At 43.7% G+C, this 52902-nt stretch carries 49 protein-coding genes and 1 riboswitch; of the genes, 40 read left to right on the plus strand and 9 right to left on the minus strand.

The genetic code is table 11. The features are described from left to right. Window positions 1-145: 145 nt before the first annotated feature. The 3 genes from BCU91_RS11395 (at window position 146) to BCU91_RS11405 (ending at window position 3816) form a co-directional block, all read left to right on the plus strand. Window positions 146-472, plus strand: coding sequence for a c-type cytochrome (locus BCU91_RS11395; protein WP_102435919.1), 327 nt, complete (start codon window positions 146-148; stop codon window positions 470-472). A gap of 186 nt (window positions 473-658) precedes the next feature. Continuing rightward, window positions 659-2386 (plus strand): DUF3373 domain-containing protein, encoded by a 1728-nt coding sequence (locus BCU91_RS11400; protein WP_102476493.1) that lies wholly within the window; start codon window positions 659-661, stop codon window positions 2384-2386. A 38-nt stretch (window positions 2387-2424) separates the two neighbouring features. Next, window positions 2425-3816 carry a tetrathionate reductase family octaheme c-type cytochrome gene (locus tag BCU91_RS11405; RefSeq protein WP_102531505.1) on the plus strand — a complete coding sequence of 464 codons (1392 nt, stop codon included), beginning with the start codon at window positions 2425-2427 and terminating at the stop codon, window positions 3814-3816. Window positions 3817-3986: 170 nt separating this feature from the next. Here the strand turns inward: BCU91_RS11405 and hutI are convergent, their stop codons facing one another. Continuing rightward, on the minus strand, window positions 3987-5231 hold the full coding sequence (gene hutI, locus BCU91_RS11410) for an imidazolonepropionase (RefSeq protein ID WP_102531506.1): 1245 nt from the start codon (window positions 5229-5231) through the stop codon (window positions 3987-3989). Between the two features lie 121 nt (window positions 5232-5352). On the opposite strand from hutI, the gene hutC reads away from it, so the two are divergent. From hutC to hutH, 3 genes are all read left to right on the plus strand, one after another. Further along, complete coding sequence (gene hutC / locus BCU91_RS11415; RefSeq protein WP_102531507.1) at window positions 5353-6057, plus strand: histidine utilization repressor; 705 nt, start codon at window positions 5353-5355, stop codon at window positions 6055-6057. Window positions 6058-6148: 91 nt separating this feature from the next. Continuing rightward, on the plus strand, window positions 6149-7822 hold the full coding sequence (hutU, locus tag BCU91_RS11420; RefSeq protein ID WP_102531522.1) for a urocanate hydratase: 1674 nt from the start codon (window positions 6149-6151) through the stop codon (window positions 7820-7822). After that, window positions 7822-9366 carry a histidine ammonia-lyase gene (gene hutH, locus BCU91_RS11425; protein WP_102520195.1) on the plus strand — a complete coding sequence of 515 codons (1545 nt, stop codon included), beginning with the start codon at window positions 7822-7824 and terminating at the stop codon, window positions 9364-9366. The genes hutU and hutH overlap by 1 nt, the downstream gene beginning before the upstream one ends. Window positions 9367-9470: 104 nt before the next feature. Here the strand turns inward: hutH and BCU91_RS11430 are convergent, their stop codons facing one another. Further along, window positions 9471-10007, minus strand: a complete 537-nt coding sequence (locus BCU91_RS11430) for a hypothetical protein (RefSeq protein WP_102476489.1) — start codon at window positions 10005-10007, stop codon at window positions 9471-9473. Between the two features lie 287 nt (window positions 10008-10294). Here BCU91_RS11430 and BCU91_RS11435 point away from each other — a divergent pair, with 287 nt between their 5' ends. Next, window positions 10295-11551, plus strand: a complete 1257-nt coding sequence (locus BCU91_RS11435) for a mechanosensitive ion channel domain-containing protein (RefSeq protein WP_102476488.1) — start codon at window positions 10295-10297, stop codon at window positions 11549-11551. Here the strand turns inward: BCU91_RS11435 and BCU91_RS11440 are convergent. Continuing rightward, a complete protein-coding gene (locus tag BCU91_RS11440; RefSeq protein WP_102531508.1) occupies window positions 11548-12120 on the minus strand; it encodes a lysophospholipid acyltransferase family protein in 573 nt (190 codons plus the stop codon). The genes BCU91_RS11435 and BCU91_RS11440 overlap by 4 nt on opposite strands. Before the next feature lie 637 nt (window positions 12121-12757). Between BCU91_RS11440 and BCU91_RS20595 the strand changes: the two genes are divergently transcribed. After that, entirely contained in the window at window positions 12758-13156 is a 399-nt protein-coding gene (locus tag BCU91_RS20595) for an SgcJ/EcaC family oxidoreductase (protein ID WP_102435939.1), read from the plus strand. A gap of 30 nt (window positions 13157-13186) precedes the next feature. Here the strand turns inward: BCU91_RS20595 and BCU91_RS11450 are convergent, their stop codons facing one another. Together BCU91_RS11450 and BCU91_RS11455 are read right to left on the minus strand one after the other, a co-directional pair. Continuing rightward, entirely contained in the window at window positions 13187-13963 is a 777-nt protein-coding gene (locus BCU91_RS11450) for an NRDE family protein (protein ID WP_102531509.1), read from the minus strand. 100 nt (window positions 13964-14063) lie between these two features. Beyond that, window positions 14064-15671 (minus strand): metal transporter, encoded by a 1608-nt coding sequence (locus tag BCU91_RS11455; protein WP_102531510.1) that lies wholly within the window; start codon window positions 15669-15671, stop codon window positions 14064-14066. 224 nt (window positions 15672-15895) lie between these two features. On the opposite strand from BCU91_RS11455, the gene BCU91_RS11460 reads away from it, so the two are divergent. From BCU91_RS11460 to BCU91_RS11470, 3 genes are all read left to right on the plus strand, one after another. Next, window positions 15896-16489: a YhgN family NAAT transporter gene (locus tag BCU91_RS11460; RefSeq protein ID WP_102435945.1), complete on the plus strand. Its 594-nt coding sequence runs from the start codon at window positions 15896-15898 to the stop codon at window positions 16487-16489. Between the two features lie 211 nt (window positions 16490-16700). After that, the gene (locus BCU91_RS11465; RefSeq protein WP_102531511.1) at window positions 16701-16982 is read left to right on the plus strand and encodes a hypothetical protein; all 282 of its coding nucleotides are present in this window, start codon (window positions 16701-16703) and stop codon (window positions 16980-16982) included. A gap of 12 nt (window positions 16983-16994) precedes the next feature. Beyond that, window positions 16995-19373, plus strand: coding sequence for an immune inhibitor A domain-containing protein (locus BCU91_RS11470; RefSeq protein WP_102531512.1), 2379 nt, complete (start codon window positions 16995-16997; stop codon window positions 19371-19373). An 82-nt stretch (window positions 19374-19455) separates the two neighbouring features. Here the strand turns inward: BCU91_RS11470 and BCU91_RS11475 are convergent, their stop codons facing one another. Further along, window positions 19456-20034 carry a chorismate lyase gene (locus BCU91_RS11475; protein ID WP_102435951.1) on the minus strand — a complete coding sequence of 193 codons (579 nt, stop codon included), beginning with the start codon at window positions 20032-20034 and terminating at the stop codon, window positions 19456-19458. 107 nt (window positions 20035-20141) lie between these two features. Between BCU91_RS11475 and BCU91_RS11480 the strand changes: the two genes are divergently transcribed. After that, entirely contained in the window at window positions 20142-20543 is a 402-nt protein-coding gene (locus BCU91_RS11480; RefSeq protein ID WP_102435952.1) for a flagellar basal body-associated protein FliL, read from the plus strand. An 11-nt stretch (window positions 20544-20554) separates the two neighbouring features. After that, window positions 20555-21607 (plus strand): 23S rRNA (adenine(1618)-N(6))-methyltransferase RlmF, encoded by a 1053-nt coding sequence (gene rlmF, locus BCU91_RS11485; protein WP_241901053.1) that lies wholly within the window; start codon window positions 20555-20557, stop codon window positions 21605-21607. A gap of 73 nt (window positions 21608-21680) precedes the next feature. Here the strand turns inward: rlmF and BCU91_RS11490 are convergent, their stop codons facing one another. Next, a complete protein-coding gene (locus BCU91_RS11490) occupies window positions 21681-22520 on the minus strand; it encodes a formate dehydrogenase accessory sulfurtransferase FdhD (RefSeq protein ID WP_102435956.1) in 840 nt (279 codons plus the stop codon). A 401-nt stretch (window positions 22521-22921) separates the two neighbouring features. Between BCU91_RS11490 and BCU91_RS11495 the strand changes: the two genes are divergently transcribed. The 16 genes from BCU91_RS11495 (at window position 22922) to BCU91_RS11570 (ending at window position 41127) form a co-directional block, all read left to right on the plus strand. Then, a complete protein-coding gene (locus BCU91_RS11495) occupies window positions 22922-23386 on the plus strand; it encodes a DUF3305 domain-containing protein (protein WP_076541409.1) in 465 nt (154 codons plus the stop codon). Then, window positions 23386-24009 (plus strand): DUF3306 domain-containing protein, encoded by a 624-nt coding sequence (locus BCU91_RS11500; RefSeq protein ID WP_102435958.1) that lies wholly within the window; start codon window positions 23386-23388, stop codon window positions 24007-24009. The genes BCU91_RS11495 and BCU91_RS11500 overlap by 1 nt, the downstream gene beginning before the upstream one ends. A 152-nt stretch (window positions 24010-24161) precedes the next feature. Further along, complete coding sequence (locus BCU91_RS11505; protein ID WP_102435960.1) at window positions 24162-25841, plus strand: 4Fe-4S binding protein; 1680 nt, start codon at window positions 24162-24164, stop codon at window positions 25839-25841. Window positions 25842-25851: 10 nt separating this feature from the next. Beyond that, entirely contained in the window at window positions 25852-26547 is a 696-nt protein-coding gene (locus BCU91_RS11510) for a molecular chaperone TorD family protein (RefSeq protein ID WP_102435962.1), read from the plus strand. Between the two features lie 136 nt (window positions 26548-26683). Beyond that, on the plus strand, window positions 26684-26887 hold the full coding sequence (locus BCU91_RS11515) for a twin-arginine translocation signal domain-containing protein (protein ID WP_102435964.1): 204 nt from the start codon (window positions 26684-26686) through the stop codon (window positions 26885-26887). A gap of 17 nt (window positions 26888-26904) precedes the next feature. After that, window positions 26905-29754: a formate dehydrogenase subunit alpha gene (locus tag BCU91_RS11520; RefSeq protein ID WP_102531513.1), complete on the plus strand. Its 2850-nt coding sequence runs from the start codon at window positions 26905-26907 to the stop codon at window positions 29752-29754. Window positions 29755-29780: 26 nt separating this feature from the next. Then, window positions 29781-30377 carry a formate dehydrogenase FDH3 subunit beta gene (fdh3B, locus tag BCU91_RS11525; RefSeq protein ID WP_102435967.1) on the plus strand — a complete coding sequence of 199 codons (597 nt, stop codon included), beginning with the start codon at window positions 29781-29783 and terminating at the stop codon, window positions 30375-30377. A 48-nt stretch (window positions 30378-30425) separates the two neighbouring features. Continuing rightward, window positions 30426-31436, plus strand: coding sequence for a formate dehydrogenase subunit gamma (locus BCU91_RS11530; RefSeq protein WP_102531514.1), 1011 nt, complete (start codon window positions 30426-30428; stop codon window positions 31434-31436). A gap of 760 nt (window positions 31437-32196) precedes the next feature. Next, entirely contained in the window at window positions 32197-32394 is a 198-nt protein-coding gene (locus tag BCU91_RS11535) for a twin-arginine translocation signal domain-containing protein (RefSeq protein WP_102435971.1), read from the plus strand. A gap of 17 nt (window positions 32395-32411) precedes the next feature. After that, the gene (locus BCU91_RS11540) at window positions 32412-35267 is read left to right on the plus strand and encodes a formate dehydrogenase subunit alpha (RefSeq protein ID WP_102531515.1); all 2856 of its coding nucleotides are present in this window, start codon (window positions 32412-32414) and stop codon (window positions 35265-35267) included. 28 nt (window positions 35268-35295) lie between these two features. Then, window positions 35296-35865, plus strand: a complete 570-nt coding sequence (gene fdh3B, locus BCU91_RS11545; protein ID WP_102435975.1) for a formate dehydrogenase FDH3 subunit beta — start codon at window positions 35296-35298, stop codon at window positions 35863-35865. Window positions 35866-35939: 74 nt separating this feature from the next. Beyond that, complete coding sequence (locus tag BCU91_RS11550; protein WP_102435977.1) at window positions 35940-36929, plus strand: formate dehydrogenase subunit gamma; 990 nt, start codon at window positions 35940-35942, stop codon at window positions 36927-36929. A 319-nt stretch (window positions 36930-37248) separates the two neighbouring features. Further along, the gene (locus BCU91_RS11555; RefSeq protein ID WP_102435978.1) at window positions 37249-38586 is read left to right on the plus strand and encodes a coproporphyrinogen III oxidase family protein; all 1338 of its coding nucleotides are present in this window, start codon (window positions 37249-37251) and stop codon (window positions 38584-38586) included. Between the two features lie 171 nt (window positions 38587-38757). Continuing rightward, window positions 38758-39612: a PfkB family carbohydrate kinase gene (locus BCU91_RS11560; protein WP_102520223.1), complete on the plus strand. Its 855-nt coding sequence runs from the start codon at window positions 38758-38760 to the stop codon at window positions 39610-39612. 395 nt (window positions 39613-40007) lie between these two features. Next, window positions 40008-40718 carry an MOSC domain-containing protein gene (locus tag BCU91_RS11565; RefSeq protein ID WP_102531516.1) on the plus strand — a complete coding sequence of 237 codons (711 nt, stop codon included), beginning with the start codon at window positions 40008-40010 and terminating at the stop codon, window positions 40716-40718. 49 nt (window positions 40719-40767) lie between these two features. Then, on the plus strand, window positions 40768-41127 hold the full coding sequence (locus tag BCU91_RS11570) for a DUF4870 domain-containing protein (RefSeq protein WP_102435982.1): 360 nt from the start codon (window positions 40768-40770) through the stop codon (window positions 41125-41127). A 95-nt stretch (window positions 41128-41222) separates the two neighbouring features. On the opposite strand, the gene BCU91_RS11575 is transcribed toward BCU91_RS11570, so the two are convergent. Next, entirely contained in the window at window positions 41223-42872 is a 1650-nt protein-coding gene (locus tag BCU91_RS11575; protein WP_102531517.1) for an electron transfer flavoprotein-ubiquinone oxidoreductase, read from the minus strand. A gap of 208 nt (window positions 42873-43080) precedes the next feature. Further along, a riboswitch (molybdenum cofactor riboswitch) is annotated at window positions 43081-43214 on the plus strand. Here BCU91_RS11575 and moaA point away from each other — a divergent pair. The 11 genes from moaA (at window position 43202) to BCU91_RS11630 (ending at window position 51554) form a co-directional block, all read left to right on the plus strand. After that, window positions 43202-44182: a GTP 3',8-cyclase MoaA gene (moaA, locus tag BCU91_RS11580; RefSeq protein WP_102476472.1), complete on the plus strand. Its 981-nt coding sequence runs from the start codon at window positions 43202-43204 to the stop codon at window positions 44180-44182. Its footprint overlaps the riboswitch before it by 13 nt. 64 nt (window positions 44183-44246) lie before the next feature. Beyond that, a complete protein-coding gene (gene moaC, locus BCU91_RS11585; protein ID WP_102531518.1) occupies window positions 44247-44729 on the plus strand; it encodes a cyclic pyranopterin monophosphate synthase MoaC in 483 nt (160 codons plus the stop codon). Window positions 44730-44840: 111 nt separating this feature from the next. Beyond that, on the plus strand, window positions 44841-45089 hold the full coding sequence (gene moaD, locus BCU91_RS11590; protein ID WP_076541374.1) for a molybdopterin synthase sulfur carrier subunit: 249 nt from the start codon (window positions 44841-44843) through the stop codon (window positions 45087-45089). A 2-nt stretch (window positions 45090-45091) separates the two neighbouring features. Continuing rightward, window positions 45092-45568 carry a molybdopterin synthase catalytic subunit MoaE gene (moaE, locus tag BCU91_RS11595; protein ID WP_102476470.1) on the plus strand — a complete coding sequence of 159 codons (477 nt, stop codon included), beginning with the start codon at window positions 45092-45094 and terminating at the stop codon, window positions 45566-45568. Between the two features lie 14 nt (window positions 45569-45582). Continuing rightward, window positions 45583-46437 carry a molybdate ABC transporter substrate-binding protein gene (gene modA / locus BCU91_RS11600; RefSeq protein WP_102531519.1) on the plus strand — a complete coding sequence of 285 codons (855 nt, stop codon included), beginning with the start codon at window positions 45583-45585 and terminating at the stop codon, window positions 46435-46437. A 3-nt stretch (window positions 46438-46440) separates the two neighbouring features. Further along, a complete protein-coding gene (modB, locus tag BCU91_RS11605) occupies window positions 46441-47121 on the plus strand; it encodes a molybdate ABC transporter permease subunit (protein WP_102520208.1) in 681 nt (226 codons plus the stop codon). Further along, on the plus strand, window positions 47102-48208 hold the full coding sequence (locus tag BCU91_RS11610; RefSeq protein WP_076541366.1) for an ABC transporter ATP-binding protein: 1107 nt from the start codon (window positions 47102-47104) through the stop codon (window positions 48206-48208). The genes modB and BCU91_RS11610 overlap by 20 nt, the downstream gene beginning before the upstream one ends. A gap of 82 nt (window positions 48209-48290) precedes the next feature. Then, window positions 48291-48815 (plus strand): hypothetical protein, encoded by a 525-nt coding sequence (locus tag BCU91_RS11615; RefSeq protein WP_102435995.1) that lies wholly within the window; start codon window positions 48291-48293, stop codon window positions 48813-48815. A gap of 11 nt (window positions 48816-48826) precedes the next feature. Further along, window positions 48827-49504 carry a response regulator transcription factor gene (locus tag BCU91_RS11620; protein WP_102531520.1) on the plus strand — a complete coding sequence of 226 codons (678 nt, stop codon included), beginning with the start codon at window positions 48827-48829 and terminating at the stop codon, window positions 49502-49504. Window positions 49505-49553: 49 nt separating this feature from the next. Then, the gene (locus tag BCU91_RS11625; RefSeq protein ID WP_102435999.1) at window positions 49554-50810 is read left to right on the plus strand and encodes a HAMP domain-containing sensor histidine kinase; all 1257 of its coding nucleotides are present in this window, start codon (window positions 49554-49556) and stop codon (window positions 50808-50810) included. Between the two features lie 63 nt (window positions 50811-50873). Continuing rightward, the gene (locus BCU91_RS11630) at window positions 50874-51554 is read left to right on the plus strand and encodes a TIGR01621 family pseudouridine synthase (RefSeq protein ID WP_102531521.1); all 681 of its coding nucleotides are present in this window, start codon (window positions 50874-50876) and stop codon (window positions 51552-51554) included. A gap of 47 nt (window positions 51555-51601) precedes the next feature. On the opposite strand, the gene BCU91_RS11635 is transcribed toward BCU91_RS11630, so the two are convergent. Continuing rightward, the gene (locus BCU91_RS11635; RefSeq protein WP_102436003.1) at window positions 51602-52798 is read right to left on the minus strand and encodes a GGDEF domain-containing protein; all 1197 of its coding nucleotides are present in this window, start codon (window positions 52796-52798) and stop codon (window positions 51602-51604) included. Window positions 52799-52902 lie beyond the last annotated feature (104 nt).

The following is a 52902-nucleotide window of genomic DNA, read 5'->3' on the forward strand; positions in this document are numbered from 1 at the left end:
ATTTTTATCAATTAGATTTATCTCATGAATATGATCAAGGTCAAATTAATGTCTACCTATTTTAAGTAACATCTTTAACAAGGCATTAAAGATTTGGTTTGTCTTGATTGATAAAAAGAACTAAAGAAAAATTGATGAGGTAGTAATGATGAACAAAAAAATAGCGATGACAGTAGCCTTAGTGGCAATGTGCATGATTGGCGGCAGTTTTGCAGCTGATGGCGGCAACCCTAAAAAGGGTAAACATCTGTATAAAAAACAATGTAAAGCTTGCCATAGTGTCGGCACCGAAGGCCCTGAGTTAACCCCAATGGCAAAAACCATGAGCCAGTGGGACAGATTTTTCAAGCGCGATCAACATAAGGCTAAGCCTGAAGTATTCAAAGCCCTATCAGAAAAAGATCTGAAAGATATTCAGCAGTTTTTATATGACCACGCAGCGGACTCTGATCAGCCACAAACCTGCGGCTAGCGGAAATCGTGCGTCCTGATGGCGGCTTAGACTTAATGCAAAAGTCAGAATAAGCCAGCAACACCATCAGTTAATCCAGATAAAAAGCAGAAAAATTGAGTTTATCGCTCAGGGATTTCTGCAGCCAAAATTTAGCCTAAACCTATGTATTTGGATGGTTTAGGCAAAATAAAAGGAAGCCAAATTATGCGTACCTTAATATCAATACTCGTTGCCAATGCATTAGCGTTTAGTGGTGCGGCCATGGCCGCAGCACCGTCATCAGCCAATGATGATGCTCAAAAAATGGCAGAGCTAAAACAGCAATTAACCGAAATAACCGAAGAGCTTGACGATCTTAATTCACGGGTGGATAAAACTGAGCGCCATAGCGCCTTAGATAGATTAACTATCACAGGTGACTTTAGAACCAAAGTGCATTCATTGCACTATCAAGATGTGACTTGGAATCCTGCCATTAATGTTAATTTTTCAGATTTTGGCGCCAAAGCCATGTCAGGAGCATTTGGCGACCCTACTAGCGCTGACTCACCACTTGGGCAAATGATGGCGACCAATCCTGCTTTAGCTCAAGCATTTCAAAGTGGCCAATTACAAGGTGTTATGCCCTATGTACTCGCGCCTAAAACAGTTCAAGACATCGACAATGACTTACTTTATACCACTCGTTTACGCTTAAATATGAAAGCTAAAGTGTGGGATAACGTCAGCTTTGCGGGTCGTTTATCTATGTATAAAAACTGGGGCGATTCAACTGGCACACAAGTGTTTGATTCATGGCGCTCATTCACCATGGATGGCACCAGTAGTGGCAATACCAGTGGTGATTGGCTCAGAGTGGAAAGAGCCTATTTTGACTGGCGTAATATAGGTGGCAGTCAAACTTACCTGTCAATTGGTCGTCGTCCATCAACTTACGGCCCACCAAGTCATTACCGTGAAAACGAAATGCGTGGCGGTACCCCATCTGGTCATTTAGTTAACTTTAACTTTGACGGCGCCACTTTAGGTTACAAACTCGGTGAAATTACTGGTATTGATGGCCAAGTGGTGCGCTTTTGCTATGGCCAAGGTTTTGAGTCTCAGTGGGGCAATGGCGAAATGTTTGGCGATATCGTCACCAAAGATACCCATTTAGGCGGCTTTAATATTGATGCCATTAACGATGGTAACCACTTCTTACAGTTAACCTTATTTGGCGCCAAAGATGTTAATGATGGCTTCAAAGGCACCATGGCATTTCCAACTCAGTTGGCAGGTATATTTGCGCCAACCATGTATCAAGATATGCAAAAGTTCGACAACTTTAACTTTGTCACCCGCGTACAACCCAGTGGCGTGATTGGTGATATGTACTTAGGTGGTTTGGGTTATGCCTATGAAAGTGATGAAGACTTTAAAGCCTTTGCTTCATTAGGCTGGACTCGCGCTGAGCCAAATGGCAACAGCGGTATGTTTGGTGGCATGTTATCTGATGCCGTTTTTGAAGCGCAGCTTAACAGCACCGGTACTGAAATCATTATGATGCCAACGGTTGCTGATGATGCCTCAACAAAAGACGGCTATGGTATTTATGTTGGTTTCCAAATGCCTGCACCAATGGGTAAATTTGGCCTTGAATATAACTATGGCTCTGAATACTGGACGCCGTTCACCCAAGCTCAAGATGACCCAATTGGCAGCAAATTAGCGACTCGTGGCCATGTTGCTGAAGCCTATTACATCTTTGATATCAATCCTAAAATGTTTATCAAGGTCGCAGGGCTGTATTACGACTATGAATATACCGGTAGTGGCACTCCAGTGGGCGCACCGCAAAAAATTGATGATGTGATTGCAGGCTCTGCCTATTCCATGTTGCCTGTTGTTGATACTGCTTATGATGTAAATGCATCATTAACAGTTAATTTCTAAACATGGTGCCCCTGCGTGGCAGGGGCTAGGAGCCTTATATGAAAACCATGAAATTAGTAGTCGCATTAGCCTTTTGCAGTCAGATGGCCTATGCAGAATTTGATCATAAAGAAGTGATTGAGGGGCCGTTTACCCAAGGCTCAGACGTCACTGAGCAATGTATTGAATGCCATGAAGACCATGCGAAAGAGTTTATGAAGTCTTCCCATTGGACTTGGGAGTTAGAGCAAGAATTACCAGGCCGCACTGTGAAGCGCGGTAAAAAAAATAGTATCAATAATTTTTGCGTCTCCATTAGTGGTAACGAGCCGCGCTGCACCAGTTGTCATGCGGGTTATGGCTGGAAAGACAACAGCTTTGACTTTACTGATATGACTAAAGTGGATTGTTTAGTGTGCCATGACACCACAGGAACTTACATCAAAGAGCCTGCTGGCGCGGGTGAAGCGATGGCGAAAGTGAATCTTGAGCGGGTAGCACAAAATGTCGGTCAACCGGTTCGAGATAACTGCGGTACTTGCCATTTTTATGGTGGCGGTGGTGACGCGGTGAAGCATGGGGATTTAGACTCTTCCATGTCATATCCTGAAAAAGATACCGATGTGCATATGGACACTGACGGCAATGACTTCCAATGCCAAACCTGTCATACCACAGCAAGTCATCAAATCTCTGGCAATGCCATGGGCGTGTCACCAGGGGGAGAAAACCCCATTGGTTGTGAAAACTGCCATGACAGTGCACCCCATGACAATAAAAAGCTTAATACTCATACTGCTGCGGTCGCCTGTCAAACCTGTCACATCCCATTTTTTGCTCGTAATGAGCCAACAAAAATGCGCTGGGACTGGTCAACAGCAGGGCAAGAGTTAACTGAAACCAAAGACAAAAACGGCAAAAAAACCTTTATGAATAAGAAAGGGAGTTTTGAATGGCAAAAAATGGTGCCGCCGCAATATGCTTGGTTTAACGGTAAAGCTGATGCCTATATGGCGGGTGATAAAATTGATCCAGCTCAGGTGATAAAACTCACTTATCCTTTGGGTGATATCAATGACAGCAAAGCCAAAATCTACCCGTTTAAAGTCCATACTGGTAAACAGATATTCGACAGCAAATTGAATATTTTAATTACCCCTAAAGTGTTTGGTAAAAATGGCTATTGGGACAAGTTCGATTGGGACTTAGCATCAAAACTTGGCATGGAAGCTAATACCACCATGAAAGAAAAAGGCCTCAGTTATAGCGGCAAGCATGGCTTTGTGGAAACTGAAATGTGGTGGCGTATCAATCACATGGTTTCACCTAAAGAGCAAGCCCTACAATGTAGCGATTGCCATAACAAAGGTCAGCGCCTTGATTGGCAAGCACTAGGTTATGACGGCGACCCAATGAAGAATAAAAAGGGCAAACGCCACCCAACTGATTAAGGTTATTGGTTTAATCAAAATCGTTTAAATTTGAACCTTGTTTACAGTCATTAAAAAGTGCTTAGCCCGAAAAGGTTAAGCACTTTTTTGTTGTTACGCTTGAGTCAAAGGAAATACTCGCGGCGGGTCGAGATTGAGCTGACTCAATAGCCGCAAGTTAAAGCAAGGCTTTATTGATGCACTAACACGCCGTTTTTAACTGCATCCTTACAAGGGTTCACCCCATAAGAGTAGGCCAGTTGCGCTGGAGTGCTGATATCCCATAAGCAGAAATCAGCTGTCATGCCGACGGCTAAACTGCCGACATTGGCTTCAATACCTAAAGCTTTGGCGGCATTAATGGTCACGCCTTTTAAGGCTTCCTCTGGAGTCAGCTTAAATAAGGTGCAGGCCATGTTGAGCATTAATAAGGTTGAGCAAATAGGCGATGAGCCCGGATTAAAGTCACTGGCGACCACCATAGGTACATTATGTTTGCGTAACAGATCTATTGGCGGCATTTTGGTTTCACGTAAAAAGTAATACGCGCCAGGTAACAAGGTGGCGCAGGTACCACTTTTACTGAGCGCGATAACCCCTGCTTCATCAAGGTATTCAATATGATCGACTGATTTAGCCCCCATTCTTGCCGCCATAGCGGAGCCGCCTAAGTTAGATAATTGCTCAGCGTGGAGTTTGATATCTAAACCGGCCTGTTTGGCGGCGGTTAATACTCGCTCGGTTTGCTCAAGGTTAAAGGCAATGTTTTCACAAAAAACATCCACTGCATCGGCAAGGTTTTGCTCGATAACCGCAGGCAGCATGTCGTTAATCACCATATCAATATAGGCATCACTTCGTGCGGTGCTGTTTGCAGTGTCTTTATATTCCTCAGGTATCGCATGAGCGCCTAAGAAAGTGGTTTTAACATCAACATGATGATTACGGCCAAGTTCGCGGGCCACTTTAAGGATTTTGACTTCGGTTTGGGTATCCAAACCATAGCCTGATTTAATCTCGACCGTGGTGACGCCTTCTTTGGCTAAGGCGTTTAATCTTTGTCTGCCAAGTTCAAATAGCTCGGCTTCGTCAGCTTCACGACACGCTTTTACAGTTGAAATAATCCCACCGCCAGCGCGGGCGATATCTTCATAGCTGGCGCCTTTGAGGCGCATTTCAAATTCGTTAGCGCGATTGCCTGCAAAAATTAAATGGGTGTGGGCATCAATCAGCCCTGGGGTGATCCAGCCGCCTTTGCCGCGATAGATGGGCATTTCAAATACATCAAATTCAGGCATTTCTTTACGCGGGCCCATCCAAGCAATTTTACCGTCTTTTACTGCAATGGCGGCATCGGTTATTGCGCCATAAGCGACTGAACTGCTTGGATCCATTGTTGCAATATTGACATCAATCCACACATGATCCCACGACATAACCGCTCCTGAAAATACTCATTTTTTAGACTTTATCACAAAACAGTACTTGTTTTAACTTGTATATACAAGGTAAGGTTGTTGGTAGATTTTTAATCACATCAAGGGCTGGGCGAAATCCGTGTTGGCTAAATTTGCACAAATAAAGCAATCCATTCTGGCTCGTATCGAAGCGGGTGAGTGGCAAGAAAATGATCAAGTGCCATCAGAAAATCAACTTGCTGAGTTGTTCTCTTGTAGTCGCATGACAGCAAGAAGAGCATTGACTGAGCTGGTGGACGCAGGGGTGTTAGAGCGCACTCAAGGTATTGGTACTTTTGTGGCGGGGATTAAATCGCAGTCATCATTATTGGCCATTCGAAACATTGCCGATGAAATTAAAGACCGTGGTCATGGCTACAGTGTTAAGCAGCTTAAGTTAACCCAAATTGCTGCCACAAGACCCGTTGCGGTGGCCTTAGGATTAGAAATTGGCGACCTTGTGTATTACTCGGTATTGCTGCACTGCGAGCAAGATGCGCCATTACAGGTCGAAGAGCGCTTTGTGAATCCAGAATTAGTGCCTGACTACTTACTGCAAGACTTTACCCAATTAACCCCCCATGAATATTTATCCAAGGTGGCGCCTTTAACCGAAGCCCGTCATCGCATCGAAGCCATTATTGCCAGCGAGCAAATGCAGCAATTATTAAATATTGAGCCAACAGAGCCTTGCTTACAAATTTTGCGTCGCACTTGGTCACGCAAAGGCGTGGTGAGCTTTGCGCGCTTGGTTCACCCCGGCAGTAAATTTAGTTTAGGGGGCCATTTAACCTTTAACAGTTAACTGCTTCTAAACAGAACATCATTAAAAAAACCTAAAAATATTAGACATCAAGCTGACAATGTTAGTTGAAGAGGAAAATATGGATAACACCATTAGTAAAAGACACGACCCTAGCCGCCGCATTATTGCCCCTCATGGCAGTCAATTGAGTTGTAAAAGCTGGATGACAGAAGCGCCAATGCGGATGTTAATGAACAATCTGCATCCTGATGTAGCCGAGCGCCCTGAAGATTTAGTGGTTTATGGCGGTATTGGCCGCGCGGCGCGTGATTGGCAGTGTTACGACAAAATAATTGAAGTACTGCAACGTCTAGAAGATGACGAAACCTTGATGGTGCAGTCAGGTAAACCTGTGGGGGTATTCAAAACCCACACTAATGCGCCGCGGGTGATTATTGCTAACTCTAACCTAGTGCCACATTGGGCTAACTGGGAACACTTTAATGAGCTGGATAAAAAAGGTTTGGCGATGTACGGCCAAATGACCGCCGGTTCGTGGATTTATATTGGCTCCCAAGGCATTGTTCAGGGCACTTATGAAACCTTTGTCGCCATGGCCAAGCAGCACTTTGGGGGCTCATCTGCGGGTAAGTGGATTTTAACTGGTGGCCTTGGCGGCATGGGCGGCGCGCAGCCTTTAGCCGGCACTATGGCGGGTTATTCAGTATTAACCTGTGAAGTAGATGAAACTCGCATTGATTTTCGTCTGCGCACTCAATATGTCGATAAGAAAGCCACCTCATTAGATGAAGCATTAGCGATGATTGATGAGGCTAATGCCTCTGGTAAGCCTGTGTCCGTTGGCCTATTGGGTAACGCTGCCGATATTTTTGCTGAGTTAGTTGAGCGTGGTATTACCCCTGATGTGGTGACCGATCAAACTTCTGCCCATGATCCATTAAACGGTTATTTACCTCAAGGCTGGACATTAGAGCAAGCTGCTGAAATGCGTAAAACTGACGAAGCGGCAGTGGTTAAAGCGGCTAAGCAGTCAATGGCGGTGCAAGTTAGAGCCATGCTGGCGCTGCAAGCGGCAGGGGCGGCCACAACAGATTATGGTAATAACATTCGTCAAATGGCCTTCGAAGAAGGGGTTGAAAACGCCTTTGATTTCCCCGGTTTTGTGCCAGCTTATGTGCGTCCACTATTTTGTGAAGGTATTGGTCCGTTTCGCTGGGTGGCATTATCGGGCGATCCTGAAGATATTTATAAAACTGATGCCAAGGTCAAAGAGCTTATTCCTGATAACCCTCACTTGCACAACTGGTTAGATATGGCCCGCGAGCGTATAGCCTTCCAAGGTTTACCGTCACGAATTTGTTGGGTGGGACTAAAAGACCGCGCCCGCTTAGCATTAGCCTTTAATGAAATGGTTAAAAATGGCGAGCTATCAGCGCCGATTGTCATTGGCCGAGATCATTTAGATTCAGGCTCAGTTGCCAGTCCTAATCGTGAGACCGAATCCATGCTCGATGGCTCTGATGCGGTATCTGATTGGCCACTAATGAATGCCTTACTTAATACGGCTAGCGGCGCAACTTGGGTGTCATTGCACCATGGCGGCGGTGTGGGAATGGGCTTTAGTCAGCACTCTGGGGTGGTGATTGTAGCCGATGGTAGTGATGATGCAGCAGTGCGTTTAGGCCGAGTATTATGGAATGACCCAGCCACAGGCGTGATGCGCCATGCGGATGCTGGATATGAACTTGCGCAACAATGCGCCCAAGAGCAAGGCCTAGATTTGCCAATGCAAGGAGCTAAATAATGACTGCAACACCTTATAAACTGCTGCTAAAACCAGGCACACTGACGTTAGCGCAATTACGCCGTATTGGCCGTGGTGCAGTTCATCTAACCTTGGCAGAAGAAGCGATTCCTGAAATTAATACCAGTGCCGCGATAGTGCAACAAGTATTAGATGAAGGCCGAACTGTATATGGCATTAATACTGGCTTTGGCTTATTAGCTAACACCAAAATTGCCCCTGAGGATTTGCAGTTATTGCAGCGCTCAATCGTGTTATCACACGCTGCGGGCACAGGCCAATACATGCAAGATGCCACAGTGCGTTTAATGATGGTGCTAAAAATTAACTCATTAAGCCGCGGCTTTTCAGGTATTCGCTTAGAAGTGATTAACTTTCTTATTCAGTTGGTTAATGCCGGTGTTTATCCCTGTATTCCAGAAAAAGGCTCAGTGGGCGCATCGGGTGATTTAGCCCCGCTATCGCACATGTGTTTACCTATGCTGGCAGAAGGTGAAATGAGCTACCAAGGTCAAATCATTACAGCAGCAGAAGGGCTTGAAATTGCAGGGCTTAAACCAATAGAACTGGCTGCAAAAGAGGGGTTAGCACTGCTTAATGGCACCCAAGCGTCAACCGCTCTAGCCCTTGAAGGTTTATTCCATGCTGAAGATTTATTTGCTGCAAGTTCAGTTATTGGTGCCATGAGTGTTGAAGCGGCTATGGGCAGTCGTAGCCCGTTTGATGCCCGTATTCACGCGGCTCGTGGCCAACAAGGTCAAATTGATTCAGCGGCTATCTTCCGTCACTTGCTAGCTGATGAGTCTGAGATCAGCCAAAGCCATGTTGATTGTGAAAAAGTGCAAGATCCATATTCTTTGCGCTGTCAGCCACAGGTGTTGGGGGCATGTTTAACCCAAATTCGCCATGCTGGTGAAGTGTTAGGGGTTGAAGCTAATGGTGTGACCGATAACCCACTGGTATTTCAAGACACCGGCGATATTATCTCAGGTGGTAACTTCCATGCTGAACCTGTTGCTATGGCAGCAGATAATTTGGCTATTGCTATTGCTGAGTTAGGCTCAATTGCCGAGCGCCGCATAGCACTGCTCATTGACTCTAGCTTATCGAAATTACCGCCATTTTTAGTGAAAAATGGTGGGGTGAACTCAGGCTTTATGATTGCACAGGTGACGGCGGCGGCATTGGCATCTGAAAACAAAACCTTTGCGCATCCAGCTTCTGTGGATAGTTTACCGACCTCGGCGAATCAGGAAGATCATGTCTCGATGGCAACTTTTGCAGCTCGTCGGTTGCGTGATATGTCTGAAAATACCCGTGGGGTGTTAGCGATTGAGCTATTAGCTGCAGCGCAAGGGTTAGATTTTCGCACTCCATTACAACCCAGTGATGCGGTAGTGAAAGCCAAAGCTGAGCTGCGTGAAGTGGTTGCGTATTACGATAAAGACCGCTTTTTTGCGCCGGATATCGAAGCGGCGACAGATTTACTCTATAGCGCCAGCTTCAATACTTACTTACCTGCGGGTATGTTAGTGAGCTTTTAGGGGGTAGCGAGTTAGCAGCTTGAAACAAAAGGCTTGAACAAAAAGACTCAAAACAAAAAAAGGACCTGCGGGTCCTTGTTCTATTATGACGATTTTGATAATGCTTACATGGTAAAACCAATGGAGATTATTGCCGCTTCGGCACTGGTGTCGTAACCCGCGCCGATGACAAAGCTATCAAACACTGTGTAGCGTACCCCAACTTCAGCGCCCCAGTCTTTATCACGGTTAGATTCCCAGCGCGGCTTGCCGTTAACTTCGCGGGTAGAAATATTGTTGGTGTAGTTTTGTTCGTTTATAAAAACCGTGGCGCCGCCATAGAGATTAAAATTTTCAGTTAGGCTATAGCTTAACCCAAAGCGCCACATGTATTCTTCGGCATAAGCTTCAGCCGGCTCTGGTACATCAAGGTCGTATTTATCACCCCAAGCATAACCAATATAATAGCCCCAGTCGGCGTAATCAGGGTCAAAATGTTTCATGGCAAGGGTGATACCAAACATATCGCCGCGGCTATCGATAAAATCCACTAACAAGGCAGTCGAAGGCTTAAACTTTTGTTCATCCGTTTCTGCGCGGGCGTTACTGCTAACCGAGAGAATGCTCAGTGTTAGGATGACTGCTAGCCAAGTGTGTTTCATAGGAACCTCAATTCGTTTTAATGTTCCAATGGTAAGTGAAGGGAGCTCTAGGTCAATTAATGTGCTCAACTTTGCAACCAATATCATGAGTTTACTTTGGTATGCTGTCGCCTTGTTTGAATGCGGTGGTGATTTGATGGCGAACTTGTTATCAAATTGAAAGCGGGTTAATTAATCGATAAATATGCTATTTTGGATCGTTCTCAATAAGTCTTTGTTCTCTATAATGGCTTTGGATGTTGTAAACCTAGTCTTTCAATCAGTATAAATGTGTAAGGAATTAATGCGTGGATAACGAGTTACGTGATGATATTGCCAGTTGGTTGCTTGATATTGGGGTGAATAGTCAGCCCTCTGACAGTGTAGCAACATCAATATTACTGATGGTGAGCTTTATTGTGGCAACTATCGCTTATTACATTACCAAAAAGGTATTTGTAAAAGCGGTTAATGCGATGATCCGTAAATCGACCGTGACTTGGGATGATATTTTCATGCGCTATGGCGTATTGGAAAAATTGTCCTTGTTAGTGCCAATCATGACCTTGGACTTACTGATCCCGATTATTTTAACCCATCAACAGTTGCTGGGCTCAGTCATTGACCGTGGCCTAAGCGTGCTGGTGGTCATTTTTGTTATTCGGGCGATTTACGCCTGTTTAGATGCGGTAAATGAAATTGCTGATGTCAGGCTGATTAGTCGCCGCTTACCGGTTAAAAGCTTCGTACAACTATTTAAACTATTTTTATTCTTTGTTGGTTTTATTATTGGCATATCAGTGATTGCAGATGAGTCGCCAATTTACTTTTTAAGTGGTTTAGGTGTTGCCACCGGTTTAGTGATGTTGGTGTTTAGGGACACCATTTTAGGCTTTGTTGCTGGGATTCAATTAGCTGCTAACCGTATGGTGAGTAAAGGCGATTGGATTCAAATGGACAAATATGGCGCTGATGGTGCTGTAGATGAGGTATCACTCAATACCGTAAAAGTACGTAACTGGGACAATACCATCACCATGATCCCAGCTTATGCGCTGGTATCAGACGCCTTTAAAAACTGGCGCGGTATGTCAGAAAAGGGCGGCCGCCGAATTAAGCGTTCAATTAATCTTGATGTTAATAGTATCCACTTTCTGACAGAAGACGATATTACTCGGTTGTCGAAAGTGAATTACCTTAAAGATTACTTCCCTAAAGTATGCTCAGAAATTTCCCATGCCAATGAGCAGGTTAGTGATATTGATATGCCGGTTAATGGCAGACGCTTAACCAATGTGGGGACGTTTAGAGCTTATTTAGATGCCTATTTACGTCAAAATAATAAGCTACACAAAGACATGACTCTGATGGTGCGCCAACTTGCGCCAACGCCAGAAGGTCTGCCTATCGAGTTATATGTGTTTACCAATGACGTCCGCTGGGCCTTTTATGAAGGCATTCAAGCAGATATCTTTGATCACGTCTTTGCCATCTTACCTGAATTTGGTTTACGTGCTTTTCAAAGCCCTACTGGGGATGATATTCGTAGCATCAAGCCACACTAGCTTTTTGGCTGCTCATCCGAGGGAATATAGTGCGGGATAACCTTAGGGTGGCGACCGTTAATATTACGGAAAAAATCTAAAATACGATTCATGTCAGTGGCAACATCGCCACTGGGATACAGCGGTTGATTAATCACAATAGACTTGGTTTTAAAATCTAATCCCACGGTGATTATCGGCACCTTGGCTTTAGTGGCAATATGATAAAAGCCGGTTTTCCAGCGAGTAACCGCGCTTCTGGTTCCTTCGGGGGCCAGCGCCAACTTATATTGGTTATCGTCATTAAATAGCTGCACCACAGCATCGACCATATTGTTGTTTTTGCGTCGATCCACAGGGCTGCCGCCTAAGGCTTTAAAAAACCAACCCCAAGGGGGAATAAACAGCTGATGTTTGCCTAAAAAGTGAATTTTTACCCCTATAGCAAAGCGGGCGATAATACCGACAATAAAGTCCCAATTACTGGTATGTGGGCCAACCACCATAATGATTTGTTCATCAGCGGCGACCTGGCCGTCTAATTTCCAGCCATTAATGGCCAATAGCCATAAACAAAATTTACTAAACATGCGCTATTTTCCAGTTTATTTCACTCTGATACGCTAGAATCTAACCATAACAGAATGAATTTATATATTAATTTCACAGAATCTCATGTTACAGATATCGCTTATCTCAACGTGTTTTATAAGCCAAACCGCAGTTGGGATTAACACGACACAGCATGCTTACTGGGTTATTAATCTAATGCAAAAGTACTAAATCATTGTTATTACTGTGGCACTCGTGTTGGGTAATTTCAACCTTGGTACAAATTAAGGAGAGTGTGTGAAGCACCCGATAATTATTTTATTCGCCGTTATTTTTGGTGGTTTTACTACTATGTTAGCGGCAGAAGATAAACCAACAGCGACTCAAACCGCCTCAGATGTTGCACTCAAACAAGCTGAATTAAAAATCGTGCCATTAAAACCTGCTTCAACTGCCAAGGTCGAAGTTGGCGTGATTGAACCCGTTGCCGATTTAAAGGTAGAGCCAAGCCCTTCAGATAGCTCACCTAAAACCACGAATACAGCAGATATTGCAGCAGAGCAGCTAGTTAGTGCCGTTACCGACACCTTAACTTCAGCGCCGGCTGAGGTTGAGGTTGAGGTTGAGACTGAGCCTGATGCCGTCAGCGCAGTTGTCTCACTTGAACAACAATCCGTGTCACTAGACGAAGTTAATACCAATAGTGCTATACCTACAGATAGAATTAGAGCAGTGATTTCACAGCAAGAACAAGCCTGGAATAGCGGCGATATTGATGCCTACATGCAAGGCTATTGGCAAAGTGACAATTTACGTTTTGTGTCTAATGGTAAGTTTAGCTACGGTTGGGATGTAATTCTTGCTAGCTATAAAAAAAGTTATCCTGATTCAGCGCGCATGGGCAAACTGTCGTTCAATGTGAAAGAGATTAAAATGCTCAGCAACTACGCCGCATTGGTTGTGGGTCGTTGGCAATTAGAACGTACAAAAGACAAACCTAATGGTGTGTTCACCCTACTGATAGAGCGTATTGATGATAAGTGGGTGATAACCCATGATCATTCATCTGATTAATTGCTTGGCTGCGAATAGATTAATTCGGACTTAGGGTGTTATAACAAAATGCTGTTGCCCTAAGTTTCGAGCTTTGCCGTCATAACGCACTTCATAAAAGTCGATGTTGCCGTTTTTATCTCGCATTACCACACTGGTTGAGCGGGTGCCATATTCTGGATGGCGAATAAAAATCGACGACAACAGCCTTTCCCACTCAATTTCAATGCCAGTACTAGGTAGGCTGCTATCTTCAGCTTGAGATTCATCACGCATAAATGCCAACATTTGTTCAATATTGGGCTGCTTTTCAGCTAATAGATGCTGCTCTAACGCCTGTAATCCCTTGGCCATTTTCGGCCAGACGTCATCTATAGCGCCATTACTCACAGCATGAAAACCTTTAGTTAATGGCGTGTTCTCAGCAGTGACGCTATTAAAACAGTAAAGTTGCTGCTGTTGCTGATAAACAAGATTAAACGGACTGTAATTAGCGCTGTGTTGGCGTAGCCAATCAAGGCTGACATCTTGGCGAAGATCGAGAGCGTTAACCACCAGTTCGCCGCGACTTCTTAGGCCATCGGCTTGTTGATTGCGAATATTGGTAAGGCCTGCAAAGTGACCTTGTTGATTCACTCCAAGCCAAGTGCCGCCAGCTTGTAGGTCTTTGCCTGCTAATATCGACTGAGATTGAGGTAAATTGCTGTTAGCAACTGTTTGCCAAAAATGGGCTGGATCGGTGGCGCGATGATGAAACTCATCACGATTAGCGCACACAATCAGTGGCCATTGGGGATGCATGTCTACCGCGATAAATAAAATACACATAGGCTTGGTTAAGTCGGCTCAGTTATTCGGTCGATGATAAAACATCATAGCCTGAATAACATGAACCTGACAGTAACCCTCGCTTAATGCGGCGGCTTAATTAGTGGTGATGTTTATGCTCTGTTGGCGCAGCCGCAGATTTATCTGAGGTATTAGCACCATGGGCGTGTCCATGGGAGTGATCGTGGTTATGATCATGGTTATGACCGCTAAACTTAATCATTAAGCGACTTAAGAACTTACGTGGTCCTAAGCGCAGTAAGCTAGCACTAAAGATTAATCCCACCACAACTAATCCCGCAATATTAACGTTATTTGGCAAGGTGAGTAACTGGTGCCAATCAACCAGATACTGGTGTGCGAATAACAACGCGACGGCTAATACAGCTGACAATGACAAGCGCATGCTCCAGCTCATTAGCTTTAACTGGCTAAGGCTAAGCACAGGCGCTGCAATAAGTGCAAATGCCACTGCGACATTGCTCCAGCCGCTATAGGCTAATGATAATGCCAGTACTGCCGCGCCTAAATTACAAAAACGCATCGGTAGAAAGACGACTAACAAGATTAATACTTGCAGTGCTGGGTGCTCAAGATGTACCGACGGATGACCAATGAGGTTGGCTAAAATTAAGCTAAGGGCAATCCAGGGCGCGCTGCGATCCACTAAATGTGCAAACCCAAAGCGCCAAGCCGATTGCGGTAAATTCTCGTGGGGATCGGTAAGTTCAACTTTACCCAAGCTGAGTAACGTGCCAATCGCCAACAATGAAATAGCTTGATATATGGCAAACCAAGGCCCCAATAATAGCAAGGTGATCAGCAAGGCTTCAGGGCCCGCTAGACGCTGTAACCAGCGACTGGAGAGGCTACTGTTTTGCGGGGTTAACCCAGCTTTGAAGCGCGCAGTGGCAATTAAGTAACTGGCAATTAATATTGGCGAGATGGTCAGTAACCAAGATATAAACTGATCCGAGCCATGGCTGTGATGGGGGTGTGCGTGGGCATGGCCACCACTGTCCATTAACAATAATACAGTTAGTAATGCGACCCCCAATAAACTGCCAATGCCTGCTTGGTATTGATAGCGACCTTGATGATCTTCTTCGTGTTGTCCGTGGGGCTGATGTAGCACCACATGCAAAATTGATCCGGTAACAAAGGCTTGTAAATAAACGGTATTATCTAAGCTGAGGCTATCGAGTAGTTGCTCGCCAGCAAAGTAACCCAAGCCTGTGAGTACCATCATCGCAGCTAATACCGCACTGGCCCAGCGGGTACCAACCTGGGGTTTTAATAGCCACCAAATTGCCACACCAACGGGTAAGCGATGCATAATCACTCCCAGCGCTAATAAGCTAGAGTTACCCTCTTGTTGGGCTAAAACCATGGCGCCACCATCGGTAATGGTGTGCAGCAATAGTCCGCCAATCCCTAAAGTTAGGGTCACGTTATGGGTAATATCTGAGTAGCGGTGGAAAAGCCGTTCACTGGCTGTGGGACCCCATAAGCCAAGCACCACGAACAGCAAAGTGATAAAACCACCATGTTCAAGGAGTTCAGGCAAAATATGGATAAGCACCAACCCGCCTAATGAGACGAAGATAAATCCATCTAAGCCTTTTTGTAGCCCACTCCCTGATGAGAAGTAGCGATAAAAAAGCGGTCCGAATAAAAGTGCAATACAACTAGCAGCTAGATAGAGCATGGGATCCAAAGAATCAATGAAACGGAAAAAACACCGCAGTATATCGCAGTCTTTCAATTAACTTAATACTTGCTTTGCTTGATTATCACTCATGATGACAATTTACACGGTAAAGATAGCCTTCAGCGTTGCAAGATAGAGCGAAAGTCACGGTTATTTCTGCCAAATGACTGTATTAAGTATACAATAGTAGTTCATTGTTAATAATTAATAGAACTAATGTAATGGACATCTTTTCTGCTGCAGTCATGCTTTTCCTGATTATGGACCCTTTGGGCAACTTGCCTATTTTTGCTTCAATTTTGCGACATATTGAACCCAAAAAACGCCGCCGAGTGCTTATTCGTGAATTATTGTTTGCGCTGGCAATCATGTTGCTGTTCTTGTTTGCCGGCGAGGTGATCCTTAATTTTCTTAGCCTGCGTCAAGAGTCAGTGAGTATTGCAGGCGGGATTATTTTGTTCTTAATTGCCATTAGGATGATTTTCCCACAACCGGGCGGCGTGGTAGGTTTAGCCGCCGGTGAAGAGCCATTTATTGTTCCTATGGCTATACCGTTAATGGCTGGGCCATCAGTGTTAGCTGCATTAATATTATTGGCGCACAGTGACAGTAGCAGAATGATGGATTGGACTATTGCCTTAGTGGCGGCTTGGGGTGTGAGCGCAGTTATCTTACTATTCTATAAAGTCTTTACTCGCATATTAGGCGAAAAAGGCTTAACCGCAGTCGAGCGTCTAATGGGTATGGTGCTGGTAATGATTTCGGTGCAAATGTTCTTAGACGGGGTGTCGAGCTATTTAAAAACTGCCGGCTAATCAGCTCATGTCAGGCATCGCTATAGTCAACAAGGCCGCTTAATGCGGCCTTTTGGTTTTCTACGCAATATTCTCTACCTTTCAGTTTATCTTCGATTATTTTTTACTTCTTTAGTTGTATAGAAATCGCTCTAAAAAGTTGTGTAAAGCCGTTTTAGCAACTTTACTTAATATTACTCTTTGATTCATCTTCGTTGTTTGGGCGTTCATTATGCGCATTGTATTCGCTATCTTTTTTAGCTGGGTTATTTGGGGCTGTAGCCATAGTAATAGCGCCGAAAACGGCTCTAATCAGACCCAATTAACGCATCAAAATAATACCATTCAATGTGGGGCAATACCTCCTCCTTTAGATATGTCCGGCGTTAAACAGAATTTAATCAAAAGTGGTGAAATAACGACAGATATGAGTGAACAACAGCAACAAGAGATTGTTCGTTGCTATATCGCCAAGCGTAACAATGCATTTAAAAAGTGCAATCAAAGGAAGTAAAGGAGGCATAGGATGCCTATTCAATGGAGTAAAATCTTTACTGGTGCTATGACCATATTGGCAATGACTCTTTTTTCGTTAAACGCCATGGCAGCGCCGAGTCAATACGCTTCTCCAGCAGATGCTGGGGTAATGAATCAGCAACAGATCCAATACTGGTTGATTAAGCGCGGTGAGCTGGCAATTGATGCCAGCGAGGCAGCAAAGCAAGCTGCGGTAGAGAAGTTCACTCGCAAAGCAAGTCATAATTATCTGCCTGCTGAGGTCAGAATACTAAAGCAAATAGCTGCCAAGAATCGATCCCAACGAATAAAAGTCTCACCAGTATCAGCTCCAGCATTGGCTGACGCGGATGTCACCAAAACCGTGAATGTGCTGGCGGTATTGGTCGACTTTCCTGATTTACCCTATAACGCCAATCGTTTAACCAAGTCTGATACGTCAATGTTTTATGACGATTATTCTGTACAACATTATCAAGATTTGCTTTTTTCTCGATCTGGATTTTCTGGACCTAACCGTGAGGTGCTTCAAACGGCTTATCAATATTTTGCTCAAGCCTCTGGTGAGAGTTTTTTCTTTCGTGGTCAGGTTAAAGGCTGGGTAACCGCCAGTAACAATGCTGCTTACTATGGCGCCAATAATTCGGTTTTCAGTGATAATGATATTGCAGTACCTGAATTGGTTATGGAAGCCGTTACTCAGGCCGTTAAAGGGATGAGCGCGACAGAATTAGCTGAATTCGATAGTGAAGATCCATTTGATTTTAATAACAACGGCAATGAAAATGAGCCTGATGGCATCATAGACCACATTGTCATATTTCATTCCAGTATTGGTGAAGAGGCGGGCGGCGGCGTGTTAGGCACCGATGCTATTTGGTCGCATCGCTTTTTTGTTGGTGCCAATAGCCAAGGACAAGCTCTTCCTGGCACGTCAATGAAAGTTTATGGCTATACCATTCAGCCTATCGACTCAGGTACCGGGGTCGTTACCCATGAGTTTGGTCATGATTTAGGCCTGCCTGATGAATACGACACTAATCTGGGGGATGGCGCGCCAGTGGGTTACTGGTCGTTAATGGCAAGTGGTACTTGGGTGGGTCAAGCGCAAGCGGGTAATCCTTATATTGCTGGCAGTAAGCCTGCGGGCTTAAGTCCTTATGCCCGTTCATATCTGCAACAACGTTACCAAGGCAAGTGGGTCAATGAGCAAGCCATCGACTTGGCCGATATTACTGCTGAAGGTTTGACTGCTGAGGTTTTTGCAGCAGTTAATGCTGATGCTGTGAATCAATTGTCCATCGCATTACCCAATCCCCCCTTCGCCTTTAAGTCACCTTTAGTTGGCGACTATCAATACCATTCAGGTAAAGGCCATCAACTTACCAATAGTCTGAGTTTCGAGGTAGATTTACCCGCTGACGCACAGATTGAGCTTGTTATGCAGGCACATTGGAGCATAGAAACAGATTATGACTATATGCAATTGTTGATTGATGGCGTAGCCATTGTCGGCAACCATACCAGTGCCAGTAACCCTCTGTTCAACAATGTAGAGCACTATATTTCTGGGGTATCGAGCGATATAGCTGGCGCTTCAGGAACAGATGCTTGGGTTGAACTGGTTTATGACTTGAGCGATTTTTCAGGGCAAAGTGTGCAAGTTGAAATGAGCTATGTAACGGATCAAGCTGTAGGTGACTACGGTATTGTTATTGACCAAATTGAAATTAATCAGCAAGGCGTCAACATTTACCAAGACGGGGCCGAAGAGCAAGGCAAAGTTGATTTAGTGGGTTTTTCAAGGATCGATGATACCTTACCCGGTTTGCCGCAACGCTATATTGTGCAACTGAGAAACCATCAAGGTATTGATGCGGGCTTGCAAAGTGTCGGCTACGAGCCCGGTATTTTATTATGGCTCGAAAATAACAACTATGAAGATAACAATGTCGCCGAGCATGAAGGTTATGGCTTTATCGGGGTTATTGATGCTGACCAGAGTCTAATAACTGGCGGGTCTTCAAGTGTGCAGGTACGTGATGCCAGCTTTAGCTTATATCCTCAGTCAAGCTACGCTAACGATAGCGCTCTAAGTAACTTTAGTTTATTTGATGATAATGCTGATTACTCAGCGCCCCTGCAACCGCAATCAGGCATGGTGTTACCTGAACTGGGCTTAACGATGGAGGTGCAGGCGCAATCGTCAGACAGCTCAAGGGCAATCGTCGAATTTAAACTAAATGGTGTAGTTACTTCAGAGTTTATGGGCGAAAACCAGACAATTGCTGGCGACGATGGATCTCAAAGCAGTAGTGGCGGTAGTTTAGCTGGGGTGTATTTGTTGCTACTGAGCTTACTTCTTGTAAGGCTCTCGACTAAAACATAAGGCCATAAGCTTTATGGTTACTTTACAAATAGCCATGATGTTGCCCACGTATGGTAAACCGCATGGCTTTGTTGGACTAACTTTAACAAGATTGCTTTAGTGTTAAGGCGTTAATTTGCTTAACCGCATAAGGAAGGAAAATTTCGCTAACAATAATGTCTTGGTTGGCTAAGTTAAAGTAACGGCGACGCCCCCAAAGTGAAGAGGTGACAGGTTGGGACAGGCGGGTTGCCAGTTGGGCTAGCTTAGTGCAGCTTTCAAATTCAGCGACCTCTATTTTGCCCGGGACAATATCAGCACTGGTAAACAGTAGTTCACCCAATGGGCGCTTACCTAAGGCTTTAAAGTTGTGTTGATCATTGGCTAGGTTCTCAGGGATTAAGGTGCGTGCAAACACCCAAGGCTCGCCATCAAGGCACAGCAGTACTTCTCTTACCCAAACCTGCTTTTGCTGCGGGCATTCCCCTGCTAATGGTGTCGTAAGTTGTTCGCCAAGGACTTTAACTTCAAAATCGTGGCAACAGCCTTTAAGCTTTTGGGTTAAACTACCGGTAGCGAGTAACCATTCTTTTAGTGCCGATTGCGGCATAGAATTGATTGCATCAGGTGAAAACCACTGGATTGATTCACCATACGGGAAGCTAAGACTGGTCACGTTCATTCAATACTCGTTACAATATACTCAAACGAGTGCAGTTTATCATGACAGAGCAATGGCTGGATAGCCGCTGCTATTAGGCAGATTTAAATAATGGAGTTTGATTAACTATGGCAAAGTACCTATTCGCAGTGTTAGTTGCACTGTTTTTTTTCCCCAATGCGCATAGCGCAGATGACAAAGCCACTGGGAACTTTGCTTACTATGGTTTCGAACCTGACATTGTCACTAACTATATCTCTAACCGCAAAAAACTCGGTTTTGTAAAAATCAGTGTTGAGTTAATGGTTAAAGATCCTAAACAATTGCAGCAGATAGAGCACCATGATCCGTTACTGCGAGCCGCCATCGTTGAAGTGCTAGGAAATCAGCCTGAAGACAAGGTTAAGTCCTTGACCGGAAGAGAGGATATTCGTCGTGCGTGCTTTGAAACGGTTAATCGACTGCTAGAAGCTGAAACGGGTGAACAGTCCGTGGTTAATTTACTGTTTACTAAATACCTATATGATTAATGAACATTTGCATGAAAAACAGTAAAGCTGGCAACAAAACGAACAAGCAAACATCTGCGCCGACTAAGGTGGCAAGCAAAGGCGTCGCTCATACTCAAGTGAAAACACTACACCCGCGAAATAAGCATAATCAAGGTTATGATTTCGAAGGATTAATAAAAAAGTGTCCCAAATTGTCCCACTTTGTCAGACCAAACCCCTACGGTAATCTTTCAATCGACTTCTCAGATCCTGAAGCGGTCAAAAGCCTCAACGCAGCAATTTTATTGACTGATTATCACATTGAGCAGTGGGATATTCCGGCAGGGTTCTTGTGCCCGCCAGTACCAGGTCGAGTAGATTATTTGCATTACATTGCTGATTTACTGGCTGTTAATGGTAAAGCGCCTAAAGGAAATAAGATCCGTGCATTGGATATTGGCACCGGTGCTAATGGTATTTATCCATTATTAGGGGTTAAAAGCTATGGTTGGCAGTTTGTCGCCAGCGATATTGACCCAGTTTCAATTGCAAATGTCGCTGAAATTATTAGCCATAACCCTGATTTAGCATCGAAAATTGACCTGCGCCAACAGACTAATCCTCAAGCTATTTTTAGCGGAATTATCGGGGATAATGAGCGCTTTGATATTACTCTGTGCAACCCGCCATTTCATCGCTCATTAGCCGAAGCGAGTCAAGGCAGCGCCAAGAAAAATGCCAATTTAGCCGCCAACAGAGCTAAAAAGCACAGCCAAAAGCCAGCCGTTAGCTCAAGTAGTGCCGCACTTAATTTTGGTGGGCAAAAAGCTGAGTTATGGTGTGAAGGTGGTGAGCAGCAGTTTTTAACTAATATGATTAAAGAAAGTCAGCAGTTTGGGCAACAATGTTTGTGGTTTAGCTCATTAGTGTCCAAGTCAGAAAACCTAAAGCCCTGTTATCAATTATTAAAACAGTTACATGCCGATAGTGTGCAGACCATTGAAATGAAGCAAGGCAATAAAATTACCCGGGTTTTAGCTTGGAGTTATTTGCCCGAAGCGGCAAGAAAGCAGTGGGCTAAATTTAGGCATAATGCTATTTAGCATAGGGTTACATGATGAGTGATAACAAGGTGGTCATCACCTTGTTATCAATTGTTTGCGTTAATAGGTAACGCTAAACTTTCATCGCATCAAATTCAATATTTTCTGCGCCGTGGTAAACCAAGAAGTGACGCCCCTTGGCTCTGGCAATAATAGTGATCCCCAACTTTTGAGCTAGTTCTAACCCCATCTGAGTGACACCACTGCGTGATAACAATACTGGTATACCCATCTTGGCAATTTTTATCACCATTTCAGAGGTTAAACGGCCAGTGGTATAGAAAATCTTATCGTGCCCATTTTCACCTTCAAGCCACATGTCGCCCGCGAGGGTATCAACCGCGTTATGGCGGCCAACATCCTCAATGAAAGCTAAAATTTGGTCGTCTTTACAAATGCCGCAACCATGGACGGCACCGGCATTTTTGTAGGTTTCATTATAAGCACTAATGTTTTTTAGCAGGCTATATAAGGTTGATTGTTGTAATTGGGGCGTTGGCAGCTTTATATCATCGAGCCCTTGCATGAAACCACCGTAAACAGTACCTTGACCGCAACCTGAAGTGACGGTTTTTTCAGATAATTGTTTATCTAAATCAGCTGTTTGCTCTTTAGTCAAAATGGCTGCAGAGTTAACATCCCAATCGACGATAATTGATTCAAGTAAGCTGGCATCGTTAATAAAGCCCTGATTTTTCAAGTAACCCAAAGCTAATGACTCAGGTTTTGCGCCCAAGGTCATTAAGGTCACTATGGGTTGCCAGTTCAAATATACCGTTAATGGTCTTTCACAGGCCACGAATTTATCAACACTCTCTCCTTGCTCATTAATTGCTTTAACTGCAATTGTAAGGGGAACTTCAGCATTGGTTTTGACCAGTTTTAGCGATTTATTAGCATTTGATTGGGTCATTGAAAGTGTGGCCTCTGAAATAGTTAACTAGCTCGGTAGTGAGGATGGTAATGAAAACTAATTAACTATCAGCATAGCAACTTTTATTCCCGAGGCGGCAATGTAGTTTGTAAATGCGTGATCTAACTCTGATGTTAATCAGCAGCGACTAATTAACGTAGCCTTATGTCCTAGTATAATTAGCAATATAGACAAATTGTCCTACTCTTAGTGATAATTAGGAGATCTGGATCTAGCTTTTTGTTCTTATTTATCTGGCACTATTTTTGCAGTGTACTGATTAGTTAAGAGAAATAAAGTGGTTTTTAGCTTCTAAAAATAATCAAGAGCAACTTTTAAGTCGTTGTTAATATATATTTTATTTATTTCTTGTGGATTTATGTTTTAAGGGCAAGGCTTGTATGCAACACACTGAAAATGTTTGGCCTATGTATGTTTCGCTTAGAAAAGTCGAAAAAATGATGGGGCGTTGGCCCTCAATCACTTGGGAAGTGGAACAAATGGTTCCTGCGACTCATGAGGCACCTGAAGGGGCCAAATTAATATTGTTTCAACTTTATAAAGATGAACGTGGCAGTTACCGGATAAATTTAGACATGGATAACACCATGTTATATATCGTTTGTGATGAGTTATCGGATGGCACTTGGGTTCCTGCTGCTATCTCTGCAGACCAAAATATTGCCGCAGCCTGTTTGGAGTCTGAAACCCCAGTGCTGAATATCCCAATGCCAGAAGCACTGGCATGTTGGGTTGAAGCTTTCATCACCCGTCATGGCGAAGTTGAAATATCAGCTAAACGCCGTAAGCATGTGAACCGCCGAAAGGATACTGGCCCTAGCACAGATCACCTTCGGAGACATTAATGAGCAATAATTCGAAAGGTTTTTTCTCTCGTTGGACTGAGCGTCGTGAGCAAGTTGAAGCTGAAGCTGCTCGTGAGACTGAACTGCAGCAAAAGAGTGTGGCGGCAGAGGAAGAAAGCCTTGCTGACTCTTCCACTGAGGATGCCATACAAGAAGCGCCTCAGCCTGAGAAGATCCTTGAAGCTGAAGATTTACCGGATCCCGAAAAAATTGAAGTTGGAGGCAGTTTTGCTTCGTTTATGGGGGCGAATGTATCACCTCAAGCGAAATCAGCAGCGTTAAAAGCACTGTGGAAACAACCCCAATACAATGAAATCGACGGCTTACTCGAGTACGCCCTTGATTACAGTAATCAACCTAAATTGTCTGCCGAAGTTTCGGCTGAATTAGCCAAAAAAGTCTTCCGTAACGTCGTAAAAGACAAAGAAGAAACGGAAGAGCAAGAGTTACTTGCTCGTGAGGATGATGACACAGTTGTTGATACAACTGATGCCTCACCAGTATTAAATGATAAGAGCGAAATCGTGTCTGCCACTGACTTAGATACCAACCAAGACCAGAGTGATGTTCTGGGAATGGTTGATGAAGAAGCTATAACGGCTTCAAGTAGCGCTAAGGCTTAGTGTGTAGTTAAAAATTTTAGTCCACTATTTAGCGTATAAGGTGTTTTGTTTATCATTTTAAGCTGATGTATTTAAATAAATGTTTAAATACAAAATGGATTTGCAGCCCTGATAAATCACCTAAGCGTTAAAAAACTGTTCAGGAACGCAATGTGAGCAATAGTCAAACCCCGCTAGAACTAAAACAAGTTCGCCAGCAGGTATTAGCACAGACTCAAGTGATCCAAAACTTGATCCCGCCAACAGTCAGTTATACGACTGAAGGCAATGTGTTAGTCATCGGCCCAGAAGATTTGGCCCGATTAGCTGCGGATAAACTGTCAACCATGGCCAATACGGTTATTTTGGCAAATGAAGCCATTACCAGCCAAGATGAAGCTCATCTTGAAGCGGTAATGAACGCTGCAGTAAATAGCGAAAGCTATTACAACAAACTTATTTCTGTTAAAGGCTTTTTAGGTCAGTTTCAGGTAACCGTTGAGAATGAAGGCGCGGGTGAAAACCAAGCGGCGACTGAGTTAAGTCTTGTTGCTATTCGTAAGCCGCATTTTGATATGGTTTTAGACCTGAGCATGTCGCCATGTCTTAACCTTGAAATGCTACCACCAGGTTATTTCTATGTCGGTCAAGATGCAGATAAATTAGCTGATGCGCTGGAGCAAATTCCAGATTTAGTTGGTGAATTTGATAAGCCACGTTATGTGAAGGTGAACAGTGATATCTGTGCTCATAACCGTAATGGCGTCAATGGCTGTAATCGCTGTTTAAACTTCTGCCCTGCTGATGCAATTAGTAGCATCGAACAAAAAATCGAAATTGATCCTTACCTTTGTCATGGTGCGGGTAGTTGTACTAATGCTTGTCCTACAGGGGCTATCGCATTTGATTTACCAACGCCACAAGCACTTCATAGCTATATTCAAAAACTGGTTAGTCGTTACCTTGAGCAAGCACAAGCTGCCCCTGTCATCTTATTCCATGACGGTGCCGTTGGTGCAGAGCACATTACCGCTGATCTAGTGGGTGACATCATTCCAGTTGAGCTGGAAGAAATCACGGTTGCTAGCATTGATCATTGGATGTCAGCATTAGCATGGGGCGCACGTCAGGTATTAATTTTAAATACCGATGCGACTGCACCCACGTTAACGCAAATGTTAAATGGTGAACTAATATTAGCTAATAGCATTCTAGATGAAATGGGTCAGCCACAGCGCATTAGCTTGATAGACACCCAAGCATTAGCAGCCTTAGATGATAAGTTAGCCATAAGCCTAGATTGGCCATTAATCGTACCTGCTGCGTTCACGCCAAGTACCAAGCGCGAAACATTATACGCTGCAATTGATCATTTAAATGAACAAGCAGCAGCGACTGATAGTGCCATTGCAATGAGCAATGTGCCTTACGGTGTAGTTAACGTCGAAGTTGATAAATGTACCTTGTGTATGTCTTGTGTAGCAACCTGCCCAACACAAGCATTAACCGATGGTGGTGAATCACCGTCACTGCATTTTGTAGAGCAAGACTGTGTGCAATGTGGTTTATGTGAAACCTCTTGTCCTGAAAACGTGATTAGCTTAACGCCGCAAATCAATTTGGACCAAGCAGCACGTCAGCAGCGTCAAACGTTAAAAGAAGAGGCTCCGTTCGAGTGTATTCGTTGCGGAACCGCTTTTGCTACACAATCGATGGTTCATAGAATGATCGATATGATTGGTGGACATTCTGCATTTAACGCCAATATTGAGCGCCTAAAAATGTGTGGTGATTGCCGCGTAAAAGATATGTTTGAAGACATTCTTGAAGACCCAGAGAAGCAACTTCGATAAGAGATCCAATATGACCGAATTAGTTAGAGAAATTTCAGAAAACGATCAGCTACGGGCAGATATTTACCAATTATTAGCTGCATTACTACGTCGCCATCCGAGTGAAGAACTGCTGTCATTTTTAGCTGACATCGAAATAGAAACAGAAGCTGAAGATGATAACGACATGAGCACGGCTTGGCTGGCGCTAAAGGCAGCTGCGACCCAGTACACACAAGAGCAACTTGAAGAAGAATACTTCAATATTTTCTTCGGTGTTGGCCGTGGTGAAGTATTGCCATACGGCAGCTGGTTTATGACAGGCTCGTTAATGGATAAGCCATTAGCACTGTTACGCCAAGATTTAATGCAATTAGGTTTTGCTCGCGAAGAAGACGTTAAAGAGCCAGAAGATCATGTTGCAGCATTATGTGAAGTGATGGGTACCTTGATTTTAGAGGCGCCAGGTTATCGTCAATTAGCATTTTATCAGCGCCATATTGGCAGCTGGATTGCGCGCTTTTGTGACACCTTAGAGAAAACACCGAGTGCAGCGTTTTATGTGCCTGTGGCGCAGCTAGCAAAAGCATTTTTCATCATTGAAGCCAATGAGTTTGAGCAACTAAGCTTAGATATTCCAGTTAATTGCCCAGGTTCTGAAGCCGAAAAAACTGCTGCTGATGAAGCAGACAAGATTGAACCATCAACCAATGAACTTGCCTCTTAGGTAATTTTTAGGCTGTTGGTGCAAAGATTTATGCCACAGAGTTTGACTCTGTGGCATAGACTGAAAAGGAAGGCAACTTCCATAAAAACAGAGAGTAATTTTACTCTTATAACACGCGTTAAATTAAGGAGATACTATGAAGAAGCAAGCTTCCGACATGGGTCGTCGTCAAATGCTAAAAGCATTGGCTGTCGGCAGTGCCGCTGGCGCAGTTGCCACTGTTAGCGGACAAGCTCTTGCCGCCTCACCAGAAGCTACACCCGTTGTAGGTAAAAGTGATGGTTATAGAGAAACAGACCATGTACGTAGTTATTACGACACATTACGTAGTAGCAAGTAATTTAAGGAGAATATGTGATGCGATTAACCCGCAAAACAGAAGCAGTCAAAGTCGCAGATAAACCTGCACTTGGACTCAATCGTCGCCAATTTTTGAAGTCTGCAACCCTTGCTACAGGTGGTATTGCTGCCGCTTCAATGCTGGGCGCCGGAATGATGCGTAAAGCTGAAGCAAAAGATGTTGCTTACGATGCGCCGACTGAAGTGATACGTACTATTTGTTCTCACTGCTCAGTGGGCTGTGGTATTTATGCTGAAGTGCAAAATGGTGTATGGACAGGTCAAGAACCTGCATTCGATCACCCATTTAACGCTGGTGGCCATTGCGCCAAAGGTGCTGCACTGCGTGAACATGGTCATGGTGAAAAACGTCTTAAATACCCAATGAAGCTAGAAGGAGGCAAATGGAAGAAACTTTCTTGGGAGCAAGCCATTGAAGAAGTGGGTCAAAAAGCCCTCGATATTCGTCAAGAATCTGGTCCTGATTCAGTATTTTTCATGGGTAGTGCGAAGTTTTCAAACGAACAAGCTTATATGTACCGCAAATTGGCAGCAATGTGGGGCACCAACAATGTCGACCACTCTGCACGTATTTGTCACTCTACCACTGTAGCCGGTGTTGCAAACACTTGGGGCTACGGTGCGCAATCAAACTCTTTTAACGACATGCGTAGCTCGAAAGCGATGATGTTTATCGGTTCGAACCCTTGTGAAGCTCATCCGGTTTCAATGCAACACATCCTTGAAGGTAAAGAGCGCGGCGCGAAAATTATCGTAGTCGACCCGCGTTTCACTCGAACTGCAGCTAAGTCTGACGAGTTCGTGCATATTCGTCCTGGTACGGATATTCCTTACATTTATGGTTTGTTGTGGCACATTTTTGAAAATGGTTGGGAAGACCAAACATTCATCGACCAACGTGTATACGGTATGGAACGTATCCGTGAGGAAGTGAAAAAGTGGACCCCTGCCGAAGTTGAACATGTTGCTGGCGTGCCTGAAGCGCAGATGCATCGTGTCGCCAAGTTACTGGCTGAAACTAAGCCTGGTACTGTGGTTTGGTGTATGGGTGGGACTCAGCATCACATAGGTAATGCTAACACTCGTGCATACTGTATCCTCCAATTAGCCCTTGGTAATATGGGTGTTTCTGGTGGTGGAACTAACATCTTCCGTGGCCATGATAACGTTCAAGGTGCAACTGACTTTGGCTTATTGTTTGATACATTGCCAGGTTACTATGGCCTTAAAACAGGTTCATGGAAACATTGGTGTAATGTATGGGACTTGGATTACGAGTGGGTTAAAGCCCGTTTCGATCAAGAGCAACGTCTAGGTCAAGATCCAATGACTTCAACGGGTATTCCATGTTCTCGCTGGCATGATGGTGTCCTTGAAGACAAATCTAAGATTGCGCAGAAAGATAATATTCGTATGTCATTCTTCTGGGGGCAATCAGTCAATACTGAAACCCGTGGTCGTGAAGTGCGTGAAGCATTGAACAAAATGGATACAGTTGTTGTTGTGGACCCATTCCCAACGATGGCAGGTGTCATGCACGAACGAACTGACGGTGTGTATTTATTACCTGCTGCAACTCAGTTTGAAACATACGGTTCAGTCTCTGCTTCAAACCGTTCACTGCAGTGGCGCTCACAAGTTATCGAACCATTATTTGAGTCAAAAGCTGACCACATTATCATGTACAAGCTGGCGAAAAAATGGGGTATCGATGCTGAGTTCTGTAAGCATATTAAAGTGAATGGCGATGAGCCGTTGATTGAAGATATGACCCGTGAGTTCAACAAAGGTATGTGGACCATTGGTTACACTGGCCAGAGCCCTGAGCGTTTGAAAATGCACCAAGAAAACTGGGGCACATTCGATATGGAAAGCTTAGAAGCGCCAGGTGGTCCAGCTAAAGGTGAAACCTACGGTTTACCTTGGCCTTGTTGGGGCTCGCCAGAAAACAAACATCCAGGTACGCAAATTCTTTACCGCACTGGACGTGAAGTTAAGTATGGTGGTGGTAACTTCCGTGCACGTTACGGTGTTGAGCATAACGGTAATAATATTCTTGCTGAAGGTTCTTATTCAAAAGGATCTGAAATCAAAGACGGTTACCCAGAGTTCACCGCTGACATGCTGAAACAGCTTGGCTGGTGGGATGACTTAACTGCTGAAGAGAAAGTTCACGCTGAAGGTAAAAACTGGAAAACAGATATTTCTGGTGGTATTCAACGTGTTGCTATCAATCACGGTTGTATCCCATACGGTAATGCCAAAGCACGTTGTATTGTGTGGAACTTCCCAGATGATATCCCGATTCATCGCGAGCCGTTATATACCCCTCGTCGCGACTTAGTGGCTAAGTACCCAACTTACGAAGATCGTATGGTTGCACGTCTTCCAACTCTGTATAAGTCTATTCAAGAAAAAGACTTTGCTAAAGACTTCCCATTAGCGGTAACTACGGGTCGCTTAGTTGAGTATGAAGGTGGTGGTGAAGAAACACGCTCAAATCCATGGCTTGCAGAATTGCAGCAAGAAATGTTTATTGAGATTAACCCTGCTGATGCAGCCGACCGCGGCTTACGTGATGGTGATGATGTATTCGTTCACAGTCCAGAAGGCGCTAAAATCACAGTTAAAGCAATGGTGACTCCACGAGTCATTGCTGGTGAATGTTTCATGCCATACCATTTCGCGGGTGTATTCGAAGGCAAGAGCCTAGAGAAAAATTACCCTGAAGGAACCGTACCTTACATTATTGGTGAAGCTGCCAATACCGTAATGACCTATGGTTATGATGTTGTGACTCAGATGCAAGAGACTAAGTCTAGCTTGTGTCAGATCAGCAAAGCCTAATTAACTTGATGAGGAGATAAGCCATTATGGCAGTCATGAAATTTTTGTGTGACACAAAACGCTGCATCGAGTGTAACGGTTGCGTCACAGCTTGTAAGAACGAAAACGATTCCGCTTTAGAGTGGGGTATTCAGCGTCGCCGCGTGGTTACTATCAATGATGGTGAACCCGGTGAAGCGTCAATTTCTGTTGCATGTATGCATTGTACCGATGCTCCTTGTATGGCCGTATGTCCGGCGGATTGTTTCTATCAAACCGACGATGGCATTGTGCTACACGATAAAGATACTTGTATCGGTTGTGGTTACTGTTTTTATGCATGTCCTTTTGGAGCGCCACAGTTCCCGAAAAAGACCGCATTTGGTAGCCGCGGTAAAATGGATAAATGTACTTTCTGTGCCGGTGGCCCAGAAGAAAACCATTCCGATGCCGAGCGTCAGAAGTACGGTGCAAACCGTATTGCTGAAGGTAAGTTACCTATGTGTGCTGAGCTTTGTTCAACTAAAGCCCTGCTTGCTGGTGATGCCGAAATCGTATCGAGTATCTATCGCGAACGTATGTCTAAGCGCGGTAATCCGAATACCATTTGGGGCTATGATCCTAAAACGGGTGATATGGTTTAGACAGTGCAAAGGTTACGGGCTTTGTCCGTAACCAAGCAAGGAGTGACAATGTTAAACAAACAGTTAAACAAATCACTGCGTAGCTTGTTTGCTCTGTTGGTTCTGGTGATGGGGTTAGGTTTTGCAACCACAACCTTAGCGGCAGATGAACAATCAAGTAAGCAGCAGGCAGGGAAGGAAAACCCGGCTGAATTATGGCGAGCAGTGAAAGCTGGCGACTCTGGCTTTACAACAGCTCAAGGTATTGAACCCGGCGTACTGATTAATGTTGCGGGCAATCAAGGTCGAATAATCAGAGATGACTATATTACTCCCGGAGTGGCGTTAGCTCTCGTAGGTGTATTTGCTGCATTTTTACTATTCTACTTTGTTAATGGCCCAGCAAAATTGGCGAAGGGGTATTCAGGCAAGATGGTTGAGCGATGGTCTAAAGCAGATATTTGGCTGCATTGGATTATGGCCGTTGCCTGTTTAACGTTAATGCTAACTGGTCTGGTGATCATACTAGGTAAAATTGTTATTCAGCCCTATGTCGGTGCGAGTATTTGGGCTGGAATTATAGCCTTTTGCAAGCTAGTGCATGATTGGGTTGGTCCAGTCTTTATCGTATCTTGGTTACTGAGTATCGTTAAGTGGATGCCACTGCAAACCTTTAAGATGTATGATTTTAAATGGTTTTTAGTGGTTGGTGGTTACATCAATTTCGGTCCATTTAAAGGTAAGCATCCAGATAGTGGTTTTGCCAACGCCGGTGAAAAAATGTGGTTTTGGACATTAGTGTTCTTTGGCCTATTCATCAGTGTATCAGGCATCATGCTAGTGTTACCGGGATTAGATTTACCCCGTGAAGCTTCAATGGCCGCGCTACTTATTCATGGCATTAGTGCTGCGATTCTCATTGCATTTACCATTGTGCATATTTGGATGGCAACAGCATTGAGTGAAGGTGGTATGGAATCCATGGTTTCAGGCTATTGTGATGAAAACTGGGCGATGCAGCATCACAACGTTTGGTATGATGAAATCAAGGCGAATGGCACGTTAAAATATCAGAAGTAATAATGACTTAGCATATTTTTAGTTTGTGCTTAAAACACCTCAACAGAGTCTATCTTGTTGAGGTGTTTTTATATCTGCCTGCTGGCGGAACGGGTAGTTTTGTCAGTACCTATTTTATTGCTCGCAGCAGGCGAATAAATCGCTTAATTTAGGCCGCTATTCCAACAGCTATTCCAAGAGCTACTTGGACCAATTTTAGTGGCTTATTGATTGCAGTTATTACTGAATTTTCTTGGACGCTTTCTGCGTGCTACTCATGCTACAAAGTAACTTGCTTGTTAATATTTACTGAGTGATTTGTGGGCAGCTAACTATTGGTTATTTTAATAACCAAAAGCACTATAGGTACAGGTTGTAAGTCCTAAAAGTTATATGGTTGCTGTGGTGTTTATTTAGACAAAAACTGTATAAAAATCCTTTTAACTCAATCGCTTTGTTAAATTATTTAACATTGTAAATGCAGCTAAAATCCCACCCCAAAGTCTTGTTCTCACACGGCATGATTTGAAAACATGACCCAGTTAACGCTTTCTTTATTTATTGGTTATTTTAGGCCAATGAACAGGTGTTAGATCATATTATTTTATCCTCTCTCTCTATATATTAGCGGCGTAAATTTGTGGACTAGATTCATTTATATGTGTTTTTACCTTTTTAGCTCATCCACTTAACCATTGATTAACAATGGTGTTTGGTAACTAAAAAGGCCTAAGAGGGCATCTGCATGATAAGCAGATGTGTATTAAACCCAGGAGTAAAGATGAAGAAGCAACAGCCTGATCTGAACCGCAGATCTTTGCTGAAAGCCATCACCGTAGGTAGCGCTGCTACTGCAGCAATTGCTGTTTCAGGTGTGAGTGTGGCAAAAGCAACCGAGAGTAACATTAGTATCAAAGGTTCTAATGGTTACAAAGAAACTGCGCATATTCGTAGCTACTACGATAGCTTACGCGGATAATTCAGGAGAAATAAGCGATGAAGTTAACTCGCAAGTCTACAGCAGCACCTAAAGCTGCTAGCAAGTCGCTCGGTATCAACCGTCGTCAATTTATGAAGAATGCAGGTATTGCTACTGGTGGTATCGCCGCTGCTTCATTAATGGGCACTGGCATGATGCGTCGAGCTGAAGCAAAAGAAATTGCTCATGATGCACCAACTGAAATCAAACGTACTGTATGTTCTGCATGTGCAGTTGGTTGTGGTTTATACGCTGAAGTACAAAATGGCGTTTGGACAGGTCAAGAACCTGCATTCGATCACCCATTTAACGCTGGTGGACATTGTGCTAAAGGTGCTGCATTACGTGAACATGGTCACGGTGAGAAGCGTCTTAAATACCCAATGAAATTGGTTGATGGCAAGTGGAAGAAACTATCTTGGGAGCAAGCTTACAACGAAGTTGGCGACAAGATGCAAGATATCCGTGAAGAGTCAGGTCCTGATTCAGTTTACTTCATGGGTAGTGCTAAGTTCTCGAACGAAGGTTGTTACATGTACCGTAAATTTGCGGCTATGTGGGGCACAAACAACATCGATCACTCTGCACGTATTTGTCACTCTACCACTGTAGCTGGTGTTGCAAACACTTGGGGCTATGGTGCGCAAACTAACTCTTTCAATGATATCCAAAATGCAAATGCAATCTTCTTCATCGGTGCAAACCCGGCTGAAGCGCATCCAGTTGCAATGCAGCATATCTTATTAGCGAAAGAGAAAAACAACGCGAAAATCATCGTTGTTGATCCTCGTTTCTCACGTACTGCCGCGCACGCTGACCTACATTGTGGTCTTCGTCCTGGTACTGATATTCCATTCATCTACGGTATGCTTTGGCACATCTTTGAAAATGGTTGGGAAGACAAGACGTTCATCAAAGAACGTGTTTTCGAAATGGAATCAATTCGCGAAGAAGTGAAAAAATTCCCGCCTAAAGAAGTTGCTGATGTAACTGGCTGTAGCGAAGAAGAAGTTTACCAAGCTGCGAAAATGATGGCAGATAACCGTCCAGGTACTGTTGTTTGGTGTATGGGTGGTACTCAGCATCACGTGGGTAACGCAAACACTCGTGCTTACTGTATCCTTCAATTAGCCCTTGGTAACATGGGTGTTAAAGGCGGCGGAACAAACATTTTCCGTGGTCACGATAACGTACAGGGTGCGACTGACTTAGGTTTGTTATTTGATAACTTACCAGGTTACTACGGTCTGACTTCTGGCGCTTGGGATCACTGGACGAACGTTTGGGATCTTGAAAAATCTTGGGTTAGTAATCGTTTCGACCAAGGTACTTACTTAGGTCGTGATCCAATGACCACTCCTGGTATTCCTTGTTCTCGCTGGCACGATGGTGTGTTAGAAGAGAAGGGTAAACTAGCGCAGAATGACAACATCCGTATGGCATTCTTCTGGGGTCAATCTGTTAACACTGAAACTCGTCAAAGCGAAGTGCGTGATGCATTAGATAAGATGGACACAGTTGTTGTTGTGGATCCATTCCCAACTATGGCGGGTGTTATGCATCGTCGTCAGAACGGTGTTTACTTGCTTCCAGCTGCGACTCAGTTCGAAACTGAAGGTTCAGTATCTAACTCTGGCCGTAGTCAGCAGTGGCGTGAAAAGGTTATCGAGCCTTTATTCGAATCAAAAACTGACCTTGAGATCATGTACCGTCTATCTCAAAAGCTTGGTTTTGCAGAGCAATACACTAAACGTATCGCTAAAGATGCCAATGACATCCTAGTTATTGAAGACATCACTCGCGAAATCAACCGCGGTATGTGGACTATTGGTATGACAGGTCAAAGCCCTGAGCGTATCAAAGAGCACACTCAAAACTGGGGCACGTTCAGCAACAAGACTCTTGAAGCTGCTGGCGGACCTGCTAAAGGCGAAACTTATGGTTTACCTTGGCCTTGTTGGGGTACGCCAGAGCAGAAGCATCCTGGTACTCAAATCCTGTATAACACAAGCAAACACGTTAAAGACGGTGGTGGTAACTTCCGTGCACGTTACGGTGTTGAATACAAAGGTGAGAACATTCTTGCTGATGGCAGCTTCTCTAAAGGCGCTGAAATCACTGATGGTTACCCAGAGTTCTCTGCACAAATGCTTAAGCAATTAGGTTGGTGGGACGAACTAACAGCTGAAGAAAAAGCATCAGCTGAAGGTAAAAACTGGAAAACTGATTTGCTAGGCGGCATCGTACGTGTTGCTATTAATCACGGTTGTATTCCATTCGGTAACGCTAAAGCGCGTTGTATCGTTTGGACTTTCCCAGATATCGTACCTGTTCACCGTGAGCCGTTATACACATCTCGTCGTGATCTTGTGTCTAAGTACCCAACTTACGATGATATGCAAGTACATCGCTTACCAACTCTTTACAAGTCAATCCAAGAGAAAGACACGTCAGCTAAGTACCCATTAGTACTGACTTCTGGTCGTTTGGTTGAGTATGAAGGTGGTGGTGAAGAGTCTCGTTCTAACCCTTGGCTTGCAGAGCTTCAACAAGAAATGTTTGTTGAAATGAACCCTGCTGATGCCGCAGATCGTAGTCTACGTGACGGTGATACTGTGTGGTTAGAAGGTGCTGAAGGTGGCCGTATTAAGATTAAAGTTATGGTTACTCCACGCGTTAAACCAGGTGTTACTTGGATGCCTTACCACTTCGCGGGTGTTATGCATGGCGAAAGCTTAGCGCCTAACTATCCAGAAGGTACTGTTCCTTACGTAATAGGTGAGTCTTGTAACACTGCAATGACTTACGGTTATGACCCTGTGACACAAATGCAGGAAACTAAGGCATCGCTTTGTCAGGTAGAGAAAGCGTAACAGCAGTTTAAGCTAGGAGAATTGCCGAATGGCTACAATGAAATTTTTATGTGATACCAAGCGCTGCATCGAATGTAATGGTTGTGTCACAGCTTGTAAAAACGAAAACGACTCTGCTTTAGAGTGGGGAATTCAACGTCGTCGCGTAGTGACTATCAATGACGGTCAACCAGGTGAAGCGTCTATCTCAGTGGCATGTATGCACTGTAGTGATGCACCTTGTATGGCTGTTTGTCCTGCAAACTGTTTCTACAAAACTGAAGACGGTATCGTACTGCACGATAAAGATACTTGTATCGGTTGTGGTTACTGTTTATATGCATGTCCATTTGGAGCGCCTCAGTTCCCTCAAGGCGGCGCTTTTGGTGCTCGCGGTAAGATGGACAAGTGTACTTTCTGTGCTGGTGGCCCAGAAGCTGATCACTCTAATGAAGAGCGTCAGAAATATGGTGCTAACCGTGTCGCTGAAGGTAAACTTCCAATGTGTGCTGAGCTTTGTTCAACCAAAGCACTGCTTGCAGGTGATGCAGAAATCGTTTCTGCTATCTTCCGCGAGCGTGTTGCATACCGCGGAGCTAACAAAGGTGTTTGGGGTTAATCTCCAAGCGTGTTAGTCAGCTTAGCTATGATGCCTAGGGCAACCTAGGCATCGAATAGCATAGAGGATGTAATATGAACAAGTGGTTCAAACAAATTGGCGTTGTTATCGCACTGATGTTCAGTGTCATGACCTTCGCCCACGCAAGTGGAAATGTTGAAGAGTCTCTAACCGTTCAAGATGGCAATGCACAATTATGGGCACAGCTTAAAGACGGTGCTGAAGGACGTACGACTTCAACAAGTGAGTTCCATAAACAACCAATCAATACCTATGATTTACGTGTATTTGATTTGCGTAGTGACTGGCTTGCTCCTGCTTTAGCTTTATCGCTATTTGGCATGATCATCATTTTCGTACTGTTTATGAAAATTAACGGTATTTCGAAATTACACGGTGGTTTCACTGGTAAGATGGTATATCGCTGGTCTAAATTTGACGTATCAATTCACTGGCTAGGTGCGATTCCTTGCATGTTATTGATTTTGACAGGTTTAGTACTACTTGCTGGCCGTTACTTCCTTCAGCCATACATTGGTGAAGGTATGTGGGCTGGATTGGTAAATGCTTCTAAAGTTATCCATGATTACATGGCTATCCCATTCATGTTGGGTTGGGCGTTAATGGTAGTACTTTGGGCTAAAAACCAAATGCCAAAAATGTATGACATTAAATGGATGATGGTGGTTGGTGGTTACATTAACTTCGGTCCATTTAAAGGCAAGCACCCTGACGCTGGTTTTGCTAACGCAGGTGAAAAACTATGGTTCTGGGCATTTGCTCTATTCGGTCTAATCATCTCAGTATCAGGAATGTTATTACTGTTCCCGAACTTATTTGAACCAAGCCGTACCTTAAGTTTGATTGCACTAGTTACTCACTCAGTGAGCGCTATCGTAATCTGTGCTTTCTCTATCGTGCATATCTTCATGGCAACCGCTATGTCTGAAGGTGGTATGGATTGTATGGTGTCTGGCTACTGTGATGAGCAGTGGGCGAAACAGCATCACAACCTTTGGTATGATGAAATTAAAGCGAATGGCGAGTTAAAATATAAAGACTAATAGGTCTGCAGTATTTTTAGCTAAAGCTTAAAAAGCACCTCCAATGACTTCGGTTTTGGAGGTGTTTTTATTTCGGCTTTAGGTTAACCGTGTTTTAACAGAACTTTTTATGATTTTTAACAATGTGATACCTTATATTAGCTATTGGTTATTTAATCACTCCTAATTTGTGATCGTGGCTGTAAAAATCGACAGATTTGGTTGTTTTTAACTGATAACTTCTAGATAGTTAACATCCTCGTAGCGTATATCGAAATTTTCTACTTGAGTAGCAACTCATTAGCGTTGTTTGCGAGCCCCTTTTTAACTAGGAATTGCCATGTCATCAATTATCCGTCCATCAGATACCATTATCCAATCACCTTATCAGGCCAATATCACCACGCCAGATTGGATGATCAGTGCGATGGAAAAAGTGATGCAATTTTACGTTGATCGTAATTTGCGTTTAGACACGGTTTCAGCGGAAATGATGCCAGCGCCAGTAGAAGGTAAAAAGTACATGCTGTATGCTCATGTACCTTTTTGTCATACCTTGTGTTCATACTGTACTTTCCATCGTTTCTTATTTAATGAAGATAAAGCTCGTCGCTATTTCGTGTCTTTACGCAAAGAAATGGATATGGTTAAAAACCTCGGTTACGACTTTGAATCTATGTATATCGGCGGGGGCACCACCACGGTATTAGAAGATGAATTGGCTCGTACCATCGAGCATGCTAAAACCCTATTCCCGAATATTAAAGAGGTATCGTGTGAATCCGATCCTCAGCACTTAGACAGCCCTGGCTTTAAGCAGTTAGAAGGCTTAGTCGATCGTATGTCTATTGGTGTGCAAAGCTTTAATGATGACATTTTAGCGATGACAGACCGCATTGAGAAATTCGGTACCGGTCAGCAAACATTTGATAAAATTATGGCGGCAAAAGAGCTGTTCCCGATTATCAATGTTGATTTGATTTTTGGTTTCCGCGGTCAAACAGATGAAGTTATTCAGCATGATTTAGATATGGCGTCTAAGCTAGACCCTCGTCAAATCACCACTTATCCATTGATGATTACTCACCAAACACGTAAGAGTGTTAAGGGTAAATTAGCCGCTCCTCATGGTGATATGGCCCGTCAGTATCGTCAAATTCTTAATACCTTAAATGGTCAATATACTCAGCTATCAGGTTGGGCATTTGGTAAAGCGCAGAACGAAGGCTTTGATGAGTATGTTATTGATTATGATGAATACTTAGGCGTAGGTTCAGGTTCATTTAGTTTCTTAGATGACACCTTATACGTGAATACCTTCTCGCTTAAAAAATACCAAGAGCGCATTGCCAATGGCAAAATGGGTGTCGAGCAACAAAAGCAATATGGCAAGAAAGAAGTGATGCAATATCGCTTCTTACTGGGCATGTTCTCTGGTCGTTTATCACGTAAGTATTTCCGTGAAACCTTCGGCGTTAACTTAGATACCGCATTGTTTAAAGAAATGGCCTCAATGAGAGCCATAGGTGCAATTAAAAATGACCCGAACGATCCTGATAACCTCATTTGGACCGATAACGGTAAAATGATGGGCTTATTGATGATGAAAGAATTTTATTCAGGCATGGATAATGTTCGCGCTCAATTACGTAAACCCTTGCAAGCCGCTGATATGTAAGCGCCCCAAGCTTGAGAAATAAGTTAATGAAAGGCAGTGACCATGGTCACTGCCTTTTTTGTTATTTGCAGTATACTGATTTTGAATGCATCATCACTGTCCCACCATCCTCGTCATTTTTATCATGATGATTTTGGTGCATTGGACATTGGATTGTTAAAAGAGACCGCTATGGCTAATATTTTACTGCTTGCCAACATTAACTGTGACCGCTTACTGGAATTAGATAAACCGCTGCAAACCGGAGGTCGCTTTCATTATCAAGATGGCGGCTTACGGCTCGGTGGCGGTGGTGCTAATACCGGCATCGGTTTGGTATGGGCTGGGCACAATGTCTCGTTAGTGAGCCAAGTGGGCTCTGACAAGATAGGTAATTGGATTTTGGCTCAAGCCAGCACCAAGGGGCTAGATTGCCGCTTAGTGGAACGCTTTGATGGCGCAACCTGTGAAATGTTATTGGTGATGACGCCCGATGGTGAACGCACTATTATCCGCCCACAAAGACCCCTATTTGAACTAAGCACGCCGCCAAACTGGCAACAATGGGATGCGCTATACACTAACTCATCAGCTAAAGGCATTAGTCAATGGACCGCATCAGCCCTTGATCATTGCTTGGTCGTATCGCAGTTAGCTAAAGATGAGCGGGTACGACCATGCCATATTTTAATTGCTTCAATTACCGATATGCATGGCCGCTGTGATGACAATAAGTGGGATTTTGCCGCTAAAATTGCCGGTGAGTCATTGCAATACTTTGTGGTCACCGATGGCGAGAATGGGGCGATAGCCTATAGTGCCAATGAACAGTTTCATGTACCAGCAGTAACAGCGCAAGTGTTAGATACTACAGGGGCTGGAGATGCCTTTGCCGCAGGCTTAATCCATTATTTATGCCAGCAAAAAGCCATTACCCAAGCCATGGAAGAAGGGGCAAGATGGGCCGCCATTGCCGTGGCTACTGCCAGCTCAGTCCCAGGAGATGCGCTGCAGCATTATCTTCAATCAAAAAAACATAGTGAGTAACTGAAATTAACTCAGTTTAAATAGTGGGCGAATATTTTAGGCTAATTGCTGTTAGTTATCATTTTACTGTCGCCTCAGGTCATATTCTTATCATAAAAGTGTCGTTGTTCTGTCATGTGAGACGATTATTATGACAAGGTAACTTATTGAACAGGATGCTTTATATGGCTTTTTGTTGAAAAAGTTTCTTCCATTTCTGGGACACGTTAATGCCCAATGTAATTTGAAAGATTTATGCCCCTGCAATCCCCCCATTTGCAGGGGCTTTTTGTTTAGCATCGCTCTTTTGTGTTAGGGCGAAAAATGCGCTTTGAAAATTCCCTATAGTAAGCACTACTATAAGCCTGCTATATTCTTAAATAATCCAATCCCTTGTTAATTAAGAGTTACTGCTCATGGATGCTCAGTTGCTGGTTAAAAAAATTTCCGCTTTATATCAAGGAGAACAAGTTAGTGCTCTTGGTGATCAGACGCACCTTATTGATAGTGGCATTAACAATAAACAACTCGCCCAAACCCTTATCGTCTCCAAGCTGGGCGTAAAAGGCGATAGCCAAGCAGATCCACAGCATCATGGCGGCAGCGATCGGGTACTGCATCACTTTCCTCGAGAGCATTATGGCCAATATCGTCGTTGGGATTTAATGGCAGGTTTTAAAGATGCGCCTGCCATGGGCGAAAATATCAGTAGCGTTGGCTTAGATGAATCACAGGTCAATATTGGCGATATTATTCAAATTGGCACTACGCTATTGCAAGTCACCCAGCCTCGTTCGCCCTGTTTTAAGCTTAACTTACAGTTTGGTCACCCTCAATTTGCCCTTGCTATGCAACAAACTGCGATGTGTGGTTGGTTTTATAAAGTCTTGCAACAAGGTGAAATTAACGCTGGTGATAGCATTTATTTAGTCGAGCGAAAATCGAATATCTCTATTGCTGAGGCGATGAAAATTTACTTTCTAGCAGAAGTGAATATCGAACAATATTCGACTCTGTTGCACTGTGAAGGGTTAGCGCAAACTTGGGTTGCTAGCTTACAAAACCGAATTCAAACGCAAACAATAGAGAACTGGCATTACCGTTTATATGGGCCAGCGCAAAACTAGAAACAGCGACATCAATATCAAATCAGTAATATAAATAATAGGGAAAATCATGAGTGATTCAGTGGATACAGTAGAAAAAGAAGCACGTAATATGGGCTTGTTGGTGTATGCGGCAAGTTTTGCTGGTTATATTATTCCACTGGGCAGCATTATTGGACCACTAATCGTGTGGTTGATGAAACGTGATGAATTTAAATTTGTTGATGAGTGCGGGAAAAACTGTCTCAACTTTAAATTGAGTTTACTCATTTATGCCATCGTTAGTTCTATTTTAGCCTTTATTGGTATTGGCTTTATATTGCTTATTCTTTTAGGGTTGATGGATATCATTTGTACCATTATTGCCATCATCAGGGCAGGCGAAGGTATCGCATATCGCTATCCATTAACGATTAACTTCATAAAGTAATGACGTTGAAAATCACTTAGAGCCTATTGCTTGCAACAAAAAGCCGCATTGTTTATATGCGGCTTTTTAGTGGCTGAAACACATCTAAATAAGGATTACATGTTCGGGTAGTTTGGACCACCGCCACCTTCAGGGGTGACCCAAGTGATATTTTGACTTGGATCTTTAATATCGCATGTTTTGCAGTGAATACAATTTTGCGCATTAATCACAAACTTGTTTTCAGCGCCTTCAGAGACCACTTCATACACGCCAGCAGGGCAGTAACGCTGAGCTGGCTCGTTGAACTTAACTAGGTTTACCGCGATAGGAATCGTAGGGTCTTTTAAATGTAAATGACACTGCTGATCTTCTTCATGGTAAGTATTAGATAGGTAAACTGACGATAATTTATCGAAGCTTAATTTGCCATCAGGTTTAGGGTACTGAATTTCTTTGAAGTCTTTAGCTAAGCCCATTTCTGCATGATCTGGAGCTTCATCACGTAAGGTGATTGGAAATTTACCGCCGAACCAGTTTTGGTCGATATAGTTAAATGCACCGCCAAGGTAAGTACCAAACTTATGTAAAGCAGGGCCAAAATTGCGAGATTTAACCAGCTCTTCATGGAGCCAGCTTTTTTCTATGCGCGTTTGGAAACAATCTAAATCTTTACCTGCTTCAACCCCAGCCATTAATGCTTCCGCTAAGGTTTCTGCAGCGACAATACCGCTCTTCATTGCAGTATGGGTGCCTTTAATTTTGGCAAAGTTTAGCGTACCAGCATCACAACCAATTAATAAGCCGCCAGGAAAGCTCATTTTAGGTAATGAGTTAAGCCCACCTTTTGCAATCGCTCTAGCGCCATAAGTAATACGTTCACCACCCGATAAGGTTTGTGCGATAACAGGATGTTGTTTATAACGCTGAAATTCATCGAACGGACTGATGTGAGGGTTTTTATAGTTAAGGTCGATAATCAGTCCAACGGCAACTTGATTGTCTTCCATATGGTATAAGAAGCCGCCACCAGATGCGCCATCATTTAAGGGCCAGCCACCTGTGTGTACCACTTTACCTTGCTGATGCTGTTCAGCAGGGATCTTCCACATTTCCTTAAAGCCTAAACCGTAATGCTGTGGTGTTTTACCATTATCTAAATGATATTTTGCAATTAACTCTTTACCTAAATGACCACGACAACCTTCTGAAAAAACGGTGTATTTAGCGTGAAGTTCCATGCCCGGCATATAGCTGTCTTTAGGCTGACCATCAATGCCAACACCCATATCGCCAATTAAAATACCTTTAACGCTATTGTCGGTATTGTAAAGTACCTCACTGGCCGCAAAACCAGGGAAAATTTCTACCCCTAATGCTTCAGCGCGCTCAGCTAACCAGCGAGCGAGGTTACCGACACTGATGATGTAGTTGCCATCATTGTGCATGGTTTTTGGTACTAAGCTATTGGACATAAGCTGAGATTTACTATCAGAGCTCAATAGGTAGATTTCATCGTGAGAGACTTTAGTATTAAGTGGAATGTCTGAATCGCGCCAATCAGAGAATAGCTCATCCAATACCGTTGGTTCAAATACGGCACCGGACAGAATATGAGCGCCGACTTCAGATCCTTTCTCAACCACGCAGACAGTCATTTCCTTGCCTGCATCTTGTGATATTTGCATTAATCGACAAGCAGTCGCGAGTCCGGCAGGGCCAGCACCAACGATAACTACGTCGAATTCCATTGATTCGCGTTCCATCATTTCACCTTAGTTCTTAATTTCCCGTTTTTTGGCGGGTTTGTTATTTTTTTGTTTTACTCACCTTACCTTAAAATTGCTAAAGGTCACAGTAGCAAGTGAGATTTTAAGCTCGTGAGCTGGCTCGCAAATATTTACAGATTTTTGACTAACTGGGACAAAATGTCATAAAAAGATACTGATTCGAGCGAATTTAGGCCTATAATTAAGTCTGACGGTTCTCCGAGCTTTATGTCCTACGTCCACAGATATGGATATTTAGCCGTGGTAATTATGCCACCGGGGTCAGCAAAGAAATGCGCTTACCTCCCACACTTGGAAAGGTTAACATGTCCCAATTACAAGACAGTTTCGGTCGAAGGTTTCACTATTTGCGAATGTCAGTCACTGATGTTTGTAACTTCAAATGCACCTATTGCCTCCCAGATGGTTACAGACCTGATGGCAAACCTAAGTTTCTCGCGTTAAATGAAATTGAAAATTTAGTGGCAGCTTTTGGTGAAGTAGGCACCCAAAAAATCCGCATCACCGGTGGTGAGCCAACCTTACGTAAAGATTTCACAGATATCATTCGTATCGTTGCAGACAATGACAATATCAAAACCATTGCTACCACCACTAATGGCTATCGTCTCGAGAAAAATGCCAAAGAATGGTATGACGCCGGACTTAGACGCATCAATGTGTCGGTTGATAGCTTAGATCCTAAGATGTTTTATCAAATCACTGGTGAGAACAAATTTGATGAAGTCATGCGTGGCATTGATGCTGCACTTGATGCAGGTTTTGAGCGAATCAAAATCAATGCAGTCTTACTCAAAGGGCTTAATGATAAAGATTTGCCCCGTTTTCTGCAGTGGATAAAGAATACGCCGATTGATTTGCGTTTTATCGAACTGATGGAAACAGGCTTAGGCCATGATTATTTCAACGCTCATCATCTAGCTGGACTCGATATTAAGTTAAAACTTGAGTCAGAAGGTTGGTTATATGATCTTCCTGATGTAGATGATGGTCCTGCGCAAAATTTCAGTCACCCAGATTACCAAGGTCGTATAGGGCTTATCATGCCTTATGCGAAGAACTTCTGTGCCAGCTGTAACCGTTTACGAGTGTCGGCCAAAGGTAAATTGCATTTGTGTTTATTTACCGAAACCGGTCTGGACTTACGTGACTTATTGCAACACGAGTCTCAGCGCGCCGAGTTAATTGAGCGCTTACATGGCCAATTAGCCCAGAAAAAAGAAACCCATTATCTCCACCAAGGTATCACGGGTGTCACCAAGCACTTAGCCTCTATTGGCGGTTAAGCTGCTGCGGTTTACTTATATTTGAATAATTTTTTACTCTCAAGATTCTATAAGGCAAGTTAGCATGAGCAATTGTTTTACCCATATCAATGCCGATGGCAATGCCCACATGGTTGATGTCACAGAAAAAAATATCACTGAGCGTGAAGCTCGCGCCGAAGCCTTTATTTATATGGCGCCAAGTACGTTAGAGATGATCATGAGCGGTAGTCACCATAAAGGTGATGTGTTTGCTACTGCGCGTATTGCCGGTATCCAAGCCGCGAAAAAGACCTCAGATCTGATCCCATTATGTCATCCATTAATGCTGACCAAAGTGGAAGTAGACCTTGAAGCGCAGCCAGAACTTAATCGCGTCAGGATCACCAGCTTATGTAAGTTATCAGGTAAGACGGGCGTTGAAATGGAAGCATTAACAGCTGCCTCAGTCGCTGCATTAACCATTTACGATATGTGTAAAGCGGTGCAAAAAGACATGATCATTTCCCAAGTACGTTTACTTGAAAAACGTGGCGGCAAATCAGGTCATTTCCAAGCTGAAGATTAGCCGGCAGCGCTTAACTTGCACTATCACGCTAGTTATCAATGCGAGTTAGCAACATCAGCTATAAAGATAAAATATTAGCCATTTTAAAATTTTGAAAGACGAGAGATTGACATGATCCAGGTCCTTTTTTTTGCACAAGTAAGAGAGTTACTCGGCACCGCTAAAGTAGAAGTTGCTGCTGATGGCGTTAGCAATACTGAACAATTACGTGCAGCCCTAGCCGCTAAAGATGAAAAGTGGGCTAAAGTACTCACCTCAGATAAATTATTAGTTGCCGTTAATCAAACCATGAGTTCATGGGATGCAGCGGTTAAAGATGGCGATGAAGTGGCCTTTTTCCCACCTGTCACTGGAGGCTAACCATGAGCCAAGTGAATACTAAACAAGTGGTGAGAGTGCAAACCGAAGACTTTAATGTCGCCGATGAGTACGCCGCTATTGCACAAGATAACAGTGATGGCGCAGTGGTGACCTTTGCCGGTAAAGTGCGTGACTTTAATGACGGCAGCGCAGTGACTGATCTCACCCTTGAGCATTACCCTGGCATGACTGAAGCGGTATTAGTGCAACTGGCTGAGCAAGCCTATGCTCGCTGGCCGCTGAATTATGTCACAATTATTCACCGTGTTGGCCGTATGGAGCTTGGTGAGCAAATCGTGTTTATCGGTGTTACCAGTGCCCACCGTAAAGCCGCTTTTGCAGCCTGTGAGTTCTTAATCGACTTTTTAAAAACCAAAGCACCATTTTGGAAACTAGAAGCTGGTGAGCAAGGCAATAATTGGGTTGAAGCCCGTGATTCAGATGAACAAGCAGCCACTATGTGGAATGAATCTAAATAGCATAGGATGCTGACATGATGACGTTAAGCACGATTCGCCGTTGTTTTTCATTGAGTCAAAGGCGACGAACCGCTTTTATCAGGGCGTTATCTAGCCTAGTGTTATTGGTGTCATTTTCATCGCTGGCTGCCAAACCGCCAGCGATTGCCGCCGCTGCTAATGTTAAATTTGCTCTTGATGAAATTGTTACCAACTTCACTGCCTCAACTGGATTGCCATTAAGAGTATCCTATGGATCTTCGGGTAATTTTGTCGCCCAGATCCAACATGGGGCTCCCTTTGAAATGCTGTTAAGTGCTGATGAGTTTTATGTTCAGCAGCTGCATAAAGCTGGAAAAACAGACTCTGATGGCACCATTTATGCTGTTGGTAAGTTAGCCCTAGTTGCCCCGAAAAACTCCTCCCTAGTGCTTGATGTTGAACTTAACGGCTTACAACAGCAGTTAACTGATGGCAAGATTGCCCGCTTTGTTATTGCTAACCCTGCTCACGCGCCTTATGGCGAAAGAGCCAGAAGTTTATTGCAAGCAAAAGGCTTATGGCCGCAGTTAGAGTCTAAAATCATCATGGGCGAAAATGTCTCGCAAGCGGCGCAATTTGCCTTAAGTGGTTCTGCACAAGGTGGCATAGTGGCGCTATCGTTAGCGTCATCTGAGCAGTTTCGCAAAATGGGCAATTATATCGAAATACCCCAGTCGTTATATGAGCCGATTAATCAGCGAATGGTGATGATGCCCAATGCTGGTGCTACCACTCAGCAGTTTTATCAGTATATGCAAACCCAAGCCGCAAAAGATGTACTGCTCAATTATGGTTTTGGTTTTCCTCAGCGTGCTAATTCAAGCGCTTTTATGCAAGTCGAGAATTAATCTATGGATTGGCAATCGTTATGGTTATCAGCCAAGCTGAGTAGCGTTACTGTGCTAATTTTAGTGCCATTGGCCATTGTAGTTGGTCGACTACTGGCTTACCGTCAGTTCAAAGGGAAGTCATGGGTTGAAGCGTTAATCATGGTGCCCTTAGTGCTGCCTCCCACAGTAATAGGCTATTACTTACTGGTTGGCCTTGGCAGTCAAAGCCTCATCGGCCAATGGGTTGAGTCACTCTTTGGCGCGCAATTAGTGTTTAACTTCTCCGGTTTAGTGATCGCCTCTATTTTAGTCAATATTCCCTTTGCTGTGCAGCCCATCCAGCGGGCATTTGAAACTATCCCTCACGATATTCCTGATGCCGCCGCCTGTTGTGGCATGAGTTGGTGGCGAATTTTTGTCAAAATTGAGCTGCCGATGATTTGGCCAGGAGTATTAACCGCAGTGGTACTGTGTTTTTCCCATGTGCTAGGTGAATTTGGCGTAGTGCTGATGCTAGGCGGTAATATTGCCGGTGAAACCAAAACCATTTCTATTGCTATCTACGACAGTGTGCAGGCCTTTGATTTTGAATCTGCTGGTACCATGTCACTGGTGTTATTAGTTTTTGCTGTCAGTGTATTGGCGATTACTACCAGTCTTTCTCGACGTTTAGGAGGCCAGCATGCCAATCCGCAGCGTTGATTTACATTGCCAAATTTCCCAACAAGCACCGATCCCATTAGAGGCTAGCTTTAGCTGTAAAGCGGGAGAAGTCTTGGCTGTAGTGGGTCCTTCAGGGGGCGGTAAAACCACCTTGCTGCGAATGATTGCGGGCTTAGGTTCAGCTCAACAAGGAGCGATTCAAAGTGGAGATAAAACTTGGTTTTGTCATGAGAAACGCATCAACTTATCACCGCAGCAACGTCATATAGGCTACGTGCCACAACACTTTGGTTTGTTTCCGCACTTAACGGCACTGGATAATGTTATTTCTGGGCTGGATCATATTCCAAAGCATGAGCGTAAAGCCCGTGCGTTAGATTGGTTAGAGCGAGTTAATTTACATGGCTTGCCGGCACGATTACCGGCGCAGCTTTCGGGTGGGCAGCGCCAGCGAGTCGCCTTAGCCAGGGCGCTTGCCAGAGAGCCGGCAGTTTTATTGCTGGATGAACCCTTTTCTGCGGTGGATAGAGAAACCCGAGAAAGGTTATATATTGAGTTAGCACGGTTAAAATCGCAATTATCAATTCCAGTGATTATGGTGACCCATGATATGAATGAGGCTTTATTACTGGCCGATAAAATGATTTTAATCAGCCAAGGCAAGATGCTCCAGCAAGGTAAACCGTTTGATGTCTTGTCTCATCCTCGCAATGAAACCGTGGCGAGGCAAATGGGCTTACGTAATATCTTTAATGCCCAAGTGTCTGGTCGTGATGAAAAAGCCAATATTACTTGGCTTAAAATGGGCGACCAGATTATTGCTAGCGATAGCGCCCCAGATTGCGAAGTTGGTCAAACCGTACGCTGGGTGATCCCTAATCAGGGCATTCGATTCAGCGCTATTACCAGCGGCCGCCTTTGCCGCAGTATCAATAAACTCGATATCGTGATTGATTCTATGTTGGTGATGGGGGAATCTGTACGTATAAAAGCGCGTATGGCAGGGATTGATGAGACGTTTAATATGGATGTGCCAGCTCACTTAGCGACTAAACTTGAGCTACAACAAGGTTTAGCCACCACAATAGCATTGAAGTCAGAACAAGTTCATATTCTAGAATCATGATCAATTATTAATCTTACAAAGCTTGGGTCTTTTAATCGGCTTAGGTAAAGTAGCTCAATTATCAATGTCTTTTGAGGCTCTCATGTTCCGTATTGTTCTATCATTGCTTGTGGTATTTCCTTCAATGGTGATGGCAACGCCTAGTATGCATACTTTGTTATCTCAAGGTGAGTACGTTGAACCAATTGTGGTGATCCAGCAAGTTGAAATGGAGCACGATGGTTTGGTTTCAGCTTTTGATATGGATATTGAAAACGATCAATTAATTTATGAAATAGAACTCATCAACTTAGATACTAACGAACTCATAGCATTTGAATTTGACGCCCAAGATGGCAGTTTGAAGAGTAAAAAGTTAAGTCAATTTGCCTCAGATGATTTAGACCAGATTAAGGCCGCTAAAGTACTTATTGAACATAACATGAGCTTTTCAGATTTGGTGAAGTTAGCGACAAAAAATAAATCTGGCTATTTAATTGAAGCAGAACTCGAACACGATTTGACCATTAGTTATTTAGAGTTAAAACTACTTAATGTAAATAATAAGCATACCATTGCTTTTGATATTGAGAATTTACGTCCATTACCCCTACTGCAGTGGGACTAAGGAACAGCACTATGCGAGTATTAATCGTTGAAGATGACGCAACAACATTACAGTATGTTGCAGAGGGTTTTACGGCTCAAGAATATCAAGTAGATACGGCAACCAACGGCCATGATGGCCTGTATAAAGCCAAAAATAATGATTTCGATATTATTATTCTAGATCGAATGCTACCCCAAATTGATGGGTTAACACTGCTAACGGCATTACGTAAAAATGGTAATGAAACTCCAGTATTAATCTTGTCAGCGCTAAGCCATGTGGATGAGCGTGTAAAAGGCCTGCGTGCCGGTGGCGATGATTATATGACTAAGCCCTTTGCGTTTGCAGAGTTGCAAGTGCGAGCTGAAAAGTTAATTCAACGCAATGCGCCAGCTACAAATAGTACCGATCTTGAAGTCGGTAATTTGAAAATGGAGCTACTCACGCGCAAAGTGACCTTAGATGACCATGAACTCATGCTGCAACCTAAAGAATTTCAGTTACTCAAATACTTAATGGAGCATCCCAACAAAGTCATTAGCCGTACGCTATTGTTTGAAGCTGTGTGGGATTACCATTTTGACCCCCGCACCAATGTGATTGATGTACATATCGCTAAGCTACGCCGCAAGTTTGAAGAGTTAGGTCACCCAGAAATTATCGAAACCGTTCGAGGGGCTGGTTATCGCCTCAGTAAAGGGAATTAAACCCTACCAAAGTAGTGCTTGGCGGATCACGCTAATATTTTCTACTTTGGTGACCTTGTTAATTGTACTGCTGGTATCGGGTTTATACCGGCAGCTAGTCATGGAACAAGAAAGCCAAGTTGAGCAGCATCTCGCGACTGAAATGCAGCGCTACAAGCAATTAGCCCTCACTGTGGACCGTCGTAGTTTTGCGGCGCAAATTCGCGCGGCTGATCCCAAAACCGCGTTAATTGCTTGGCGTAATAATGTCGACATGGTTGGTGCCTTAAGTTTTGTACCTGACAACATGCCATTATTGCCTGAAACCCGCGATTTCCCCATTCTCACTGGCGGACCAGATAAACTGCATATTTTGACCGGAGGATTGGTGTTAACCAATTACGGTCCCGTGCTTATCGCCACCCGTACTGATAACTTAGCTGCATTGATTGATAAATTTGTTAATGCGGCCTTTTGGATGGTGGCGCTGACATTAGCAATGACCTTAGCCGTTGGTTTTATTTTCTCTAAAGCCATCTTACGGCGCTTAGTTCAATACAATCTATTGAGTCAGAAAATTGAGCAAGGACAATACGATACCCGTTTTCCTGTCAGTCATAATCAAGATGAATTTGATATGCTCGCAGGACAGTTTAATCGGGTATTAGATACCTTAGAGCACAACTTAATGTCAGTACGCGGGGTGACCGATAATATCGCCCATGACTTACGTACGCCGCTTTCGCATTTGCGCATAGGTATCGAGCAGTTACCGCAAAAACCGGCCGAGCAGGTACCTGAGCTCACCGCAATGCTGCTAGAAGAGCTAGATCATTGCTTAGCAACCTTCGATGCCATGTTGTCACTAACGCGCATTGAAGAAGGCCAGCAGACCCTTGATATGCAACCCGTTAGCTTGCAGCAGCTTTGCCAAGATTTATATGAAATGGCAGAAGTGGTGGCCGAGTCTAAACAGCAAACCCTTAATTTAGTGATTGAAAATGATGTCACTATTTCAGGGGATAAATACCTGCTATTCCAAGCATTATTTAACCTAGTGGATAATGCCATTAAGTACGCGCCTGAAGATGCCGAAATTAGCATTGTGCAACAAGGTCGGCGGATCCAAATTATTGATAATGGCCCAGGGATAAATGCGCAAGACAAAGAACGAGTGTTTGAGCGTTTAGTGCGTTTAGATCCTAGTCGTCACCATCAAGGCACAGGTTTAGGGTTATCTATGGTAAAAGCGATTTTATCTCGCCACCGTGCCAGTATTGAATTGGTAGATAATAACCCTGGTTTGATTGCCGATATTCATTTCTAATGTTCACTTCCAGTATTCAATGTTATCTCGCATCACTCATCATTACTTAATAGAAGCCCATTTATGTATCAGCTAGTTGAGCAGCATCCTGACTTTATTATCATTAATAAATCCGCAGGGGTTCATTTTCACAGTCAAGATGGTAATGCGGGCGTAGTCGCTCAAGTTGAGGCTGATTTAGGGATTAAATTATATGCGGTACACCGCTTAGATACGCCAACTTCAGGCTTATTGATTTTGGCAAAATCTTCAGCCGCGGCTGCTATATTCACCGAGATGTTTAGCGCTCATAAGATCCAAAAATATTATTTGGCCATTGCTAAAGGTAAGCCGAAAAAGAAACAAGGTTGGGTGATTGGCGATATGGCTAAGTCGCGTCGCAGTATGTATAAGTTATTACGTTCTACTGAGAACCCCGCTATCACGCAGTTTTTTTCCCATTCAATTGCCGCTGGGACTCGGTTATATTTACTAAAACCACTGAGTGGTAAAACCCATCAATTACGGGTCGCGTTAGCCAGTCTAGCGGTACCGATTTTAGGGGATAGCCTTTATGGCGGAGAGGCATCAGATAGATGCTACCTGCATGCAATGGCGCTGCAGTTTGAATATAAAGCTACGCAGTACCAATTTATTCAATGGCCCCATTTAGGTGAGCAATTCAAACTGGCAGCAGTCACTCAGCAGCTAGCAAATGAATGGCAAAGTCCCAATGATTTACCATGGCCTGCGCCAGTAAAGTAAACGTGCTCAGAGTCATCACGCTTGCAGTAAAATGGATTTGTTAGCGGTTAAATTGAATCGCTTTGTAAGCGCATTAGGTTGGCTGATTTAACACAATTGCGACCACTGTTTTTTGCTTGATACATGGCTTTGTCGGCCAGTCCTAATAACGCTTCGGCATCGACGCCTTCTTTCATGGTGACACAGCCGATACTGGCTTCAATGGATATGGTGTTACCGTGCCAGTCCAGTTGAATTTGAGCTAATTTATGCTGCAGTTTGCTTGCCACTTGTAGCACGTTATCTTCATCGGTTAAGGGTAAGATCAGCACAAACTCTTCGCCGCCAAAGCGGCATAAATAGTCTAATTTTCGGGTCGCTGAGCTCAATTGTTGCGCCACCGCTTTAAGCACTTCATCACCAGCCACATGACCATAATTATCGTTTATATCTTTAAAGCGATCTAAATCAATCACCATCACACTGAAGCTAACCTTATCCCTTAACCAGCGTTGATGTTCAGTATTGAGTTTATGTTGCAGGGCATTACGGTTCCATAATCCGGTGAGGGCATCCTTGTTGGCGAGAGTTCTAATCTTTACGACTAGGCGATTGATAGTGTTACCAATAATAAGAATATTCACGATCAAAATAAGTGCGATATAGGTCCATAAAATAGGGATAGATTCTTTGGCATTAAAGGCGGCGTAATTGGCTACTTTTTCTGGATAGAGCATCAAAATGAACGCTCTGATAAAAAACATGAATCCAATAGCAACAATGGGGATGACTAACCAATAAGTTGCAAAAGCAGTAAAGTTAGCTTTCAACGCGACATAGTGATCTTTGGCGAGCATAAAAAATAGTGTGGCGGCACTAAAGGATAAAATAATCATCAAGTACGCAGAGCTAGAGGCTTGTGGTTTAGCCAATAGCATTAACCCGCCAGTGATAAACAGCAGCATTAAATCATTGCGATGGCTAGAGGTCAGGTGATACAGCCGTTGTGCGCCCCAGCGTAATAAACAAAAGCCAATCAGGATGAACATATCAGCGACTAGCCAATGTAAGTAGCTGGGTTCATCTGTGCGCTGAATGTAAAGCTGCATGCCGACAAGGATAGAAAAATTAGCCAATGCAAAGCGTGAGCTGGCACTGGGCGCGACCTTCATTGGTACGACCATGATGATCCAAGCGACAGTTGCTGCAATACAAAGCACGCAAATAACTTGAATTAACACTAAGCTACTACTATTTTCTATCATTAAGCCTTCAAAAATTTATAAATATTTCAATATGAAATTGTAGGTAAAATAATCATAATGATATTTAGCGACTTTCACAATTGGTTATTATTTTTACACTAGTT

Origin of the sequence: Shewanella sp. 10N.286.52.B9 (assembly GCF_002873635.1) — a bacterium.
Taxonomy (GTDB): domain Bacteria; phylum Pseudomonadota; class Gammaproteobacteria; order Enterobacterales; family Shewanellaceae; genus Shewanella.

Coding starts and splice junctions, on each gene's coding strand:
- BCU91_RS11535 (WP_102435971.1), top strand. CDS start 32,197: ATGAAGAAGCAACAGCCTGATCTGAACCGCAGATCTTTGCTGAAAGCC.
- BCU91_RS11510 (WP_102435962.1), top strand. CDS start 25,852: ATGACCGAATTAGTTAGAGAAATTTCAGAAAACGATCAGCTACGGGCA.
- BCU91_RS11405 (WP_102531505.1), top strand. CDS start 2,425: ATGAAAACCATGAAATTAGTAGTCGCATTAGCCTTTTGCAGTCAGATG.
- BCU91_RS11635 (WP_102436003.1), bottom strand. CDS start 52,798: ATGATAGAAAATAGTAGTAGCTTAGTGTTAATTCAAGTTATTTGCGTG.
- hutI (WP_102531506.1), bottom strand. CDS start 5,231: ATGTCGTGGGATCATGTGTGGATTGATGTCAATATTGCAACAATGGAT.
- BCU91_RS11630 (WP_102531521.1), top strand. CDS start 50,874: ATGTATCAGCTAGTTGAGCAGCATCCTGACTTTATTATCATTAATAAA.
- modB (WP_102520208.1), top strand. CDS start 46,441: ATGGATTGGCAATCGTTATGGTTATCAGCCAAGCTGAGTAGCGTTACT.
- BCU91_RS11565 (WP_102531516.1), top strand. CDS start 40,008: ATGGATGCTCAGTTGCTGGTTAAAAAAATTTCCGCTTTATATCAAGGA.
- BCU91_RS11400 (WP_102476493.1), top strand. CDS start 659: ATGCGTACCTTAATATCAATACTCGTTGCCAATGCATTAGCGTTTAGT.
- moaA (WP_102476472.1), top strand. CDS start 43,202: ATGTCCCAATTACAAGACAGTTTCGGTCGAAGGTTTCACTATTTGCGA.
- BCU91_RS11395 (WP_102435919.1), top strand. CDS start 146: ATGATGAACAAAAAAATAGCGATGACAGTAGCCTTAGTGGCAATGTGC.
- BCU91_RS11555 (WP_102435978.1), top strand. CDS start 37,249: ATGTCATCAATTATCCGTCCATCAGATACCATTATCCAATCACCTTAT.
- BCU91_RS11465 (WP_102531511.1), top strand. CDS start 16,701: ATGCGCATTGTATTCGCTATCTTTTTTAGCTGGGTTATTTGGGGCTGT.
- BCU91_RS11500 (WP_102435958.1), top strand. CDS start 23,386: ATGAGCAATAATTCGAAAGGTTTTTTCTCTCGTTGGACTGAGCGTCGT.
- BCU91_RS11475 (WP_102435951.1), bottom strand. CDS start 20,034: ATGAACGTGACCAGTCTTAGCTTCCCGTATGGTGAATCAATCCAGTGG.
- moaC (WP_102531518.1), top strand. CDS start 44,247: ATGAGCAATTGTTTTACCCATATCAATGCCGATGGCAATGCCCACATG.
- rlmF (WP_241901053.1), top strand. CDS start 20,555: ATGAAAAACAGTAAAGCTGGCAACAAAACGAACAAGCAAACATCTGCG.
- BCU91_RS11550 (WP_102435977.1), top strand. CDS start 35,940: ATGAACAAGTGGTTCAAACAAATTGGCGTTGTTATCGCACTGATGTTC.
- BCU91_RS11620 (WP_102531520.1), top strand. CDS start 48,827: ATGCGAGTATTAATCGTTGAAGATGACGCAACAACATTACAGTATGTT.
- BCU91_RS11520 (WP_102531513.1), top strand. CDS start 26,905: ATGCGATTAACCCGCAAAACAGAAGCAGTCAAAGTCGCAGATAAACCT.
- BCU91_RS11440 (WP_102531508.1), bottom strand. CDS start 12,120: ATGTTTAGTAAATTTTGTTTATGGCTATTGGCCATTAATGGCTGGAAA.
- BCU91_RS11450 (WP_102531509.1), bottom strand. CDS start 13,963: ATGTGTATTTTATTTATCGCGGTAGACATGCATCCCCAATGGCCACTG.
- BCU91_RS11490 (WP_102435956.1), bottom strand. CDS start 22,520: ATGACCCAATCAAATGCTAATAAATCGCTAAAACTGGTCAAAACCAAT.
- BCU91_RS11570 (WP_102435982.1), top strand. CDS start 40,768: ATGAGTGATTCAGTGGATACAGTAGAAAAAGAAGCACGTAATATGGGC.
- modA (WP_102531519.1), top strand. CDS start 45,583: ATGATGACGTTAAGCACGATTCGCCGTTGTTTTTCATTGAGTCAAAGG.
- BCU91_RS11430 (WP_102476489.1), bottom strand. CDS start 10,007: ATGAAACACACTTGGCTAGCAGTCATCCTAACACTGAGCATTCTCTCG.
- BCU91_RS11455 (WP_102531510.1), bottom strand. CDS start 15,671: ATGCTCTATCTAGCTGCTAGTTGTATTGCACTTTTATTCGGACCGCTT.
- BCU91_RS11515 (WP_102435964.1), top strand. CDS start 26,684: ATGAAGAAGCAAGCTTCCGACATGGGTCGTCGTCAAATGCTAAAAGCA.
- hutH (WP_102520195.1), top strand. CDS start 7,822: ATGACTGCAACACCTTATAAACTGCTGCTAAAACCAGGCACACTGACG.
- BCU91_RS11610 (WP_076541366.1), top strand. CDS start 47,102: ATGCCAATCCGCAGCGTTGATTTACATTGCCAAATTTCCCAACAAGCA.
- BCU91_RS11495 (WP_076541409.1), top strand. CDS start 22,922: ATGCAACACACTGAAAATGTTTGGCCTATGTATGTTTCGCTTAGAAAA.
- fdh3B (WP_102435975.1), top strand. CDS start 35,296: ATGGCTACAATGAAATTTTTATGTGATACCAAGCGCTGCATCGAATGT.
- BCU91_RS11480 (WP_102435952.1), top strand. CDS start 20,142: ATGGCAAAGTACCTATTCGCAGTGTTAGTTGCACTGTTTTTTTTCCCC.
- BCU91_RS11530 (WP_102531514.1), top strand. CDS start 30,426: ATGTTAAACAAACAGTTAAACAAATCACTGCGTAGCTTGTTTGCTCTG.
- BCU91_RS11540 (WP_102531515.1), top strand. CDS start 32,412: ATGAAGTTAACTCGCAAGTCTACAGCAGCACCTAAAGCTGCTAGCAAG.
- moaE (WP_102476470.1), top strand. CDS start 45,092: ATGAGCCAAGTGAATACTAAACAAGTGGTGAGAGTGCAAACCGAAGAC.
- BCU91_RS11460 (WP_102435945.1), top strand. CDS start 15,896: ATGGACATCTTTTCTGCTGCAGTCATGCTTTTCCTGATTATGGACCCT.
- fdh3B (WP_102435967.1), top strand. CDS start 29,781: ATGGCAGTCATGAAATTTTTGTGTGACACAAAACGCTGCATCGAGTGT.
- moaD (WP_076541374.1), top strand. CDS start 44,841: ATGATCCAGGTCCTTTTTTTTGCACAAGTAAGAGAGTTACTCGGCACC.
- BCU91_RS11575 (WP_102531517.1), bottom strand. CDS start 42,872: ATGGAACGCGAATCAATGGAATTCGACGTAGTTATCGTTGGTGCTGGC.
- BCU91_RS11470 (WP_102531512.1), top strand. CDS start 16,995: ATGCCTATTCAATGGAGTAAAATCTTTACTGGTGCTATGACCATATTG.
- BCU91_RS11560 (WP_102520223.1), top strand. CDS start 38,758: ATGGCTAATATTTTACTGCTTGCCAACATTAACTGTGACCGCTTACTG.
- BCU91_RS11615 (WP_102435995.1), top strand. CDS start 48,291: ATGTTCCGTATTGTTCTATCATTGCTTGTGGTATTTCCTTCAATGGTG.